Below are 54,595 nucleotides of genomic sequence, written 5' to 3'. Positions count from 1 at the left end.
CGCCCAACCTCGACATCGGCGCGGTGCGCAATGCCAGGATCCTGAACGCCGTCGCGGGCCGCGAGGTCTACCGGTTGCAGCGGAACACGGCGTTCACCAGCTTCGGCGTCACCGACGACGACCTCTTCGAATAAGGAGCTCCACCATGTCCGATCACATCCGGGAAACGCTGCACAGCATCCTCGCCGAGGACCTCGACCTGCCGATGGCGGACGTCACCCCGTCCTCGCTGCTCATCGAGGACCTGGGGCTGGACTCGGTGGCCTTCGCCATCGGCGTCGTCGCCATCGAGGAGCGGCTCGGCGTGCAGCTCACCGACCGGGAGATGGCCGAGACGGCGTCCGTCGGCGAACTGGAGGAGCTGGTCCGGTCGAAGGCCGGCGTCTCCCGATGACCGCGTACGCCGAACTGCTGGACGCGGCCTTCGACGACCGCGTCCGGCAGTGGACCGAACAGGCCGAGCGGGAGGAGCGGTTCCCGCGCGCGCTGCTCGAGCACCTCGGCGCCGCCGGGGTCTTCGCGCACAAGTGGCGGGACCGCAAGATCACCGACCTCGGTGAGCACTTCGCGCTCGCGGGCAAGCTCGGCGAGCTGAACTCGGCGGGCATCGGCGTCGGGGTGAGCCTGCACGACTCGGCCATCGCCGTGCTGCGCCGCTTCGGCCGCACCGACTTCCTGCGCGACCTCGCCGAGCGGGCCATCCGCACCGAGGCGGTGCTCTGCATCGCCGCCTCCGAGGAGGCGGGCGGGTCGGACCTGCAGCACGTCGGCACCGTCATCGAGCCGCACGACGGCGGCTACCGGGTGACCGGGCACAAGAAGTACGTCTCGCTCTCGCCGATCGCCGACCAGATCCTGGTCGTCGGCCGGGCGCCGGGCGGCGCCGAGGGCAATGTCGCGCTGGCCATGGTGCCGACCGCGCAGGTCGACATCGCCACCCCGTACCGCAAGCTCGGCGCGGGCCCGCTGGACACCGCCGCCGTCACCATCGACACCTGGGTGCCCGCCGAGGCGCTGGTCGCCCGCGCGGGCACCGGGCTCGCGGTGATCAGCTGGGGGCTGGCGCACGAGCGCTACTCGGTGGCCGGGCAGATCGCCGCCGCCTGCGAGGCCATGCTCGGCATCACGCTGGCCCGCATGATGAACCGCACCCAGTTCGGCAAGCGGCTCTACGACCACCAGGCGCTCCGGCTGCGCGTCGCGGACCTGCAGGCCCGCACCGACCTGCTGCGCTACGCGCTGGCCGGGGTCGCCACGGAGGGCAAGATCAACCTGCGCACCGCGGCCGCACTCAAGGTGACCGCCGCGCACCTCGGCACCGAGGTCGCCTCGGAGTGCCTGCACATCTTCGGCGGCTCCGGCTACCTGGAGTCCGAGACGCCGATCGGCCGCTGGTGGCGCGACATGAAGCTGGCCAGGGTCGGCGGCGGCACCGACGAGGTGCTCTGGGAGCTGGTCGCCGCGGCCATGCAGCCCGACCAGGAAGGCTACGAAGCGATGTACTCCAGTGAGGGGGCACCGGCATGAGCGAGTCAGGCCCGGAGGCGGGAGCGCAGCGTAACCACGGAGGGCCCTCGCTCGTGCCCGGAGGAGACAGCATGAGCAGTCCCGTCGAACTCGCCCCGGCCGACTTCACCTACCTGCACCTGGACACCGCGCGCAGCCCCATGCACTGGGCCATGGTGCTGGAGCTGGCGCCCGGCCCGCAGCTGCACATCGACGAGGTGCGGGCCAGGGTGCGCGAGCGGGTGCGGCTCTTCGACATCTTCCGGCTCGGCGTCCGCAACGGCCGCTGGCGGCGCGCGGAGGTGGTGCTCACCGAGCAGGTCGACATCGACCGGCACGTCACCCCCGCCGCGTACACCGACGCCGCCGACCTGCACCGGCAGATTGCCACGCTGCACGAGACCGCGCTGCCCCGCCCCGAACCCTTCTGGCACATCACGCTCTTCACCCCCGCGGACACCGGGGTGCAGTACGTGCTGCTCCGGGTGCACCACGCGCTCTCCGACGGCATCGCGGGCGCCGCCTTCGCCGCGCTGCTCGCCGACGGCAGCGCCGAGGACCTCACCGAGTTCGAGCGCTTCGCCACCAGCCCGCGCTACCGGATCGCCGAGATCGAGCCGGAGGTGCTGAAGGCGTCGAAGACCGCTTTCGAGGAGCACTGGAAGGCGGGCGCCGCCGGGCGGGCCTGGCCCAAGCTGACCGGCACCGGCCGCAGGGAGGTGGCGCTGACCAGCGCCTCGACCCGCGACCTGCGCCGGGCCGCGCGCAACCACGGTGCCTCGGTGCACGAGTTCCTGCTCGCCGCCATCGGCAGCGCGCTGAGCCTGGCGCCGCCGCGCGGCACCGGCTCCGAGCAGCTCCGGGTGACGCTGCCGGTCACGCACGACCAGGCGTTCCGGCACACCGGCAATGCCGTGCTGGTCTCGCTGGTCAACCTGTTGGGCTCCGAGCCCGCCCTGGACAAGCAGCTGGAGCGGGCCCGCGCCGAGCTGGCCTTCGTCGCCGCCGAGCGCCCCGAGCTCTCGCTCGCCGCCACCGACAACGCGCCGAAGATCCCGTGGCCGGTGCACCGCGCCATCGCTGGCGCCTCCATGAAGCGGATGAGCCCGGACATCCACATCGGCATCAACCCCGGCTTCTCCAAGGTCCGCGCGGTGCTCGGCACCCCGATCGCCACGCTGACCCCGATCTCCCCGCTGGTCGGCTACTCGTTCTCGGTAACCAGCCTGATCCTGGGCGGCCGCACCTCGTTCGGCATCGTCACCGATCCCGCGGCGCTGGCCGACGGCTACGCCGTGACCTTCGTCGAGAACTTCGACCGGGTGCTGCGCGAAGCAGCCGTGCAGGAAGGCGCGAACCGATGAGCAGGCTCACCGACATCCTCTTCGGGCAGCCGCCCTCGGAGATCTCCGGGCTGTGGAGCGGCGACGACGCCGAGTCGCTGACCTACCGCACCTGGGCGCAGATCCAGGACGCCGCCCGCCGCGCCGCCACCGGCCTCGCCGCGGCGGGCGTCGGGCCAGGCAGCTCGGTGACGATCCTGGCGGGCAACGCCGCCGACGTCGCGGTGCTGGTGCAGGCCACCTGGCTGCGCGGCGCCGCCTTCACCATGCTGCACCAGCCGACCCCGCGCACCGACCTGGCCAAGTGGCTGGAAGACACCCGCGCGGTGGTCCGGATGTTGGACGCCGCGGTGGTCGCGGTCGGCGCGCCCTTCACCGACGTGGTGCGCGAACTCGACCTCGGCGCGCCGATCGTGGTGGTCGACGAGCTCACCGCGAACCCGACCCCGGCCGAGCCGGTGCTGACCGTCGGCGCCGACCTCTGCATCCTGCAGCTCACCTCCGGCACCACCGGGGTGCCGAAGGCGGTCGCCATCACCGGCGACAACATCATGCAGAACCAGACGGCCATGGCCGACGCCGCCGGGTTCCGCCCCGGCGACATCGTGGTCAGCTGGCTGCCGCTCTACCACGACATGGGCATGATCGGCATGCTGGTCATGCCCATGGTGGCGCGGGCCACCGCCGTCATCACCAACCCGCTGGCCTTCCTGAAGAACCCGCTCTCCTGGGCCGAGATGATCGGCCGCTTCGGCGGGCACGTCACCGCGGCGCCGAACTTCGCCTACTCGGTGCTGGCGCGGCGGCTGCGCCGGGCCCCCGACGGCGCCTACGACCTCTCCTCGCTGCGCGTCGCGGTGAACGGCGCCGAGGTGGTCGACCAGGCCACCCTGGACGAGTTCAGTGCCGAGGCCGCGCGGTTCGGGCTGCGGCCGGAGGCGCTGATGCCCGCCTACGGCATGGCCGAGACCACGCTCGCGGTCTCGTTCACCAGGATGCGCGAGCGCTTCACCGTGGACGTCATCGACGCCGCGCAGGCCGAGCGCACCGGCGCCGTCGTCCGCGCGGAGCTCGAGAAGCCGCGCACCCTGGTCCGGCTCGGCCCGCCGGTGCCCGGTATCGAGCTGCGCGTCGTCGACGAGCACGGCACCGAGCAGCCCGCCGACCGGATCGGCACCATCCTGGTCCGCGGCAAGGCCGTGACCGCCCGCTACCTCGGCCCGGACGGCTACACCGCCGCGCAGGACGCCGACGGCTGGCTCGACACCGGCGACCTCGGCTACGTCACCGCCGACGGCGACGCCGTCGTCACCGGCCGCAAGAAGGACGTCATCATCGTCGCGGGCCGCAATATCGCCCCCACCGTGGTCGAGCGCGCCGCCGCCGGGATCGCGGGCGTCCGCCCCGGCAGCGTCGCCGCGCTCGGCATCCAGCTGCCCAGCATGGCGCGCGAGGGGATCGCGGTGATCGCCGAATCGGAGTCCGCCGGGGACACCGACGAGAGCGAGCGGATCCGCAAGGAGGTGGCGCGGGCGGTGCACGACGAGGTCGGGATCGCGCCCGCGGTCGTGGTCATCGTGCAGAAGGGGGCGCTGCCCAAGACGCCGTCCGGGAAGTTGCGCCGGTCGTCGGCGGCGAGCCTCATCCCGAGCTGACCCGGTTTTCCCGGCCCGCCCGGTCCCCGCGCTGTCGGCGCGGTGGCCGGGCGGTGCCGTAGGAGGCGCGGGCGCGTGTCCAGCGTGCCCTCGGCGATCGGCACCCCGCGGGCGGTGGTGTTCCGCGGCTCCGACCGCATCGGACGAAACCGCTGTGCCCGAGCGGAATCGGCGCGCGGACCGCTACCCTGTCGTCCAGCACTACCCCGTCGGACGTTGGACGCCCATGAGATCGAGCAGGCCGGATCCGGCCCTCCGCACCCCGCCCGAACCCGCCCGCGAGTGGCGCGAGACCAGGCTCCGGCTCCGCTGGGTCGCGCTGCGCGCGTGGGGCGCCCTGCTCGGCACGCTCGCGCTCGGCCCCGCCTGCGGCGTCCTGCTCTACCTGGAGTCCACCGCGAGCACCCCGGGTCCGCAGCGCCTGGCCGCCACCGCCGCCACCTTCACCGGCGCCGCCTTCGTCCTCTGGACCCTCGTCCTCGCGCTCCCGCTCTTCCTGCGCTACCGGCGCCGCCGCCGCGCCCTGCGCCGCCCGTGGCAGCAGTTCTGGTTCGAGCACGTGCCGGAGGACGGCCGGGACTGGGTGATCCTCATCGATCTGGACGGCCAGGTGGCGGGCAGCCTGGTGCTGCGCTCGCGCGGCGGCACCGCGGGCGCGCTGCTCGACTCCGCGGGCGACGCCATCTGGTTCGCGGGCAACCCGGCCCGCTTCGGCGTCCTCTCCCGCCCCGGCGGCCTCGACCTGCACGACGCCCGCCGACCCCGCCTCCGCAAACCCCCGGCCCCCGCCGCACCCACCCCGCCCGACGACCGCTTCGACCCACCCACCGCCGTCTTCACCATGATCCGCGACGGTGACCGCGTCGTCATGCGCGCCGCCGACGGAACCGGAGCCCGGCGCAGCCTCTGACCTTCTTGTACGATATCTCGTACAAGATTGCTGCGAGGAGTCGAGCCCATGCCGTCGCTACCTATTTCCACTGTCCGTCAGAATCTGTTCGGGCTGGTCCAGCAGGTGAACGACGATCACGACCCACTCACCGTGGTTACCAAGACCGGGGAGAACGCCGTCCTGGTGGCCGAGTCCGACTGGAACTCGCTGCTGGAGACGCTCTACGTGCTGCGCACGCACGGCGGGGTGCAGCTGCTGAAATCCGCCGAGGACGCTCGCGAGGGGCGCACCGAGGCGCGAGACCTCCTGGACCCGGACGCGCCCACGGTCGCCGAGCCGCAGGCGACGGGGACCGTGGTGGCCGCTCTGGAGCTGGTCAGAGCAGGCCTCGCCGAAGGCGCCTCCACCGAGCAGCTCACCGCGATCGTCCAGCGCGAAATCGACCGGCACGGCACCCCGTGACCGATCGCAAACTGTCCCTCACCGGCCAGGGCTGGCGCAGCTACGCTGCCTGGCTCACCCGCGATCGCCAGATCCTGAAGGCGGCGAACAAGATGATCGACGCGACCCTCGCCGACCCGTTCGCCGGTATCGGCAAGCCCGAGCGGCTGAAATACCAGCTCGCCGGGAACTGGTCGCGCCGGATCACCCAGGAACACCGGCTCGTCTACTACGTCACCGACACCGAGATCGTGGTGATCCAGGTCGGCACGCACTACGAGTGACTACCGCTGCTCCGCCGCCCGCCGATACCCGCGCACCGCGAGTGGCCCGAAGACCGCGATCAACCCGACCGTCCACAGCACCGTGGTGACGAAGGGGGCGAGGACGGGCCCGCCCTCGGTGAGCCCGCGCACGGCGTCGATGGCGGGCGTCATGGGCTGGTGCCGGACGAAGGGCTGGATCCAGCCCCAGTACTGGTCGACCGGGGCGAAGCCGCCGTTGAAGAAGAGCAGGAGCAGGAAGAGGCCGCCGAGCTGCTGCACCGCGCCCTTGCCGGAGGCGACGGTGGCGAGCGCGAGGACCGGGACGGCGATCCCGACCCCGAAGATCATCGGGACGAGGAGCGCGCCGACGCCCGCGAGCACGCCGTGCTCGAAGCGGAAGCCGAGCGGCACCGCGACCGCGAAGAGCACCGCGGTGGCGAGCCCGGCGCGCACCGCCTCGGCGAGCAGCCTGCCCGCGATGAACCCGGCCCGCGGCACCGGCAGCGTCCACATGCGGGCGAGCAGCCCGGTGTCGCGCTCGTGGATGAGCGTGATGGCGGTGGCGAGCGTGCCGAAGAGCGCGCCGACCAGCGCGACCAGCCCGGTGTTGCCGTAGACGCTGTCGCCGCCGCCCATGGTGGTGACGGTCTCGCCGAGCACCAGCTGGAACATGAGCAGCATGAAGGCCGGGAAGACCAGCGACTGCACCACGATCCCCGGATCGCGCGACCAGGTGCGCAGCAGCGCGCCCGCCTGCACCAGGGACTGCTGAACCAGCGGCACCGCGCGCCGCTCCTGCCAGGTGATCACCGGTTCACCTGCGCTCGGCCCGCCGCGACGATGGCCGCCGTCCCGGCGAGGAGCAGCCCGGCGGTCCAGGCCAGTACCGCGGTCAGCTCGGGGCCGGAGCCCGCCGCGAGGCCGCGCAGCGCATCGGTGAAGACCGACATCGGCTGGTTCCGTACGAAGGGCTGCGCCCACTCCGGGAACCCCTCCGCAGGCACGAGTCCGGTGGAGGCGAGGACCAGGATGAGCTGCGGGATCATCAGCACCGTCGCCACCGACACCGCATTGCGCGCCACCGAGCCTGCCGCGTCGGTGAGCATGCTGAGCGACAGCCCGAACGCCACCACGAAGAACGCGAAGAGCGCGGTGTCGGCGAGCGACCCCTCGAACCGGAAGCCGAGCGCGTGCCCGATGCCGAGCCCGGCGGCCAGGGTCAGCAGCATCCGCACCACCACCCAGGCCATCCGGCCGAGGAAGGGGGCGGTGCGCGGGATGGGCAGCGACATCATCCGCTCGTGCATCCCGGCCCGCGCGTCGTTGCCCGCGATCTCGGTGGCGGTGATGGCGGTGAAGATCCCGGCCTGCAGCAGGATGATCGGGGTGATGAACTGCGCGTAGTCGCCGCCCGCGCGCTCGAACTGCCGGTGCAGCGGCCCGTAGAAGCAGACGAAGAAGACGATCGGCCCGAAGACCGCGAAGAGCACCTCGCCGGAGCGCAGCGCGGCCAGGATCTTCTGCCTGGCCAGGGTGCCGGTGGCCGGGAGCAGCCCGACCGACGCGCGGGCGGCCGCGGTCACGGCGTCACCTCGGTGAGCTGCAGGAAGACCTCGTCCAGCGAGGGCTGGCGGAGCCCGATGTCGACCACCTCGATGCCCGCGCCGCCCAGCCGGGCGATGGCGTCGGCGACCGTGGACATGCCCTGCGGCGCCCGGAACACCAGCCTCGGGTGCGCCTGGTTCTCCTCCGCCTCGACCAGCTCCAGCTCGGCGAGCAGCTCGCGCACCCGCGCGATGTCGCCGCGGTGCGCCAGCGTGACCTCGCAGACGGCGGCGCCCGCCTCCTTCTTCAGGCTGCCCGGGGTGCCTGCGGCGACGATGCTGCCGCGGTTCAGCATGACGATGTGGTCGGCGAGCCGGTCCGCCTCCTCCAGGTACTGGGTGGTGAGCAGCACGGTGATGCCCTCGCCCCGCAACCCGGCGACGGTGTCCCAGACCGCGGCGCGGCTGCGCGGGTCCAGCCCGGTGGTCGGCTCGTCCAGGAACAGCACCTCCGGCCGGGTGACCAGCGCGCTCGCGATATCGACCCGGCGGCGCATACCGCCGGAGAGCGCACCGACCCGCCGGTCGCGCACCGCGCCGAGGTCGAACTGCTCGACCAGCTCGGCGGTCCTTGTCTTCAGCTGCTTCCCGCCGAGCCCGGTGAGCCTGCCGAAGACGGCGAGGTTCTCGACCGCGCTCAGCCCCTCGTCCAGGGCGGCGTACTGCCCGGTCAGCGAGACCAGCTCGCGCACCCTGGCGGCCTCGGCGACCACGTCGTGGCCGCAGATCCGCGCGCTCCCCGCGGTCGGCCGCTGCAGCGTGGCGAGCAGGGTCACCGTGGTGGTCTTGCCACTGCCGTTCGGGCCGAGCAGCCCGAGCACCTCCCCGCGGGCCACCTCGAAGGAGACACCGCCGAGCGCCGTCACCTCGCCGTATTTCTTGACCAGACCACTGATTTCGATCGCCGGTACCGTCGACACCCTCACTCCTGGTTCCGCCCGCACTTGTTCAGGGCAGGCTAACCTAAGCTATCGGAGATCGGCGGGCGAGACCAGCCCGCGGGTCAGGATCCGTCGCGCTTGCCCTCCAGCTCGCGGATGCGCGCGTCGGCCTGCTCCAGCCGCTTGCGCCGCGACTTCGCGTCGGCCTTCTTGAGCTTCTCGTACATCTCCTCGTCCTCGTCCCCGAAGTGGTAGATGAGCCGGGGCACCGAGAGCGTCAGCACCAGCGACGGCCAGACCAGCCAGGCCCAGCTCCAGCCGACGGGGAACTGCAGGACCAGGAAGACCACCAGGGTGAGGCCGAGGACCACCCCGTCGATCGTCTCCACCACCTTGCCGCGGTGGCGCAGCGATTCCAGCTCGGCGGCGGGCGATTCCTCCTGCTTCGCGAGCGCGGCCTGCTGCGCCGCGCCGACCCGCTCGATCGCCCCGTCCGCCGCGCGCAGCGGCACCCCGCCGGGCAGCCCGCGGAAGGACTCGTGCAGCGCGCCGAGGGTCCGCCCGGCGGCGATCGCGCCGGAGCGCTCGTAGAACTCGTCCCCGTCGAGCCGCCCCGCCGCGTAGTGCTCGCCGAGGACATTGAGCGCGTGCAGCCGCTCCTCGTCGCTGAGCCGGATGTCGTCACCGTCGGTCATCGTCGCGCTCCGCTGTGGTGGTTGGACCGTCACCGCCGATGGTAGGCGCGAATTCAGGCGCAGTGCACGAGGAACCGCGTCGACGCGGGCTCGCCGAGCTTGACCACCACGGTGGTGCTCGCGACCTCGTTCGGGTGGCAACCGCCGGGCACCGAGAGCACCGTCGCCCGGTAGCAGCCCGCCTCGGTGACGGGGTGCGTGGCGGTGCCGTCGCGTCCGGTCTCCACCGTGGCCAGCTCGGTGTCGGTGTCGCAGGTGGTGATCCGCACCCGGACGTCCGGGACGCCGAACATCTCGGTGCCGGTACCCGCCTTGATCGTGATCGGCGTTCCGCCGGTCGTGGTGCTCGGCGCGGCGCCGCTCGTGCCCGCGGGGGTGCCCGAACTCGGCTGGGCGCCGGTGGTCAGCGACGATCCGGCCGCGGCCGTGGTGGTGCCCGCCATGTCGTCGGCGGCGCAGCCGGTCAGGGCCGCCGCACCCGTGAGCAGGGATACGGCCAGCAACGCGGAGCGCATGGCTCTCCTTCCGATCCGGCGCGACCACCGCGCCGCCTGCCACTGTAGGTACCCCGGCGGCCGGTTCGGCACGCTTCTTGACAATCCCCGCCTTTCCCGCCGAAAGCGCTACCAGCGGATATCCCGCGTGTGGCCGCGCGGGGGCGTGGCATCGGCGGTCAGCCGGGCGGGGCGGGGGAACTCGGCTGCCCCGATGATCCGTTCGGGGTAGCGGAGCTGCTCGAGACGGACGGAAGGTGGTGGGCCGGTTGTTCGCCTGGTGGGGCGCACGGGTCTCGCGATGGCGGTGGCCGGTGATCGGACTGGTCGCGGCGGCCATGCTGGCGCTGGCGGCGTACGGCGCCGGGCACGCGAACCGGCTCAGCGAGGGCGGCATGTTCGACCCCGGCTCGGAGTCGGCGCTGGCCGGGCAGTTGGCCGACGCCGCGTTCGGGCGCAACCACGACGTGGACGTGGTGCTCCTCTACACCGCGCCCGCCGGGAAGACGGTGGACGACCCGGCGTTCACGGCCGCGGTGACCGGCAGCCTGAACGCGCTGCCCCGCGCGCACCCGGACCGGATCGCGGGGGTGAACGCCGCCTACTGGCCCACCGAGACCGGCAGGCTCAGCGGCGCCGCGGCCGCCACCGCGGACCGGCGCATGGCGGTCGCCTCGATCGCGCTGCGCGGCGAGACCGACACCGAGGTGCTGCGCAACTACCGGGCGGTGCAGGGCGCCTTCGCGATTCCGGGCGTCGACGTCGAGGTCGGCGGGTTGCAGCCGGTCGCGGGGGCGCTGAACGACACCATCGCCGCCGACATCCACCGGATGGAGTTGCTCGCCTTCCCCGCGGTCGGGGTGCTGCTGTTCTTCGTGTTCGGCGGGCTGGTGGCGGCGGCGCTGCCGCTGGTCGTCGGCGGGCTCACGGTCTTCGGCGCCTTCGGCATCGTGCGCGGCCTCACGCACGTGGCCGAGGTGAACTCCTTCGTCTCCCCGGTGGTCTCGATGATCGGGCTCGGCCTGGCGATCGACTACGGGCTGTTCATCGTGAGCCGGTTCCGCGAAGAACTGGCCGAGGGGAACGACACCGCGGCCGCGGTCCGGCGCACGGTGACCACCGCGGGGCGCACCGTGGTGTTCTCCGCGACCATGATCGTGGCGAGCCTGGGCGGGCTACTGCTCTTCCCGCAGACCTTCCTGAAGTCCATCGGCTACGGCGCCATGGCCACGGTCACCATGGCGGCGCTCACCGCGGTCACCATCCTGCCCGCGCTCCTGGCGGCGCTGGGCAGGCGGATCGACGCCTTCGGGCTGCCGCGGTTCGCCCGCACCCGCACCGCGGCCGAGGTGGAGGCGGGCTTCTGGGGGCGGCTCACCCGCTGGGTGATGCGGCACCCGGTGCAGATCGCGGTGCCGCTGGTGCTGCTGCTCGCCCTCCTGATCGTGCCGATGAAGAACCTGGCCTTCGGCGGGTTCAGCGAGAAGTACCTGCCGCCGGACAACCCGACCAGGCTGGCCCAGGCCGAGATCGACACCCACTTCCCGCTGCGCCGCTCGGACCCCATCGAGCTGGTCTTCACCGGCACCGACACCACCGCCATCGGGCGGCTGCTGACGCGGGCGAACGAAGCGCCGAACCTGGCCGAGCAGTTCACCCTGCCCAGCCGCTCCACCGTCGACCCCGCCGTCTTCCGCACCAGCGCGGTGCTCACCGACCCCGACGCCGCGGGCACCACCATCGAGCACCTGCGCGGGCTGGAGCAGCCCGCCGGGGTGCGCATGCTGGTCGGCGGCGTGCCGGCGATGCAGCACGACAGCATCGAGACCTTGCTGACCCGGATGCCGTGGATGATCGCGCTGGTCGTCCTGGTCACCACGGTGCTCATGTTCCTGACCTTCGGCTCGCTGATCCTGCCGATCAAGGCGGCGCTCATGAGCGCGCTCGGCCTCGGCTCCACGCTCGGCATCCTGACCTGGATCTTCGTCGATGGCCACGGCGCCGGGGTACTGAACTTCACGCCGCAGCCGATCCAGGCCAATGTCCTGGTGGTGATCATGGCCGTGATCTACGGCCTCTCCACCGACTACGAGGTCTTCCTGCTCTCCCGTATGGTGGAGGCGCGGGCCCGCGGCGCCACCACCACCGACGCCGTGCGCAGCGGCACCGCGCAGACCGGCCGGATCATCACCGCCGCCGCGCTCATCCTGCTGGTCGTCGTCGGTGCCTTCGCCTTCTCCGACCTGGTGATGATGCAGTACATCGCCTACGGCATGATCGCCGCGCTGATCATCGACGCCACCGTGCTGCGCATGCTGCTGGTCCCCGCGGTCATGAAGCTGCTCGGTGACGACTGCTGGTGGGCGCCCGCCTGGATGAAGCGGGTGCAGCGCCGGGTGGGGCTGTCCGAGTCGGAGCCGGAGCGGTCAGCCCCGGTCCTGGTCGGGGAGCGCCGCTAGGCACCGATCGCCCAGCGCGCGCACCGACTCGACCAGTTCCGGTGGCCCCGTGACGGTGAAATCGACGTCCACCGCGGTGAGCATCCAGGCGAGTGCCCACGGCGAGTCGGCGCCGAGGTGCAGCCTGCTCCTGGCGTCGTCCACCGCCTCCAGCGTGCCCATGCCCGGCCAGATCCGGTCGGCGAGTTCGGCGGCGGAGGCGTGCAGGGTGACGGTCGCGCGGTGCGGCCAGGCGGCGACGGAGAGCCGCTGCGACAGGTAGGCCACGACATCGCCGCCCGGGATCTCGCGCGGGGTGAACCGGGGGCCGTTGGGGATGCGCGGGTGCACGCGGTCGACACGGAAGGAGCGCCAGTCCGCACGGTCGACATCCCAGCCGACCAGGTACCAGTGCCGGTTGAAATTCACCACCGCCTCCGGCTCGACGTCCCGGATGGTCTCGGCGCCCGCGTGGTCGCGGTAGTCGAAGCGCAGCCGCTCCCGGCGGTGCCTGGCGTCGGAGATCGCGATCAGGACGTTCGGGTCGACCCGCGGCGCGGCCCCGCTCACCCGGATCACGCTGCGCTGCAACGCCGTCAGCCGGTGCCGCAGCCGGGAGGGCAGCACCTGCTCCAGCTTGCTCAGCGCGCGCAGCGAGGCCTCCTCGATCCCGCTCACCGTTCCGCCGGTCACGGTGCGCAGCCCGACCGCGACCGCCAGCGCCTCCTCGTCGTCGAGCAGCAGCGGCGGCACCGTCGCGCCCGCCGCGAGCCGGTAGCCGGTGCTGCCCCGGGTGGCCTGCACTGGGTAGCCGAGCCCGCGCAGCCGCTCGATGTCGCGGCGCACGGTGCGCGCGCTGACGCCGAGCCTGCCCGCCAACTCGGTGCCCGCCCAGTCGCGCGGGGTCTGCAGCAGGCCGAGCAGCCGGAGCAGCCGGGCCGATGGATCGTTCACGAATCCCAGCATGCCATCCGGTTAGGACGGAATCCGGCCTAACCGGCTCCTAGTGTCGCCGGTATGAGCAGCATCGAGGAATTCCGGATCGACATCCCGCAGTCCGAGGTCGACGACCTGCGCGCCCGGCTCGCCGCCACCCGCTGGCCCGCCGAGCTGCCCGGTGTCGGCTGGAGCTACGGCATTCCCACGAGTTACGTCCGCGAACTGGCCGAGTACTGGCGCACCGGCTTCGACTGGCCGGCGCAGGAGCGGGCGCTCAATGAGATTCCGCAGTTCGTCACCGAGATCGACGGGCAGCGGCTGCATTTCGCACACGTCAGGTCGACGGTCCCGGACGCCACCCCGCTGGTGCTGGTGCACGGCTGGCCGTTCGCCGACTTCCGCGCGGTGATCGACCCGCTCACCGACCCGGTCGCACACGGCGGCACCGAGCGCGACGCCTTCCACCTGGTCATCCCGACCCTGCCCGGATTCGGCTTCTCCGGGCCGACGGGGGTGCCCGGTGCGGCCGCCACCGAGCGCTCGGCGGTGCTGATCGCCGAGCTCATGGCCCGGCTCGGCTATGAAAAGTACGGCGCGCAGGGCGGCGACGCGGGCTCGTTCGTCGCGCCGGAGCTGGGCCGGATCGCGCCGGAGCGGGTGCTCGGCGTGCACCTCAACGACCCGATCACCATCCCGGCCTGGGACGACGACGGCTCCGGGTACTCCGCCGCCGACCGCGAGAAGCTCGCCGCGCTGCAGGACTGGAGCAGCAGCGACACCTCCGGGTACGCGGGCATCCACGCCACCCGCCCGCAGACCCTCGCCCCGGCCATCACCGACTCGCCCGCCGGGCTGCTGGCCTGGACGCTCGACGTGGTGCACACCTACATGGACCCGGCGCACGAGCTGCCCGATCAGGCCATCGACCGGGACGCCATGCTCACCGCGATCAGCGTGCTCTGGTTCACCGCCACCGCGGGCTCCTCCCTGCTGCTCTACAGGGAGTCCGAATCCTGGGGTGCCGCCCTTGCCGCCTCCGGGGTGCCGACCGGTGTCGCGGTCTTCCCGAGCGGCAAGGCGGTCGTGCGCGGCATCGCCGAGAAGCAGCACACCGTCGTCCGGTGGACGGAGTTCGACCGCGGCGGCCACTTCGCCCCGATGGAGACCCCCGACCTGCTGGTCCAGGATCTCCGCTCCTTCTTCGGCGGGCTGCGCGCGGGCGTAGCCTGACTCCCATGGCCGATCGCCCCGCCCGTGTCGAGGACGTGCACCGGCTCGCCGCCGCGATGCCGCACGTCACCCGGGTCGAGGGCGGGCGGGGCAATGCCGTCTACCAGGTGGGCGGCAAGTCCTTCGTCTTCTTCCGCACCCCGCGCCCGGACGCCGTCGACCCGCAGACCGGGGAGAAGTACGACGACGTCATCGTGCTCTGGGTCGAGTCCGAGGCGGACAAACTGGCGCTGATCCAGGACCGGGGCACACCCTTCTTCAGCTCCCCGCACTTCGACGGCCACCCCTCGGTCCTGGTGCGCGGCAGCGAGCTCGGCCGGGTCGGGGTGGCCGAGCTCACCGAGATCGTCCAGGACGCCTGGCTCTCCCGAGCCTCGGCCCGGCGGGGGCGGGCGTGGCTGGAGTCCGTCAGGTCGTGAGCGGGTTCGCCCGGCGCATGTGCGTCAGCTTCTCCGGGTTCCGCACGGTGTAGACGCCGGTGACCCGGCCCGCCTCGACGTCGATCGAGAGCACGGTGTCGACGGCGCCGTCCACCCGGAGCACCAGCGCGGGGTTGCCGTTGACGGTGCTCGGCTCCAGCAGCTCCGCGGCCGCCCGCACCCGGGGTGCGGTGAGGAGCCTGGCCACCCGGTGTGCCCCGCGCACCGGGTGCGGCAGCGCCGCGACGATGCCGCCGCCGTCGCCCAGCAGCAGCACGTCGGGGGCGAGCAGGTCGAGCAGCGCGCGCAGGTCGCCGGTGCCCGCCGCGCGCTGGAAGGCATCGAGCACCGAGCGGGTCTGCTCGGCCGTGACCGTGCTCCGCGGGCGGCGCGCGGCGACGTGCTCGCGGGCCCGGTGCGCGATCTGCCTGACCGCCGCCTGCGTCCTGCCCACCGCCGCGGCGATCTCGTCGTAGCCGAAGGCGAACACCTCGCGTAGCACGAAGACCGCGCGCTCGGTGGGGCCCAGCGTCTCCAGCACCAGCAGCATGGCCGTGGAGACGCTCTCGGCCAGCTCCGCGTCGGCGGCGACGTCCGGGGTGGTGAGCAGCGGCTCCGGCAGCCACGGCCCGACGTAGGACTCCCGGCGCCGTGCCGATGTGCGCAGCCGGTTGAGCGCCTGCCTGGTGACGATCCGCACCAGGTACGCGCGCCGGTCCCGGACCGCGCTCACCTCGACCGCGGCCCAGCGCAGCCAGCTGTCCTGCAGCACGTCCTCGGCGTCGCTCGCCGAGCCGAGGATTTCGTAGGCCACGGTGAAGAGCAGGGTGCGGTGCGTCATGAACGAATCGGTGTGCGGGTCGGTCACGGGGTTCTCCTCGAGCTCGGGGTCGCGCACAGGACACCGGCCGCAGCGGTGCTGTGACCGATCCTGACCGACCGATGTCACAACCGGGCCCGCGCCGGTGTCCGGTGGGCACATCGATCGCGAGGAGTACCCCATGAACCTCTTGCTCTGGATCGCCGCCGCCCTCCTGGCCGCGGTGGCGCTGGCCGGCGGAGTGACCAAGACCTTCGTCCCGATCCCGACGCTCGCCGCCACCCCGGGCGGGACGTGGACCGGCCACACCCGCCCCGCCGCCGTCCGCGCCCTCGGCACCCTGGAACTGCTCGCGGCCATCGGGCTGGTCCTGCCCCCGATCCTCGGCATCGCCCCGGTGCTGGTGCCGGTGACCGCGCTCTGCTGGGTCCTGCTCATGCTCGGCGCCATGGCGACGCACCGCCACTTCCGCGAGTATCTGCCCATCGCCCTGAACGCGCTCTACCTCGCCCTGGCCGCCTTCGTGGCCTGGGGCCGCTTCGGCCCGTACCCCTTCTGAACCCCGATCAGCGCGCCTGCCCGCCGATGCGGGCGAGCAGGGCGACGCGCAGGCGGTGCAGGACGGGCATGAACCCGTAGACGACGATCGGCACGGCGATCGTCACCATCACGACCATGCGGAGCACCGGGGCGAGCCCGCTGATGGCAGCGCCGAGCAGCAGTTGCAGGAGCACCAGCGTCGGCAGCACGGCGATCCAGATCATCAGCGCGAGTTGATAGCGGGGCGGGGGACCGCTCACCGGGGTCCGCGGCTCAGACGGCATCGGCGTGCACGCACTCCACCTCGAAGTCGAACTTGATCGTGTCGCCGACGACGAACCCGCCTCCGTCGAGGGGCATGTCGATCGTCACGCCGAAGTCCTTCCGGTTGATCTCGCCCTGCGCGGAGAAGGCCGCGCGCGACTTCCCGAACGGGTCGGTGACCGTGCCGTTGTACTGGACGTCGAGCGTCACCGGGCGGGTGACGTCGCGCACGGTCAGCTCCCCGACCACGACGTAGTCGCCGCCCTTCGCCCGCACCTCCGTCGACCGGAAGGTGAAGTGCGGGTAGGTGGCCGCGTCGAGGTAGTCGGCCGAGAGCGCGGCGTCGTCGCGCGCGCGGAAGCCGCTGTCCAGCGAGGCGACCTCGATCGTCGCCTCGACGACGGAGCCGTCGAGGGTGCCGTCGGTCGAGGTCAGGGTCGCGGTGCAGCCGTGGAAGCGGCCGCGCACCTTGCTGATCATCATGTGCCGGACGGTGAACCCGACCTGAGAGTTGGCCGCGTCGAGCCGCCACACGCCCGCCTGCAGCCCGGCACCGGTTGAAATGGTCACGCGTTCCTCCACGTCGCTCATCGAAACGATTCGCGCCGATCCTGTGCGCCCGGGATGGAGGTTCGCTCGAGTCCCGGTCGAAGGGGGACCTCGCGCCGATATCGAGGGTTGCTCGACCCGCGTCGCCCACCATCGAGCGCAACGCTTTCGAGGAGGACTCTGGAGATGTCGGATCACACCCTGGCCGCGGCAGCGGTCGACGTCGCGGCGATCGCGGGCCGGTGCGCGGCCGCCGCGGAGGAGAACGGACGGCTCGACCCGGACGTGGTCCGCGCGCTCGTCGCCGCCGGTTTCGCGCGCCATTTCGTCCCGACCGAACACGGCGGCGCCGCCGGGACCTTCACCGAGCTCATGCGCGCCGTGGCGACCATCGGCGAGGTCTGCACCGCGACGGCGTGGTGTGCGTCGCTGTCGGCGAGCATGACCCGCATGGCGGCCGCCTTCCTGCCCCCCGCGGGGGCGGCGAAGGTGTTCGCCGACGGACCGGACGCGTTCATCGTCGGCTCGGTGACCCCGCTCGGCAAGGCGGAGGTCGTCGACGGCGGCTGGCGGCTGAGCGGGCGCTGGCAGTACATCAGCGCGGTCGAGTTCTCCGACTGGGCGCTGCTGTGCGGGCTGGTCGACACCGACGGCGCGGTCGAGTCGAAGCTGTTCGCGGTTCCGCGCTCCGGCTACTCCATCGACAAGACCTGGCACAACATCGGCATGCGGGCGACCGGCAGCGACACCGTCATCGTCGAGGACCAGTTCGTCCCCACCGTGCTCGCCTTCGACCGCGCCGACCTGTTCGCGGGCCGGACCGCGGAACCCGCCGAGAAGATCGCCGACTGCTACTCCGCGCCCCTGCTCGCCGTGAACGGCCTGTCCTTCGTCGTCCCGGCGCTCGGTGCGGCCCGCGGCGCCCAGCGCGGCTTCGTCGGCTACATCGCGGGCAAGATCCGCACCGCCCCCACGCTGCCCGGCGTGCCGGGGGTGCAGGGCAACCGGAACTCCTACGACGGGGCGCTCGCCCGCACGGCCGCCGAGATCGACGCCGTCGGCCTGCTCCTCGACCGGGCGGTGGCCATCGCCGACCAGGGCGCCGCGGTTACCCCGCTGGAAGCCGCGCAGAACCTGCGGGACTGCGCGGTCGCCATCGACCTGCTCGTCACCGCCGTCGACCGGATCTTCCGGCAGTCCGGCACCACCGGCCAGTCGCTCAACGGTCCGCTGCAGCGGATCTGGCGCGACGTGAACTCCATCTCGACCCACATGGCGATCCAGTTCGAGCCCGCCGCCCGCGGATACTCCGAGCAGCTGCTCAAACTCTGATCTCGATCGTCGGAACACCGGATATCCGGCCCGCCTCTGGACAGAGGCGGGCCGGAGCCGTCAGTCGAGTCCGTCGAGTTCGACCCGGCGCGCGCGGTTGAGCAGCGCACCGTCGACGCGCGCCAGCACATCGTGGACGACGCAGGTGCGCACCAGCTCCGGGCCCGCACCGGGACGCGTCGTCAGGACGAGCGCGTAGACCGTCGACCGGATGGTGCCGTCGGACTGCGGATCCAGGTTCATCATCGTGAACATGTGGCGGCGCTGCTGCGGATCGTCGGCGAACCGCTCGTTCACGGCGAGCAGGTCCTGCAGGATGCCCGCGCGGGTGCGGGCGGGCTCGCGCCCCGGTGTGTGGCTGAAAGTCGCGTCGTCGGTGAAGGTCTCGGCGTAGGCGGCGAACTTGCCCGCGTCCAGCGCCTGCATCTGCTCGGCGTAGAACTGCGACACCTCCGCGTACAGTCCGTCGATCGTTCCTCGAGCAGCCATCGGAGACCCTTTCGGCAGGAGTTGCTGGGAGCACCCACTCTGTGGGCGCGCGCTCGAACTCCGGTCGAGCCACCGTCGACCCCGTTCCTTCTGCGAAGTATGTCGCTTTCCACCCGGATTCGACCGGGATGCGAGGCGCGCGCGGCAACGTCTGGCAGGCCCGATCATGCTTGTGGAGAACGGATTGACCATGGTGGATTCGACCAAACCCGTCGCGCTCGTCACCGGCGCGACCAGCGGCATGGGTCTCGAGATCGCGAGATCCCTGGCGAGCAACGGCATGCGCGTGTTCCTGTGTGCGCGCCACGCCGAGACCCTGACCGAGACGATCAAGGAATTGCAGAGCCAGGATCTCGAGGTCGACGGCACGGTCTGCGATGTCACCTCGGTCGAGCACATCCGCGGGCTCGTGCGCGCCGCCGTCGACCGCTTCGGCCCGATCGACGTGCTGGTGAACAATGCGGGCAGGCCCGGGGGCGGCGCGACCGCCGAGATCTCCGACGAGCTCTGGTTCGAGGTGATCAACACGAATCTCAACAGCGTGTTCCTGGTGACCAGGGAGGTCCTGAACGCGGGCGGCATGCTGGAGCGCGGCACCGGCCGGATCATCAACATCGCCTCGACCGGGGGCAAGCAGGGCGTGGTGCACGCCGCCCCGTACACCGCGTCGAAGCACGGCGTCGTCGGCTTCAGCAAGTCGCTCGGGCTCGAGCTGGCCAGGACCGGGATCACGGTCAACGCCGTGTGCCCCGGGTTCGTCGAGACCCCGATGGCCGAGAAGGTGCGCACGCACTACGCGGGCATCTGGGAGGTGGACGAGGCCGAGGTGCACAACCGCATCACGGCCAGGGTGCCGATCGGCCGCTACGTCGACCCCGCCGAGGTGGCGGCCATGGTGAACTACCTCGTCGGCGCGGGCGCGAACGCCGTCACCGCGCAGGCGCTGAACGTCTGCGGCGGGCTGGGCAACTACTGACCGGTTCCGATCGAGGCCGCCGAGGATCGCGCATGCCCGCACCAGACCCCGTTCCCGATGCCAGGCCGCTACTCGATCTCGTTCGGGACAGCGCCCTGCGGCTGCACGCGGAGTTCAGCCTCCCGCCCAGCGTGCTTCGAGTCCGCGTCGGCGACGTCGTGATCGAGGCGGAGTGGGCCGCGGCCGCCGCGGCCGCGGGCGACGCGGCCGCGGGCGACGCGGTCGCGCCTCCGTCCGCCGACGACGCCGCGGGCCCGGTGGTGCGGGCGGAGGCCGACCTCGTCGTGGTCCGCGCGCCCGCGAGCGGCACCTTCTACCGTGCCGCCGAACCGGGCGCGGGGCCCTTCGTCGCGGTCGGCGACGCGGTGGTCGTCGGCACGCAGGTCGGGGTCGTCGAGGTCATGCAGCTGATGGTCCCCGTGCACGCCGATCTCGACGGCGTGATCACCCAGGCGCAGGTCGCCGACGGCGAGCCGGTCCGCTACGACCAGCCGCTCTTCACCATCGACACCCGACGGGGCAGGTAGCCGTGTCAGGACGCACCGCGGCGCAGCTCCACCTGCTCCGCCGCCGCGAACTCCACGGTGAAGTGGACGAACTCGGCCACCGCCCGCGACCGCGATCCCGCGGGCCAGACGACCCAGTTCCGGTACGGGCTGGCATCGACGACGGGGACGTGCACCAGGTCGACGCGGGGGTAGGCCGCCGCCACCGAGAGCGGCAGCAGCCCCGCCGCGTGTCCGAGCGAGATGACCTCGAGCAGCTCGGTGATGTCGCCGACCTCGACGGTCGCGGGCCTGCCCGGCGCCGCGATCTCGACGAGACCGCCCGCCGCGCGCAGCGTGTCCCGACCCGACCAGTACAGCTGCTCCTGCTCGGTGGCGTCGTGGAACAGCGGGACCGTCTCGCCGAGCAGGTCGCGGCAGCGCAGCTCCCGCCGCCCCGCGAGGGGGTGATCCGTGGCGACCACGGCGACCCTGGGCTCCTCGGTGAGCTCGGCGGCCTCGAGCCCTTCGGCGTCGTAGGGCGAGCTGATGATCGCGACGTCGGCGCGACCGTCGCGCACCATGTCCGCCTGGCGCCGGTAGCCTGCCACAGCGATCTCGATCGCAGGCGCCTCGTGCGCCCGCGCGAACCCCTCGGCGACGCGCCGCAGCAACCCGGAGGCGACGCCGGGTTTGGCCGCCGCGACCAGGGTCGCCCTGGCGAGGCCCGCACGCCGGGTCCTCGCTGCCGCCGCCTCGATCGCGGCCAGTGCGCGCCCGGACTCGTCGAGCAGGGTCCGTCCGGCGTCGGTCAGGGTCACCCCCTGGGCGCTGCGCACGAAAAGCTCGACGCCGAGGCGCCGCTCGAGCAGCCGGATCGCGCGCGACAGCGGCGGCTGCGCCATGCCGAGCGCGACGGCCGCGCCGGAGAAGGTCGAGTGCCGCGCGACGGCGACGAAGTATCGAAGCTCTCGCACTTCGAGATCTTCCATACCCCGAGGGTATCTACCGCTACCCGATCTGTCCTTCCGAGACCGACGGGTTTCTGTTGCGATGGTCATGTCCGAAATACCCCGTTTGCGCATTGAAACTTCCGCGGGTTCGACGAGGTGTCCGCGGTGGCAGTTCCGGCTGGTGACAGCGCGGAATCGACTTCACTCTCGACGAGAAAGGCCAACAATGAAGGCGAATGTGCTCACCGACAGCTCACCGACGCTCACCGACGCGGGCAAGCTGGTCCTGCGCCTCGGCATCGCGGCCGTGTTCCTGGTGCACGGCCTCGACGACCTGCGGACCGGACTGGCGACCATCGCCGAGATGCAGGGCGAGGCGGGCATCCCGCTCAACGAGGTCAGCGGCCGGTTCGTGCCGATCTGGCTGGCGTTCGGCTCGATGCTGTTCATCGTGGGTGCCCTCACCCGCGTCGTCGCGGCGGGCTACGTGTTCATCATGGGCGGCGCGTGGATCTTCGTGCACGCGTCGAACGGGTTCTACGTCGAGAACGGCGGCTACGAGTTCGTGCTGATCCTGGGTGCGGCCTCGGTGGCCGTGCTGCTGCTCGGGCCCGGCCGCTTCAGCGTCGATCACCTCGTCGTCGAGCGGTTGACCGGTTCGAGCCCGGCCGCGTCCGCCGTCGCCGGGCGCAGCGCTGTCTGAGGCGCCGGTGCCGCCCGCGGGCGGCGCGCGAACGGCGTGCCGCCCGCGGACGGGTCGTGGCGAGGTTTTCATATCGCCGCTCTGAAAATAGGGACTCGGAATTGCCGGTGCTGCATCGAGGTGACGGGCAGAAAAAGCGTGCCCGACCGAATAAATCATTCGCACTGGAATTTTCGACGCCCCGGATCGTCTGTCGGCGGAACGGTACTGCCCCTCATTTAGGGGACTACACCTGCGCCGATATTTCTCTACAGTGGGGTAGATGCCGTAAGCCGCGATATCTCTACATGGGGGGTCGTATCCATGGAAATGAAAATTCTGGGGCCACTCGAACTCGGGATCGGCGGGCGCAATATAGCACCGACTGCACCGAAAAGCCGCAAGGTTCTCGCGACCCTGCTCGCCGAGGGTGGCCGATGGGTTCCGTTCAACGCGCTGATGCGCGAGCTGTGGGACGACGAACCGGTCGCGAGCGCCGCGACCACCTTGCAGACCTACATTCTCGGCCTCCGCCGCTCCATCGCGGCCGCGCTGCAGATATCGCCCGCCGAGGTGGCGAACGACATCCTGGTCACGTGCCCCGGGGGGTACATGTTCCGCACCGAGCACGGCAGGCTCGATGCCCAGCTGTTCCGTTCGCTCTTCACGGCCGGGCGCCGGGTCTGGAAAGAAGGTGACGACGTCGCGGCCATCCAGATGCTGCGCGGAGCGCTGGGGCTGTGGCGCGGCCAGGCGCTGGTCGACGTCGGGCACGGCCCGATCCTCGAGGCGCGTTGCCACGAACTGGCCGAGGCCAGGCTGTACGCCGCCGAGCTGCTCATCGAGTGCGAGATCCGGCTCGGGATGTACCGGGAGATCCTGCCCGAGCTCGCGGTTCTCACCGCCGAGAACCCGCTGCACGAAGGGATCCACGCGCAGTACATGCGGGCGCTCTACCTGGACGGCAGGCGGGCGCAGGCACTGGGCGTCTTCGTCCGGCTGCGCACCCGCATGGTGACCGAGCTGGGGCTGGAGCCGAGCGCGCCCATCCAGCAGCTGCGGCAGGCCATCCTGCGGGCGGACGACGACGATTTCGCGTCGTCGCTGACCGCGGGCGACCCGTCGCCGAGCTGAAGCGAAACCAGGGAGCGGTGCGTGGAATGGTCCACGCACCGCTCCCTGTGCTGATGCGGCAGGCTCAGGCCGGCGCGGATTCGATCGAGACGGTCACGTGCTCGACGCGGACCTCGGCGCCCTGGCCGAACAGCCGATTCGACTCCAGGCTCTTGTCGTCCAGGAAGCGCTGCGGCGCCGGCTCGCCCAGCGCCGTCGAGTAGTAGTAGCCCTCGGTCCCCGAGAGGCGGACGGGGGCGATCGCGCCGAGCCTGGCGTAGTCGAGCGCGGCGAACATCCCGATGCCGCAGTTGAGCTGCCTCGGCGTGACACCGGTCTCGACGCCGCCGTGGTCGACGACGAGATGCTCGCGATCGGCCAGCCGGTACCCGATCCGGTCGACGCGCAGCACCTCGGTGCCGTCCAGCTGCCAGGACACCGCGCCCGCGCGCGGGTCGTAGGCGATCCGGAAGTCGTGCAGGTCCGCGACGCTGCGGTCGGCGACCGGGATCTGGTAGACGAAGGCGGCGAAGTTGCCCTGCTCGTCGCCCCTGGTGAACGGCAGCCGCTCGTACACCGCGTACACGCGCTTGTTGGACAGGAAGAAATCGAAGATGACCGAGGTCTCCTCGTCGAGCAGCGGCATGCCCACCGAGGCCAGCCGCAGGTCGTCCTCGGAGTCCTCGACGAGCTCGCCGAACGGGTGGCCTCCGGTGCCGAAGGTCCGCCCGCCGAAGCGCGACTCGAAGGCCAGGACCTGCCCGGGCACGGCGTCGAAGCCGTGGAAGCCGTGCGTGGACTCGTGCTCGGCGAAGGCCAGCCACTTGACGTGTTCCAGGGTGCCCGGCAGCCCGCCGTTCTCGGCCTCCTGGGCCAGCGAGCGCACGAAGGCCGGGGTGCCGAGGTCGGCGTTGCGCCCGCTCGACACGGCGGTCAGCCCCGCCGCCGAGGTCGTCACGACCGCGTCGTCGCCGACGTAGGGCCCGAAGCCGTAGTGGAACCAGCGCGCGTCCTGGCCGTCGACGGCGAATCCCGTCGAGAAGTCGTCCCAGACCGTCCTGGTCGGTCCTGCTGCCGTGCTCATCCTGTCAACCCTTCGTCGTTCTCGAGTGCCCGCAGCCCCTGGCGGAGTGCGTCGTCCTGGTCGGTGACCATGCGTCGGGAGATCGCTGCCGCACCGATCGACATCGATGCGTGAAAAGTCCCCGGGTAGTAGCGGAGTTCGGTGCGCACCCCGGCTTCGATCAGCCGCCGCGCGTAGCCCAGCCCCTCGTCGCGCAGCGGGTCGAACTCGCAGACGCTCACGAAGGCCGGGGGGAGCGCGCGCAGGTCGGTGGCGCGCGCGGGCGCGGCGTAGGCGGGCACATCGGCGCCGCCGCGGGGGTGCTCGGGGCCGAGGTAGTGGTGCCAGCTGTGCAGCGCCGCCGCGCGATCGAATTTCGGCGTGTCCACGAAGGTGGTCGCCGATACGGTCGCGAGGCGGTCGTCGAGCTCGGGGAAGATCAGGCACTGCATCGCGATCGGCGGCTGCCCCCGGTCCCTGGCCAGCAGGGTCAGCGCGGCCGCGAGCCCGCCACCGGCGCTCTCCCCGGCGACGCCGATTCGCGCCGGGTCGACGCCGAGCGTGCCCGCCTGCTCGAATGTCCAGGTCAGGGCCGCGTAGCAGTCCTCCAGCCCCGCCGGGTACCGATGCTCCGGCGCGAGCCGGTAGTCGACCGAGACCACGACGGCACCGACCCGGTCCGCGATGCGCAGCGCGGTGGAGTGCGTCGTGTCGAGGTCACCGAGGACGAAGCCGCCGCCGTGCAGGTAGAGCAGCCCCGGTAGCGGGCCTGCGGCGTCGCTCGGCCGGTAGACCCGGATCGGGATCGGCGGCGTCCGGTCGCCGCCGGGAACCCGCTCGTCGGTGCTCGTGACGGGTCGCCGCGGCGAGTAGGGCGGCTGCGCGGCCGTGATCGCGCGCAGCGCGGCCCGTGCGCCCGCCGGGTCGCCGAAGTCGACCGGCGCCAGCCGGGGCAGCCACGTCGCCAGCTCGGGATCGATGGCGTAGGTCATCGGCCGCCACCCGCGCCGGTTCGCCGCTGCCACCGGAGCCGCCGCAGCCGCGGCCGGTCGCCGAGCGCCGCCCGCGCGGTGAGCACGAGGTGGTCGCCGTCGAACTCCGCGTGCCGCCGCTGCTCCGTGCCGACCAGCGCGCGGTGTGCGCTGACCAGGACGTCGTGCGCGACGACGGCGCCGTCGAGCAGCCGCCAGCCACCCGCGTACCCCATGAAGGTCTCGCCCGCCCCCGGCTCGGCGTCGGTCCGCATCATCGACACGGACATGCACCCGGTGTCCGCGTAGATCAGCATGCCGCCCGGCGCGGGCCCGAGCGGGCCGTCGGCCTGCCGCCCCGGCTCCACGATCTCGACGTAGGAGACCAGGTCCCACACGCCGACCAGGTCGGTCTCCGACAGGTCGCGCACCGCCTCACCCCTCGACGGGCGCGCTGGTCACGGTGTAGCCGGCGATCCCCAGCTCCGCGCCCTGGCCGAACAGCCGGTGCCCGTCGGCCGAGGTGTCGTCCAGGAACTCCTGCGGCGCGGCGGAACCGGGCACGCGGTAGAAGCCCTCCGCGTGCGACAGCCGGACCAGGGCGGGCAGCCCCGGCAGCCGCGCGTCCAGCAGCGAGACCAGGCCCATGCCGCAGTTCAGCTGGCGCAACTCGACGAGCTGCTCCTCGCCGCCGTGGTCCAGCACGATGTGCTCGGTGTCCGGGGGCAGGAAACCGATCCGGTCGATGCGGTAGACCTCGCGGCCGTCGACCGACCACACCGCGGTTCCCGCCCTGCGGTCGTACCCGATCGCCAGCTCGTTCCAGTCGCCGGGCGACCGGGTGGCGACCGGGATCGCGCAGGAGAACGCGGCGTAGTTCCCCAGTTCGGCGCGCTTGGTCGGCAGCCGCTCGTAGAACGCGTAGACGGTGATCCCGGTGACGAAGAAGTCGAAGACGGTCGCGGTCTCCTGGTCGACCGCGTTCATCGACGCGGCGGCCAACCGCAGGTCCGCGGCCGGATCGGCGACCCCGGCGCCGAAGGGGTGGTTCGCGACGCCGAAGGTCCGCGCGGACATCGTCGCCCGGAACCGCAGTTCGTGGCCGGGCACGGCATCGAAGCCCGCGAACCCGCTCGACGCCTGCGCGGTGCTCATCGCGAACCACTTCAGGTGGTCGACGAACCCGGGCAGCCCGCCGTTGCGGTCCTCGGGCGGCACGGTCTTGGTGAAGGCGGGTTCGCCGGTGGCCGGGTTGACGCCCGCCGACGTGACGCGCAGCCCGGCGCCGGAGACGGTCGCGGCGCCGTCGTCGGCGACGAACGGGCCGACCGCGACGTGCTGCCAGCGGGCGTCGGGGCCGGTCGTCTCGAAGGCCGGGAAGTCCTCGGCCAGGATGGTGTGCGTCTGCGTTGTCATTGCCGTGCTCCCTCTGCGAAGGTGTCCGCCGCCGACGGCTGCCGGTCGAGCAGGTGGTAATCGGCCGGGTCGAAGGCCCTGGTGCGCGTCCAGTACTCGTGCGCGGAGAAGGGCCAGTTCTGCGCGGTGCGCCCCTTGTCGTTGATGAACCAGCTGCTCACCCCGGAGAAGCCCCACGCGCGCCGCGCATTGCCCGCGTCGACCCACGCGTTGTAGCGGTCGTGCACGTCCCGGCGGACGTCGAAGGCCCGGCATCCGCGCTGCAGCAGCACCCTGATCGCGTCCAGCAGGTACCCGACGCCGCACTCGGAGAAGAAGAAGATGCTGCCGCCCTGGCCGGACAGGTTCGTGTTGGGGCCGTAGAGGCAGAACAGGTTCGGGAACTGCGGCACCGTGCAGCCCAGGTAGGCGCGCGCGTCGCCGTCCCAGTGCGCGTGCAGGTCGAGGCCGCCGCGACCGGTGACCGTCATCGGCGCGAGGAACCGCGACCCCTGGAACCCGGTGCCGTAGACCAGGACGTCGAGCGCGTGGTGCCTGCCGTCGGCGGTGCGCACCCCGCCCGGGGTCAGCTCGGCGATCGGGTCGGTGACCAGCTCCACGTGCGGTGCCCGGAGCGTGCGCAGCCAGGCGCCGTTGTCGCGGAAGACCCGCTTCGCGCCGACGGGGTAGCGGGGGATCACCGCCGCGCGCAGCTCGGGCGAGTCCGCGAGCTGCGCGCTCATCCACCGGGTCAGCGCCGCCCGCAGTTCGTCGTTGTGTGCGGAGACCGCGCGCTCGGTCGGCGGGTACGCGGGATCGACGACCCAGCCGTCCAGGATTCCGCCGGTGAGCTGCAACCCCGGCGCGAACAGCCAGAACCGGTGCCACGATTGGTAATACGGGACGTGTTCGAACAGCCAGCGCGCACCGGCGGAGACCGGGTCGTGGTAGTTCGGCGTCGGGCGCAGCCACGGCGGCGTGCGTTGGAAGACCGTCAGCTGCGCTGTCTCCCCGGCGATCTCGGGCACGAACTGGTAGGCGCTGGCGCCGGTGCCGATCACGCCGACGCGCCTGCCGGCCAGGGAGACCGAGTGATCCCACCGCGCCGAGTGGAACGCCGGACCCGCGAAGGTCGCGCGCCCGGGGAGGTCGGGGATGTGCGGGCGGCTCAGCTGTCCGACCGCGCTCACGACGACGGTGGAGCGGGTCGTGTGCACCCCGTCGGGGCCGCGCACGCTCACCCGCCAGTCCAGCCGGGCATCGTCCCACCGCGCGGCGGTGACCTCGGAGTCGAATCGGATGTGGCGGAGCAGGTCGTGGCGGCGCGCGAACTCCTCCAGGTATCCGAGCACGACCTCCTGTTCGCAGAAGTGGTCGGGCCAGTCCGGCGTCGTCGCGAACGAGTAGTTGTAGAGGTGGCTCGCCACGTCGACCCGGCAGCCCGGGTACCGGTTGTCCTGCCAGGTACCGCCGAGACCGCTGTTCTTCTCGTAGACGACGAACGGCACGCCCGCCTGGGAGAGCCGGTGGGCCGCGAGCAGTCCGCTCATGCCCGCGCCGATGATGGTCACGGTCAGATCGGCGCCGGGGGCGAGCTCGGCCATCGTCCAGCCCGGTGCCCCCGGGTCCTGCCCCGGCGACGGCATCTGCTCGCGCAGCAGCGGCAGCAGGGTGTCCACGTCGCTGCCGATCGCCCACCGCGCGATCTCGCGGAAGGCCACCGGGTCGGCGCCCGCGGGCGCCGCCGACCCGTCGCGGAGTCCGCGCAGCGCCTCGAAGGCGAGTCCGCGCGCCCGCGCCTGCTGCTCCGCGGAGAGCCCGCCGTGCGGCGCGAGGAGCCAGCCGTTCGACTCCGGGCGCGCGGGGAGGACGTCGAGATCACCGGTCAGCTGGGCGACCGCCATCAGCAGCGGCGGGATCTCGGCGCAGCGGATGAACTCCAGGAGATCCGCGTCGTCGACGGTGATCGGGCGCAGGGGTGGGTTGATCCTCACCGGTCGAGCCTGTGCAGCACCGGTCGAGTCCGGGTCGAGTCCGGATCGAGCGGCAGCGGGGGCGCCGCCACAATCCATGCTCGACCGCTGCTCGAGCAGCCGCGGCAAGCATTGGCGCCGACGCAGTGTCAGTGCGGGCGGCCCGGTGCCCCCGACCCAGGGAAGGTGACGCCACGATGCATGTGAGCTCGAGGGATGGCGGTGGAGAACGTCGGGTGGTGGTCACCGGTATCGGCGTGCGGGCACCGGGCGGAAACGGCACCAAGGAGTTCTGGAGCCTGCTGACCGATGGCCGGACCGCGACCCGGCGGATCACCGGCTTCGACCCGTCGCCGTACCGGTCGCAGGTCGCGGGCGAGGCCGACTTCGACCCGGTCTGGGAGGGCCTCACCCAGCGCGAGATCCGCCGGATGGACCGCGCGACCCAGTTCGCGGTGGCGTGCGTCCGGGACGCCGTCGTGGACAGCGGGCTGGACTTCGAGACGCTGGACCCGCACCGGGTCGGCGTCACCCTCGGGAGCGCCGTCGCCGCCGCCACCAGCCTGGAGCGCGAGTACCTCGTGCTCTCCGACAGCGGCCGGGACTGGCTGGTCGACGACGCGTGGCTCTCGGCCCACATGTTCGACTACATGGTCCCCAGCGTGATGCCCGCGGAGGTGGCCTGGACCGTCGGCGCGGAGGGGCCGGTGGCGATGGTGTCCAACGGCTGCACCTCCGGCCTGGACTCGGTGGGCCACGCGGCCCAGCTGATCCGCGAGGGCAGCGCCGAGGTCATGCTGGCGGGCGCGACCGACACCCCCATCACGCCGATCGTGGTCGCCTGCTTCGACGCGATCAAGGCGACGACCTCGTACAACGACGATCCCGAGCACGCGTCGCGCCCCTTCGACCGGTCGCGCAACGGCTTCGTGCTCGCCGAGGGCGCGGCGATGTTCGTGCTGGAGTCCTACGAGCACGCCGAGGCGCGCGGCGCCCACGTCTACGCCGAGATCGCGGGGTACGCGGGGCGCTGCAACGCCTACCACATGACCGGGCTGAAGACCGACGGCCGGGAGATGGCCGAGGCCATCCGGGTCGCCGTGGCGCAGGCGGGGATCGACGGCACCGCGATCGACTACATCAACGCGCACGGCTCGGGCACCAAGCAGAACGACCGGCACGAGACCGCCGCCTTCAAGCGCGCGCTCGGGGAGCACGCGTACCGGACGCCGGTCAGCTCGATCAAGTCCATGGTCGGCCACTCGCTGGGCGCCATCGGATCCGTCGAGATCGCCGCGTCGCTGCTCGCGATCGAGCACGGCGTGGTCCCGCCGACCGCGAACCTCACCGAGCCCGACCCCGAGTGCGACCTGGACTATGTTCCGCAGACCGCACGGGAGCTCGACGTGCGCACGGTGCTCAGCGTGGGAAGCGGCTTCGGCGGTTTCCAGAGCGCGATGGTGCTGCGGCGGATCGCGGGGGCCCGGTGATGAGCATCCTCGTCACCGGCATCGGGGTCACCGCGCCCAACGGTATCGGGCTCGACCGGTTCTGGGCCGCCACCCTGGCGGGCGAGAGCGGAATCGACCGGCTCTCCCGCTTCGACGTCTCCGGCTACGCGGCCCAGCTCGCGGGCGAGATCCGCGATTTCGACGCGGCCGCGTACCTGCCCGACCGGCTGATGCCGCAGACCGACATCTCGACGCGCTTCGCGCTCGTCGCCGCCGACCTCGCGCTCGCCGACGGCGCGGTGGTGACCGGCGACCTCACCGACTACGACATGGGCGTGGTCACCGGAAATGCCTCGGGCGGTTTCGAATTCACGCACCGCGAGTTCAGCAAGCTGTGGACCCGGGGCCCGCGGGCCGTCAGCGTCTACGAGTCGTTCGCCTGGTTCTACGCGGTGAACACCGGGCAGATCTCCATCCGCAACGGGATGCGCGGCGCGGGCAGCGCCCTGGTCGCCGACCAGGCGGGCGGGCTGGACGCCGTCGGGCACGCCAGGCGGACGATCAGGAACGGAACCCCGCTGGTCCTCGCGGGCGGCGTGGACTCGGCGCTCGACCCGTGGGGCTGGGTGGCGCAGATCGCCAGCGGCAGGCTGACCGGCGCGACCGACCCGCACCGCGGCTACCTGCCCTTCGACGCGGCCGCGGCGGGATTCGTGCCGGGCGAGGGCGGCGCCATGCTCATCCTGGAGGACGCCGACCACGCGCGGTCCCGCGGCGCGGAGTACGCCTACGGCGAGGTCGCGGGCTACGCGTCCACCTTCGACCCGCCACCCGGCTCCGAGCGGCCCAGCGGGCTGCGCCGAGCCGCCGAGCTGGCGATGGCGGACGCGGGCGTCGACGCCGACGGGATCGACGCCGTCTTCGCCGACGGCGCGGGAATCCCCGCGGCCGACGCGGCCGAGGCCGACGCGATCCGGGCGATCTTCGGGTCGCGCGGGGTGCCGGTCACCGTGCCCAAGGCGCTCACCGGCCGGCTGTACTCCGGCGGCGGGCCGCTCGACATCGCGGCGGCGCTGCTGTCGATCCGCGACGGTGTCCTCCCCGCGACGGCGGGCACCACCGACCCGTCCGCCGCCTACGACCTGGATCTGGTCGTCGGCGCGCCGCGGCCTGGCCCGGTGTCGACCGCGCTCGTGCTGGCCCGCGGGCTGTGGGGATTCAATTCGGCCGTGGTCGTCCGGAAGGCGGCCGGGTGGCAGGCGAAACCGCCGCGGTCACCGGAACTGCACACGAGAACCAAGGAGAACACCCATGCGTGAGATGACTGTCGACGACGTCCGGCGGATCCTCGTCGCGAGCGCGGGCAACCCCGACCGCGAGGTCACCGACGCGGAATTCGAGCACGTCCTGCTCGAGGACCTCGGCTACGAGTCGCTGGCGCTGATCGAGGCGGCGGCGCAGATCGCGCGTGAGTTCGGCACGACGGTGCCGGACGAACAGCTGACCGAGGTCAAGACGGCTCGCGAGCTCGCGGACCTGGTCAACGGCGCCAGGCAGGACGTCGCATGACCCAGGGGGAGTGCACCCGCGACGTGCGCCACGCCCTCGTCACCGAGGCCGCCCGCGCGGATCTGTTCGCGCTGGTGGCGGACGTGACGCGGTGGCCGGTCGTCCTCGAGCCGTGCGTCTACACGAAATACGTGCGCCGGGAGGCCGACCGGGAGCTGTTCCTGATCTGGGCCGTCACCAACGACGAGGTGAAGTCCTGGAAGTCGCAGCGGTCGGTGCGCCCGGAGACCGGGGAGATCGATTTCCGGCAGCTGCGCAGCCAGCCGCCGGTGACCTCGATGTCCGGGCAGTGGGCCTTCGCCGAGCTGCCCGACGGCCGGACCGAGATATCGCTGTCGCACCGCTTCTCCGCCGACACCGTCACCGACCTGGACTGGATCGAGGCGGCGGTGGACCGGAACACGAAGGCGGAGCTGGCCACGCTGTCCCGCTTCGCCTCGTTCGGGCACACCATCGACGAGCTGCTGTTCAGCTTCTCCGACACGGTGCGGTTCACCGGCGAGGCGATGGCCGTCTACGAGTTCCTGGCCGCGGCCGACCGCTGGCCCGAGCTGCTCCCGCACGTCGCCCGCACCGTCGTCGACGAGACCGACGGCGGAATCCAGCGGCTGACGATGGACACCGTCACCGCCGACGGCGGCACGCACACCACGCAGTCGATCCGGCTGTGCTTCCCCGGTGAACGGATCGTCTACAAGCAGACGACGCTGCCCGGGTTCCTGCTCGGGCACAGCGGGGAGTGGGAGCTGACCGAGGGTCCCGACGGCCAGGTGCTCACGGCCACCCACACCGTCGCGCTCGACCCGACCGCGATCGGCGCCGCCTTCGGCGCCGGGACCACCCTCGCCGAGGCCAGGTCGCGGGTTCGGGAGCTGCTCGGCGCGAACAGCCGCGCGACGATGGCGCACGCGGTCGCGGCCGTGGCACACCGGTCGACCACATGACCGCCGCCGCCCGGCCGGAACCGGGTGCCGCGCAGCGGCCGCGCGTCGTCGAGCTGGCGGCCGGGGTCTACGCGTACCTCCAGCTGCCCGGCGGGTGGTGCGTGAGCAACGCGGGGATCGTCGTCGGCGACGACGGCGCGCTCGTCGTCGACACCCTCGCGACCGAACGTCGCGCGCGCGGCCTCAGGGCCGCCGTCGACGAGCTCTGCCCCGGTGGCTTCCGGCTCATCGTCAACACGCACCACCACGGCGACCACACCTTCGGCAACCACCTGTTCGGCGCGGCGGCCACCGTCATCGCGCACGAGCTGGCGCGCACGGAGATGGCGGAGACCGGGTTGGCGCTGACCGGGCTCTGGCCGGAGGTCGACTGGGGTGACGTCCGGGTGACGCTGCCGACGCTGACTTTCCGGGACCGGCTCACCGCGCGGGTCGGCGGGCACACCGTCGAGCTGCTGCACGTCGGGCCCGCGCACACCACCAACGACGTCGTGGTGTGGCTCCCCGAGGCCCGCGTCCTGTTCGCGGGCGATGTCGTGCTCGCCGGTGCCACACCGTTCACGCTCATGGGGTCGATCAGCGGATCGATCGCCGCCCTGCGTCGGCTGCGGGAGCTGGACGCCACCGCCGTCGTCTGCGGGCACGGCGCGGTGACCGGCCCCGAGGTCTACGACGAAACGCTCGACTACCTGCTGTGGGTGCGGGAGCTGGCGGAGGAGGGGGCCAGGGCCGGGATCGCCCCGCTGGAACTGGCGCGGGCGACGCCGCTGGGCCGGTTCGAGCACCTCCTGGACTCCGAGCGGCTGGTGGCCAACCTGCACCGCGCGTACGCGGAGCTCGCGGGCGGCCCGCTCGCGCGCCCGCTCGACGTCCTGTCGATCTTCGCCGAGATGGTGGAGTTCAACGCCGGGAGGGTGCCGACATGCTGGGCATGAGCGAACAGCTGCGCACGGAGTTCATCGACGCCATGGCGCAGTACCCGTCCGGGGTGACGATCGTGACCGCCACCGACCCCGACGGCGCGCCGGTCGGCTTCACCGCGAGCTCGTTCTGCTCGGTCTCGGTCGACCCGCCGCTGGTACTCGTCTGCCTCGCGCGGACCGCGAACTGCTTCCCGGTCTTCGCGGTCGCGGAGAGCTTCGCGGTGAGCGTGCTCGGCGCGGAGCAGACCGAACTGGCGTTCCGATTCGCCACCAAGCGGCCGGACAAGTTCGCGGGCGACGATTTCGTGACGACGGCGGCCGGCGCCGTCGTCGTGCGGGACAGTCCGGTCCGGCTCGAATGCGCCGTGCGGTCCCGGGTCGAAGCGGGTGACCACACCATCCTGGTCGGCGCGGTCGAGGCGGTGTCGCAGGCGAGACACCTGCGGCCCGCCATCTACGTCGACCGCGGGTTCATCGATACGTGGTCGTGAGGTGCGCGGCTCCCGCCGGGGGCCGCGCACCGCGCTCAGCCCAGCTGCGGCGCCACCTTCGCCCCCAGCAGCTCGATGGTGTGCAGCACCTTCTCGGGCGGCAGCGTGCCGACGCTGGTGTGCAGCATGAAGCGGTCCAGCCCGAGGGTGTCGCGGACGGTCGCGATCTTCTCGGCGACCACGTCGGGGGTGCCGAGGAAGAGCGAGCCCTGCGGGCCGCGCATGGCGTCGAACTGGGCGCGGGTCATGCGGCCCCAGCCGCGTTCGCGACCGATGACGTTCATGGCGCGGGTGTAGGGCTCCCAGAACTCGCTGATCGCGGCCTCTTCGGTGTCGGCGATGTAGCCGTGCGCGTGCACCGCGACCGGCTGCTTCGCGTGGCCGCCCTCGGCGAGCGCGCGGTGGTAGAGGTCGACCAGCGGCTTGAAGCGGGCGGGTTCGCCGCCGATGATGGCGATGGCCAGCGGGAGGCCGAGCAGCCCTGCGCGGGCGACGGATTCGGGGCTGCCGCCGACGGCGATCCAGACCGGGAGGGGCCGGTTGTCGGTGCGCGGGTAGACGATCGCCTTGTCCAGCGGGGCGCGGAACTTGCCCTGCCAGGTGACCGGTTCCTCCTCCCGCAGCTTCAGCAGCAGCGCCAGCTTCTCGTCGAAGAGCTGGTCGTAGTCGGCCAGGTCGTAGCCGAAGAGCGGGAACGACTCGGTGAACGAGCCGCGCCCGGCCATCAGCTCCGCGCGGCCGTTGGAGAGCCCGTCCAGGGTGGCGAAGTCCTGGTAGACGCGGACCGGGTCGTCCGAGCTGAGCACGGTGACCGCGCTGGTGAGCTGGATGCGCTCGGTGCGGGCGGCGATGGCGGCCAGGACGACGGCGGGGGCGGAGGCGGCGAAGTCGATGCGGTGGTGCTCGCCGACGCCGTAGACGTCGAGCCCGGCGGCCTCGGTGGCGACGGCCTCGTCCACGACCTGGCGCAGCCGTTCGGCCGCGCTGGGCGCCGGGCGGCCGTCGGCCGGATAGCGTTCGGCGAAGGTGGTGAGTCCCAGTTCCACGGTGCGTCCCGTCTCGAGATGTTTCTACGTCAACTATCCGTCGGAACGCCGCGGGCGGACGGAAGATTCCCGCGCTGCTGGGCTACTCCGCGGTGGCCCGGCTGATCTCCTGGGACACCTCGGGCAGGTCCGCCGCGATCCGCCGATCCATCGCCCTGGCGAGCAGCTCGTCGGTGATCAGCCGGATGTTCGGGCGCAGCGCGGTCAGGGTCTCGGCGAGCTGGTGCAGCTGGGCGGGGGAGGGGTGCTCGAGCACCCTGCTCACCAGGTGGGTGCGGAAGATCTGGACGAAGCTCCAGGCCATCCGGTCGAAGGCCGCCTCCAGTTCCCAGCTGGCCGCCAGGATGGCGTGCAGCGGGATGCCGGTGGCGACCAGCGCCGACGCCCCCTCCAGCAGCCGCGAGCTGGTGTAGACGAAGCGGTCGCCCTCCATCCGCAGGTAGCCGAGCGCGACCGCCTCGGCGATGGCCTGCGGCGTCACCTGATCGCCGAACCGCTCCAGCATCTGCTGCAGGTCGAGTGTGACCTCGCCGTCGCCCCACGCCACCGAGGCCGCGGTCTCGAAGCCGAGCAGCTCGGAGACGCCGCCACCCTGTTCGGCGCTGCTCAGGAGGTCGGCGATGCCCTCGAGGCTGTGCCCGCGGGCGAGCAGGTCGGCGATCAGCCGCAGCCGCTCCAGGTGCGCCTCGCGGTAGATGGCGTTGCGGCCCCGCCGCTCCGGCGCGGCGAGCAGGCCGCGCTCCTGGTAGTAGCGCACCGTCCGCACCGGTACCGCCGCGGCCTCCGCCAGCTCGGCGACCCGGTACTCCCTGCCGGTCATCCGGTTTCCTCTCGATCGGCCAACTGTCTCAGTAGATACTGAGTCAATCTTTCACCCCACGCCCGCTTTCGGCGTGATCGGCTGGCGGAAAATATCTGTAGCCGGATATGTCCACCTATAGTTACAGTTATTACTGAGAGAGTTGAGTCACGATAGTACGGAGGACGGATGCGGACGAGCAGCCCGTGCGCGAGCCGGGAACTCAGGATCGCCGGAATGCCCGCCGCGGGGTACCTGCGCCACGACCCCCGGCTCTCGCACCAGCTGCTCGGGCACGTCGCGGGCGGCGGCGAGCCGCGCGGCGCGACCATGCCGTGCGGCGCCTCCCGGCGCGAGGCCGCCGAGGTGATCCGGGGCTGCCTGGAGCTGGTGGCCGTCGCCCTGCAGGGCGGCACCGCCGTCGAGGTGCCGGACCGGCTGCGCGCCCGGATCGGCGACTGGGCGGCCGAGGGCGTCGACCTGGAGGCGGTCCAGCACGCCACGCACCTCGGCTTCCGCTTCGTGCTCGACCTGCTCGGCAGGCGCGCCACCGGCGCGGACAGCAGGGCCATGGTGGTGGCCGGGCAGCGGCTGGCCGAGGTGCTCGACCGCCTCGTCACCGCCTTCACCGGCAGCTACCTGCGCGAACTGCGCGCGCAGGGCAACGCGCGGGACGACGCGGGCGGGCAGCTGGCGAGCGCGCTGATCGCCGGGGACGCGGGTCCGGCGCAGCTCCGCGGCAGCGGTTTCGCCACCGCCGACGCCTACGCGGTGCTCGCGCTCGGCGTCGCCACCGAGACCGGGGACGACGCCGCGGTGCGCGACGAGCACGAGGCCAGGCGCAGGCTGCGCCGGATGCGCATGGAGCTCGCGGCCGGGCGCGGCGGCCCGGCGCCCGCGCTGCTCGGCCCCGAGGGCGGCACCGTGCTGCTCGCGGAGGACCGGCTGGAGGACGCCGCCGCGGCCGACCTGCTCGACCGGCTGCAGCGCGCCGCGGGCGTCCCGCTGCTCGGCACCGTCGTGCACGCGCTCACCGACGAGGTGCCCGCCGCGACGAAGGACGCGCACACCCTGCTCGACCTCGCCCAGCGGCTGTACCGCCCGGCCGGGCTCTACCGGATGGCTGACCTGGCGGTGGAGTACCAGATCACCCGCCCCGGGCCGGGCAGGCGCAGGCTGGCCGCGGTGCTCGACCCGCTGCGCGCGCAGCCGGAGCTGCTGAACACCCTGGTCGTGCATCTGCGCAACGACCGCAACCGGCAGCGCACCTCGCGGGCGCTGCACATCCACACCAACACCATCGACCACCGGATGCGCCGGATCGCCCAGCACACCGGGCTGGACCCGATGAACATGGACGGCCTCTGGTACCTGCGCGCGGCGATCGTGGCGCACACCTACGAAACCGGCGCCGACCCGGCGCTGATGCCGGAGCTGCCCGCCGCGGGGCGCTGACGCGGACTACCCTGTTCGCATGTCCGTGCGCACTCGCCAGCCCCTCGTTCCCGGCACGCTCTCGCCCGAGCGGGAGGTGCCGCGCGCCATCGAGCGCCCCGAGTACGTGGGCAAGCGAACCGCGGTGGAGGGCTCCGAGCCCTGGGTGCAGACGCCGGAGGTCATCGAGAAGATGCGGGTCGCCTCCCGGATCGCGGCGCAGGCGCTGGCCGAGGCGGGCAAGGCCGTCGCCCCCGGCGTCACCACCGACGAGCTGGACCGGATCGCCCACGAGTACATGATCGACCACGGCGCCTACCCCTCCACCCTCGGCTACAAGGGCTTCCCCAAGTCCTGCTGCACCTCGGTGAACGAGGTGATCTGCCACGGCATCCCGGACTCCACCGTGATCCAGGACGGCGACATCGTGAACATCGACGTCACCGCCTACATCGACGGCGTGCACGGCGACACCAACGCCACCTACCTGGCGGGCGAGGTCGACGAGGAGGTCCGGCTGCTGGTGGAGCGGACGCACGAGGCCACCATGCGGGCCATCAAGGCGGTCCGCCCCGGCCGCGCGCTGAACGTCGTCGGCCGGGTGATCGAGTCCTACGCCAACCGCTTCGGCTACGGCGTCGTGCGCGACTTCACCGGCCACGGCGTCGGCCCGACCTTCCACAACGGCCTGGTGGTGCTGCACTACGACCAGCCCGCGGTGCAGACGGTCATCGAACCGGGCATGACCTTCACCATCGAGCCCATGATCAACCTCGGCGGCATCGACTACGAGATCTGGAACGACGGCTGGACCGTGGTCACCAAGGACCGGCGCTGGACCGCGCAGTTCGAGCACACCCTCGTGGTCACCGAGACCGGCGCCGAGATCCTCACCCTGCCGTGACGCCGGGCGGCGCGCTGCTCGTCGCCGGAACCACCTCGGACGCGGGGAAGAGCACCGTGGTCGCCGGGCTGTGCCGGGCACTGGCCCGCCGCGGGGTCCGGGTGGCGCCGTTCAAGGCGCAGAACATGTCCAACAACTCGGTCGTCACGCTGGACGGCGGGGAGATCGGCCGGGCCCAGGCCCTGCAGGCCCGCGCCTGCGGGCTGGAGCCCAGCGTGCGGTTCAACCCGATCCTGCTCAAGCCGGGCGGCGACCGCCGCTCCCAGCTGGTGGTGCGCGGCAGGGCCGTCGACACCGTCGGCGCCCGCGACTACTTCCGGCACCGCACCGCGCTGCGCGAGGTCGTCGCGGACGAACTCGCCGCGCTGCGCGCCGATTTCGACGCCGTGCTCTGCGAGGGGGCGGGCTCGCCCGCCGAGATCAACCTGCGCGCCACCGATCTCGCCAACATGGGGCTGGCGCGCGCGGCCGGGCTGCCGGTGGTCGTCGTCGGCGACATCGATCGCGGCGGCGTGCTCGCCCACCTCTTCGGCACCGTCGCGGTGCTCGAGCCGGACGATCAGCGGCTGATCGCGGGGTTCCTGGTGAACAAGTTCCGCGGCGACGTCGAGCTGCTGCGACCGGGGCTGGACCAGCTCACCGCGCTCACCGGCCGCCCGACGCTCGGCGTGCTGCCCTACACCGACGAGCTCTGGCTGGACGCCGAGGACTCGCTCGGCACCGTCGCCGACGCCCCGGTCGGCCGCCCCGCCCCGCCGCGCGGCCGGGAGTGGCTGTCGGTGGCCGCCATCCGGCTCCCGCGCGTCTCCAACTCCACCGACGTGGAGGCGCTGGCCTGCGAGCCGGGCACCGCCGTGCGCTGGGTGACCGAGCCATCCCGGCTCGCGGGCGCCGATCTGGTGGTGCTGCCCGGTAGCAAGGCCACCGTCGACGACCTGGCCTGGCTGCGCCGCACCGGCCTCGCCGAGGCGCTGACGGTCCGTGCCGCCGAGGGGAAGCCGATCCTCGGGATCTGCGGCGGCTACCAGATGCTCGGCAGCCGGATCATCGATCCGGTGGAGTCCGGCGTCGGCAGGGTGGCCGGGCTCGGGCTGCTCGACCTCGAGGTCACCTTCGCCGACCCGAAGGTGCTGCGGCGCAGCACCGGGCGCGAGCTGGCCTGCCGGATCCCGGTGCACGGCTACGAGATCCACCACGGCCGGGTCACCCGCACCGGCGACCCCGCCTGGCTGGAGCTGGCGGACGGCCGGGAAGGCAGTGTGCGCGGCGCCATCTGGGGCACCCACCTGCACGGCCTGCTGGAGAACGACGAGCTGCGCCGGAGCTGGCTGCGCGCCGTCGCCGCCGCGGCGGGCCGCACCGGCTTCGAGCCCGCCGCCGACGTCTCGGTGGCCGCGCTGCGCACCGCCCAGCTCGACCTGCTCGCCGACCTGGTGACCGAGCACGCCGACCTGCCCGCGCTGGAGCGGCTGCTCGCCGCGGGCGCGCCCGCTGGGCTTCCGGTGATCGGCAGCGGCCTGACCGCCCCCTGTTGACGAACCGGGCAGCGCCCCTTACGTTCTGGTAAGGAACGGTGGGGTTCGTAAGGAGGGGTGCGGTGGCGGAGCGCAAGCGCGGCGGGCCGGTGGTGTCGGCGGCGGTGACCAGCAAGGGGCAGATCACGATTCCGGTCGACGTCCGGGTGGCCATGGGGCTGCGCGCGGGGGTCAGGGTGGCCTTCGTGCCCACCCCGAACGGCACCTACGAGCTGGTGCCGGAGACCAGGACGGTCAAGGCGCTCAAGGGCATCGTCGGCTGGAACGCGGCGCCGCTGGAGTTGGCCGAGATGGACGCCGCCGTCGCGGGCAACGTGGTGGAACGGCCGCGCGGATGATCGGCCTCGACGCCAATGTCCTGGTCCGCTACCTGACCCAGGACGACCCGGAGCAGTCCGCCCTGGCCAATGCCGTGATCGACGAGCTCACCGAGGGCGACCCCGGCTACGTCACCATGCTGGTGCTCGCCGAGATCTACTGGGTGCTGCGCCGCGGCTACCGGCAGAGCCCGGAGGCCGTCACCGACGTGCTGCTCGGGCTGCTCGACTCGGCCGAGATCGTGGTCGAGCGGGCCGACACGGTGCGCCAGGCGCTGCGCCGCGCCGCCGACGGCGCCGACTTCGCCGACGCCCTGGTCGAGCAGTTGAGCACCGAGGCGGGCTGCGAGCGCACCGTCACCTTCGACCCGCGCGCGGGCGACGGCGCCGGGATGCGGCTGCTCTCCTGAGCGACCCGCTATCCGGGCGAACCCGGCATCGCGGGTTCGGCGGCGGTGTAGCGTTTCCGGTCATGACAGCGCGCCAGATCACGGTCGGTGACCGCTCCTGGACGGTGCGGGTGGACGGGCCGTCCTCCCGGCACACCGTGCTGCTGCTGCCGGACGCGGGCGCCCCGCCCGATGTCTTCGACGGCGTCTGCGCCCGGCTGCACGTCTCCGACCTGCGCACCGTCACCCCGGAGAGCGTCGAGGGGCTGGAGCCCGCCGACCTGCACGCGGTGCTCGACCAGCTGAGCGTTCCCTACATACACGTCGCCGGGTACGGCGCGGGCGCGGAGCTGGCCTGGCGGCTCTGCGCCGGGCCGTTCGGCCGCTTCATCAGCCTGGTGGTCGCCGACGCCGGGCACCCGGCGGGCGCCGACACCGCGGGCGCCGTCGCCGACGCGGCGGTCCGGCCGATGGAGCTGCCGGTGACCATGGTGGTCACCAAGCGCACCACCCGCGCGGTCGCCGACGGCTCCGGCCGCTTCGTCTACGGCGAGTTCCGGGTGGTCGAGCTGGACGTCGACGATGTCGCCGCCGAGGCGATGCACGAGTTCGCGACCGAGATCGTGCTGCGCACCAGCCCCTGGTGAGCTAGGCCGTCCGGAAGTCGGCCAGCCAGTCCAGCCAGCTGTCCAGCTCGGCGAAGGCCTCGGCCCTCGGCTTCTCGCTCGACAGGAAGACGTCGTGTCGCGCGCCCTCGATCGGCACGATGTTGGTGCGGTCGCCCAGGCAGCCGGACCAGCGCTGGATCTGCTCCACGTCGAGCACCGCGTCGGCCACGTCGATGGCGGGGCCGTACTCGCGGGCGAACTTGGTCAGCCGGGAACGCAGGATGAGCGCGGGCACCCCGATGCTCAGCCCGCGGTGCAGCCTGGCGTGGCCGCGGCGGATGGCGCGCAGCCAGCCGAACCGCACCGGGAACCCGCTCAGCGGCTTCCAGTCCAGGTTGTACTCCCACTCCCCGGACACCGTGTGGTGCAGGCTGTCGCCGTAGGCGGTGATCGCCGGAGCGGGCAGCGCCGCGGTCTTGCGGAAGCGGCCGAGCACGTCGATCACCGGGGTGCCGACGCTGCGGTAGTAGGCCGGGCCCTGCAGGTCGAACCACGGGCTGTTCAGCACCAGCCCGACCACGCCCGCGGCCGCGCTGCCGCGCCCGGCGTTCAGCCGGTCCAGCCACAGCGGCAGGATCAGCCCGCCGGTGGAGTGCGCCACCAGCAGGACCGGGGCGCCGGTCTCGGCGCGCACGATGCGCAGCGCCTCGTCCAGCTCCGCGTCGTAGGAGGCCAGGTCGGTGACGAAGTGCGGGCTCTGCCCTTCCCGCAGCGAGCGGCCGCACTTGCGCAGGTCGAGCGCGTAGAAGCGGTGACCGCGGCCCGCGAAGTGCTCGGCCACGTGCTGCTGGAAGAAGTAGTCGGTGAAGCCGTGCAGGTAGAGCACGGCGGGCAGCTCCGCGTCAGCGGGGGTGGACGCGGTCTCCTCGGGGCGGTAGCGCACCAGGGTGGCGAAGATCTCCCCCTCGCCGTCCGGGTCCGCGCCGAGCGGGAGCGTGCGCTGCTGGTAGTTCGTGCCGAGGACATCGGGCTGCCACGCGTCGCCGCCGGACGAGCTCCGCGCCGGGCCGAGCGAGGTTTCGTTCGTCACAGTGCCCAATCTATCGCGGCTCCCGCGCCGTGGCCGAGCCCGGTCTACCGGGAGGTATCTATGTCACATTCGGCAGGTTCGCTGCGGGAACACAGATTCCCGAGGTGCACAATTGGGCACAGGTGAACGGTGGGTAACCTCCAGCCGGAAGCCGCGGGCAACCGCGCAGAGTGACAAGGAAGTCGACACCCGTGCCGAATGCTGCTCAGACCCAGAAGACCGATGTCGTTCTCATCGGTGCAGGCATCATGAGTGCCACGCTCGGCGCACTGCTGCGGCAGTTGCAGCCCGAGTGGTCGATCTCGCTCTTCGAGCGGCTGGACGCCGCCGCGGCCGAGAGCAGCGACCCGTGGAACAACGCGGGCACCGGCCACTCCGCGCTCTGCGAGCTGAACTACAGCCCGCAGAACCCCGACGGCACCGTCGACATCACCAAGGCCGTCGACATCAACGAGCGCTTCCAGGTCTCCCGCCAGTTCTGGTCCTACGGCGTGCAGAACGGCCTGCTCGGCGACCCCTCCCGCTTCATCAACCCGATCCCGCACGTCAGCTTCGTGCACGGCGAGGAGAACGTGCGCTACCTGCGCGCCCGCTACGACGCTCTGGCGCCGCAGCCGCTCTTCGAGGGCATGGAGTACATCGACAGCCCGGACGAGTTCGCCCGCAGGCTGCCGCTCATGGCGCGCGGCCGCGACTTCTCCGACCCGGTCGCGCTGAACTGGACCGACGCGGGCACCGACATCGACTTCGGCGCGCTCACCAGCGAACTGCTCGCCTACCTCGGCGGCTCCGGCGCCGACCTGGCCTTCGGGCACGAGGTGCTCGACCTGTCCAAGCAGTCCGACGGGCAGTGGCTGGTCCGGGTGCGCAATGTCCGCACCAGGCAGACCCGCACGCTGATCAGCCGCTTCGTCTTCGTCGGCGCGGGCGGCGGCGCGCTCCCGCTGCTGCAGAAGGCGGGCATCAGGGAGGCCAAGGGCTTCGGCGGCTTCCCGGTGAGCGGCCAGTTCCTGCGCAGCACCAACCGCGACCTGATCGAGCAGCACCACGCCAAGGTGTACGGCAAGGCCGCCGTCGGCGCCCCGCCCATGTCGGTACCGCACCTGGACACCAGGGTGATCAAGGGCCGCAACGGCCTGCTCTTCGGCCCCTACGCGGGCTGGACCCCCAAGTTCCTCAAGGACGGCAAGAACACCGACCTGTTCAAGTCGATCCGCCCGGACAACCTGTTCTCCCTGCTCGGCGTCGGCGTCACCGAGCTGAGCCTGACCAAGTACCTGATCTCCGAGCTGCTCAAGTCCGAGGCGGGCCGGGTGCAGACGCTCGGCGAGTTCGTGCCGCGGGCCGACGGCGGCGACTGGGAGCTCATCACCGCGGGCCAGCGGGTCCAGGTGATCCGGCGCAAAGGCATGGGCGGGGTGCTGGAGTTCGGCACGGCGGTGATCGCTGCGGGCGACGGCACGATCGCCGGGCTGCTCGGCGCCTCGCCGGGCGCCTCGACCGGCGTCAGCGCCATGATCGACGTGCTGCAGCGCTGCTTCCCGCGCGAGTACGAGGGCTGGACCCCGAAGCTGCGCGAGATGGTCCCCTCGCTCGGCGTCAAGCTCTCCGACAACCCGGAGCTGTTCCGCGAGGTCTGGAGCTGGACCAGCAAGACGCTGAACCTGGACACCGCCGGAGTCGCCGCCGCCGCGCAGGTGTGATAGCAAGAAGCGATGATCTCGACCGTTGCGCTGAAGCGGGCATGGGCCCAGGACCTCGACACCGCCACCCTCTACGAGCTGCTGAAGCTGCGCGTGGAGATCTTCGTGGTCGAGCAGAAGTGCGCGTACCCGGAGCTGGACGGCCGCGACCTGCTGCCGGAGACCAGGCACCTCTGGCTCGATGACGACGGCGCGGTCATCGCCACGCTGCGGCTGCTGGAGGAGCACGAGGGCGGCGTGAAGTCGTTCCGGATCGGGCGGCTCTGCACCGCCAGGCCGGCGCGCGGCCAGGGCTACACCACCCGGCTGCTGCAGGCCGCGCTGGCCGAGGTCGGCACGCACACCGTGCGGCTGAACGCGCAGACCCACCTCGTCGAGCTCTACGCCAAGCACGGCTTCACCGCCGACGGCCCGGAGTTCGTCGAGGACGGCATCCCGCACACCCCCATGCGCCGCGGGTGAGTTCGGCGCTGCCCGCAGGCCGAGGCGGTGTCCGGCGGCGGCCCCGCCACGCCTAGAGTCGAAGCCGTGTCGGTGTACCAGATGGAAGAGATCGAGACCGGGAATCCGGTCCCGCCCGCCGAGACGGGGTTTCCGTTCTCCGCGGTCGTCGGGCAGGAGCGGCTGCAGCTCGCGCTGATCCTGTGCGCGGTGCACCCGGGGATCGGCGGCGTGCTGGTCCGCGGCGAGAAGGGGACCGCCAAGTCGACCGTGGTGCGCGCGCTCGCGCAGCTGCTGCCCCCGGTGGTGGACGAGACCGGCTCCCGCCCGGCCCGGCTGGTCGAGCTGCCGGTCGGCGCCACCGAGGACCGGGTGGTCGGCTCGATCGACCTCGAGCGGGTGCTGCGCGACGGCGAGCAGGCCTTCCGGCCGGGGCTGCTGGCCGCCGCGCACCGCGGCGTGCTCTACGTCGACGAGGTCAACCTGCTGCACGACCACCTGGTCGACGTGCTGCTCGACGCCGCGGCGATGGGCCGGGTGCACGTCGAGCGGGACGGCGTCTCGCACACCCACCCGGCGAAGTTCGTGCTGGTCGGCACGATGAACCCGGAGGAGGGGGAGCTGCGGCCGCAGCTGCTCGACCGGTTCGGGCTCACCGTCGACGTGGCCGCCTCGCGCGAGGTCGACGTCCGGATGGCGGTGGTGCGCCGCAGGCTCGACTACGAGGCCGACCCGGCCGGGTTCGCCGCGCGCTATGCCGCCGCCGACCGCGCCGAGGCGCTGCGCATCCGCGACGCCGTCGACCGGCTCCCGCGCGTCCGGCTCGACGACGTGGAGCTGCGCCGGATCGCCGCGCTCTGCGCCAGTTTCGACGTCGACGGCATGCGCGCGGACCTGGTCGTCGCGCGCACCGCCACCGCGCACGCCGCCTGGCGCGGGGCCGACGCCGTCGCCGAGGAGGACGTGCGGGTCGCCGCCGAGCTGGCGCTGCCGCACCGGCGCCGCCGGGATCCCTTCGACGAGCCCGGGATCACCGAGGAGCAGCTGGACGACGCCATGCGCGAGGCCGCCGAGGAGGCGGCCAAGGGTGCGCAGGGGCGCGACGGCGAGGGCACCGACTCCGCCGACGGCCCGGCCGAGGGGCACACGGATCGCGGCGATGCGGGTAACGGCGGCTCCACCGCGGCTCAGCAGAGTGGTCCGGATCCCGCCGACCCGGCGGGCGACGGCTCCGACCCTTCGGCCTCGGGCCGGCAACGCTCCGGCCCCGACGGCACCGACGACGACCCCGATTCCCCGCCGGACGGCCCCGGCACCGGCGGCCGCGAGCGGCGCGCGGGCACCCCGGTCTCCGGCAAGGTCGCCGCGCCGCGCTGGGAGGTCCCCGGGATCGGCGAGGGCGCCCCCGGCCGCCGCTCCCGCGCGGAGAGCCGCCTCGGCCGCGTGGTCCGCCCGACCGCCACCGCAGGCACCGGCCTGCACCTGCTCGGCACCGTCTTCGCCGCCGCCCCGCGGCAGCGGGCCCGCGGCAGGGTGAGCGGCCCGCTGCGGTTGGCCGCGGACGACCTGCGCGGCGCGCACCGCGAGGGCCGCGAGGGCAACCTGGTGATCTTCCTGGTCGACACCTCCGGCTCGATGGCGGCGCGCGACCGCATCGGCGCCGTCACCGGCGCCGTCGTCACCCTGCTGCGCGACGCCTACCAGCGCCGGGACAAGGTCGCGGTGATCACCGTGCGCGGCAGCGAGGCCGAGCTGGTGCTGCCCCCCACCTCGTCGGTGGAGATCGCGGTGCGCAGGCTCGCCGGGCTGCGCACCGGCGGCAAGACCCCGCTCGCCGCCGGGCTGCTCGCCGCCCGGACCCTGGTCGCCAGGGAGAAGGTGCGTGACCCGCGCCGCCGCCCGATGCTGGTGCTGCTCACCGACGGCCGCGCCACCGGCGGGCAGGAGCCGCTGCCGCGCGCCCGCGCCGCCGCTCGTGGCCTGGCCGCCGACGCCGTCACCGCCATGGTGGTCGACTGCGAGCGCGGCATGGTCCGGCTCGGGCTCGCCGCCGAACTCGCCCGCGAACTCGGCGGCGGCTGCGTCCGGCTCGCCGAGCTCACCGGCGACGCCGTCGCGGGCGTCGTCCGCGCCGCCGCCTGACCCGCTCGAAGGAGATCCCGTGCCGCAGGGCATCCCGGCCACCGTCCCGGACGACGGCCTCACCACCAGGCAGCGCCGCAACCAGCCGGTGCTCGCCGTGCACACCGGCCCGGGCAAGGGCAAGTCCACCGCCGCCTTCGGGATGGCGCTGCGCGCCTGGAACCAGGGCTTCGACCTCGCGGTCTTCCAGTTCGTGAAGAGCGCCAAGTGGAAGGTGGGCGAGGAGGCGGCGTTCCGCACCCTCGGCACGCTGCACGAGCAGACCGGCGCGGGCGCCCCGGTCGAGTGGCACAAGATGGGCGAGGGCTGGTCCTGGACCCGCAAGCAGGGCAGCGCGGACGACCACGCGGCCGCCGCGCTGGTGGGCTGGCGGGAGATCGCCCGGCGGATCGCGGCCGAGCAGCACCGGTTCTACGTGCTCGACGAGTTCACCTACCCGCTCAAGTGGGGCTGGGTCGACGTGGACGAGGTGGTGCGCACCCTGGTCGAGCGGCCGGGGCAGCAGCACGTGGTGATCACCGGCCGGGACGCCCCGCAGGCGCTGCTCGACGCCGCCGACCTGGTGACCGAGATGACCAAGGTCCGGCATCCCATGGATGCGGGACGCAAGGGACAGCGCGGGATCGAATGGTGAGCGAGCGCCTGCCGGGGGATCGGCGCGTCGACGCCCGCCCGCGGTGTGCGGGCGGGCGGGTCGCGGTGCGGGAGCGCTCCGGTCGCGCTCGGCCCCGCGCGGGGGCGCGGCGATGAGCGGGGTGCCCGCGGTGGTGGTGGCCGCGCCCGCCTCGGGGAGCGGCAAGACCACGCTCGCCACCGGGCTGATCGGGGCGCTGCGGCGGGCCGGGCACCGGGTGGCGCCGTTCAAGGTGGGGCCCGACTACATCGACCCCGGGTACCACGGGCTGGCCGCCGGGCGGCCGGGGCGCAACCTGGACCCGGTGCTGGTCGGGGTCGAGCGGGTGCCCGGGCTGTACCGGCACGGGTCGCGCGGCTGTGACCTCGCCGTGGTCGAGGGCGTCATGGGGCTCTTCGACGGGCGCATCGACGAGCACGCCGGGCCGATCGCGGAGGGGTCGACCGCCCAGGTCGCCGGGGTGCTCGGCGCGCCGGTGGTGCTGGTGGTCGATGCCCGCGGGCACAGCCAGTCGCTGGCCGCGCTGCTGCACGGCTTCGCCACCTACGACAGCGGGGTCCGGCTCGGCGGCGTCATCCTCAACCGGGTCGGCAGCGAGCGGCACGAGCAGGTGCTGCGCGCGGCCTGCGACCGGGTCGGGCTGCCGGTGCTCGGCGCGCTGCCCCGGCTCGCCGAGCTCGAGCTGCCATCCAGGCACCTCGGCCTCATCCCCGCCGTCGAGCACGGCGCGCCCGCCCGCGCCGCCGTCGCCGCCATGACCGAGCTGGTCGCCGCCCACGTCGATCTCGCCGCCGTCGCCGCCATGGCGGGCGCCGCCGTCCCCGGCGAAGCCTGGGACCCCGCCACCGCCTTGGCCGACTACGGGGTCCCGGCGGGGAAGCGGCCGGTCGTGGCGGTCGCGGGCGGCCCCGCCTTCACCTTCGGCTACGCCGAGCACCGCGAGCTGCTGGCGGCGGCGGGAGCGCGGGTCGAGGTGTTCGACCCGCTGCACGACCCGCTGCCCGCCGGGACCGCGGGGCTCGTCGTGCCAGGCGGCTTCCCGGAGGAGCACGCCGAGCGGCTGGCGGCGAACACCCCGCTGCTCGGCGAGGTGGCCGCGCTCGCCGCGGCCGGGCTGCCGGTGCACGCGGAGTGCGCCGGGCTGCTCTACCTGGCGCGCAGCCTGGACGGGCACCGCATGGCCGGGGTGATCGACGCCGACGCCGAGTTCGGCCCCCGGCTCACCCTGGGCTACCGCGACGCCGTCGCGCTCACCGGGTCGCCGCTCTGGGCGGCCGGGCAGCGGGTGCGCGGCCACGAGTTCCACCGCACCCGGCTGGTCCGCGCCGGCGAATCGGCGCGCGCATGGGGGTGGCGCGGCAGCGACGGGAGCCCGGTCACCGAGGGCGCCGTCACCGCCGCGGTACACGCCTCCTACCTGCACACCCACCCGGCGGGCGACCCCGCCGCCATCGCCCGCTTCACCGCCGCCGCGGCGGCTTTCGCCGCCACCCGCATCGGTGCCTGAGCCACTGACCGTTGGCATCGGGCTCCGGCCCGGGACACCGGCGGCGACCATCCTCGCCGCCATCGACACCGTGCTCGGCGAGCACGAGATCGCCGTCCTCGCCACCCTCGACACCCGCGCGGCCGAACCGGGCCCGCGCGCGGCGGCCGAGCACCTCGGCGTCCCGCTCCTGGCCTACCCGGCCGCCGAACTCGCCACGGTCCACGTGCCGAACCCCGGCCGCTTCCCGAGCGTGGCCGAGGCCGCCGCCCTGCTCGCGGGCACCGGCCCGCTGGTCGTCCCGAAGACGCCGTACGGCGGCACCGTCACCGTCGCCGCCGCGCGCTGACTACGGCGCCACCGACCCGAGGTCGGCGAACCCGCTCGGATCGTGCCGCCCGATGCTCGCGTGCTCGAACAGCCCCCACCCCTCGGCATCCCCGCACCGCGCCCGCGCCACGAAATCGCTGACCCCCCATGGCTCCATGGCGACGACCGCCGGATCGGTGAGGTCGTAGACGCTGCTGAACGACCACCCCTGCCCCCTTCCACTGCCCGTGCTGCCACTCCGGGTCGCCGCCGTACCCGCAGCCGACGTGCAGCGCGATCCCGACGCCGACCTCCACCTCGATCGGCAGCGGCGTCCCGTCCGGCGTGGTCAGCTCCAGCCGCGCCCGCACCGGCTGCCTGGTCCCGCTGCGGTACTCGATCGCGATCCGCGGCCAGCCCAACTGCTCGACCCGCCCGTCCGGGAACACCCGCTGCGCGTCGTTCAGCGTCCGCCGCCCGTCCGGCAGCTCCTGCACGATCACCACCACCGCGAACTCCGGGAAGCGCAGCGGCACGTAGAGCCACCAGAACCCGCCCGCGGACTCGGTCGCCGCCCGCCCGGCGGGCTCGGCCTCGCCGACCGGCCGGATTCCCCACGACCGGTCCCGCGTCCCGGTCCACACCGCCGGGTCGACGGCGATCTCGGTGCCGTCCACCGTCAGCGTCCCCGCCCAGCCGCCCACCTGGGCGAAGCGGCTGGCGTCCAGCACCGGCCGCGGTCCGGCCAGCATGAGGTGCGGCTGCTCCTGCACGGCCGGGAAGGCGCCGGTCCAGGTGAGGTCGGCGGCGAGGTCCTCGTGCTCGCAGACCAGCCGCAGCCGGTGCAGCGGCTCCAGCACCTCCAACCGGATGCCGCCCGCCCGCTGCTCCAGCGAGCGCGGGCCCATGGCGTCGGAGAACCGCACCGCGCGCCTGCGGTCCCCGCGCCGCACGGTCAGGAAGGCGTCCACCACACCGAGGTTCGGGTAGGTGCCGAGCCCGGCGATCAGGAAGGTGCCGCCGTCCCGGTCGTGCGCGTTCAGGTAGGAGCGGTCGTAGAAGTTGCGGTCGCCGGTGGTCACCCTGGCCAGCGGCAGCGGGGCCTGGTGGATGGGGTACTCGTCCAGCGGGCCCGGCATCGCGGCGTAGTCGGTCACGGCGGTCACTCCCAGCGGTAGGTGCCGTCGAGCAGCGCGGCCAGGCTCGCCCGGTGCATGACGTAGTCGTCCCGGTCGGCGGTGTCGGTGTCCTCGCCGAAGTGGATCATCCTGCGCTTGATCCGCGCCATCACGATGGCGTGCCGCAGCGCCGCGTAGACCAGGTAGAAGTCGAGGTCGCGCACGGTGTGGCCGGTGCGGGACTCGTAGTGCGCCACCACGTCCGCGCGGCGCAGGAAGTCCGGCAGCCCCGGCTGCTCGAACCGCTCCGCGATGTCCTGGAAGAAGCGGTGGATGAAGATGAGCCAACCCAGGTCGACCTCGCGCGGCACGATCGCCGCCATCTCCCAGTCCAGCACCGCGAGCGGGCGCCACTGCTCCCAGATGATGTTGCCCGGCCTGGCATCGCCCCAGCACAGCACCGCGGGGCCGGGGTCGGCGGGCCAGTGCGCGTCCAGCCAGTCGAAGGCGCGCTCGATGATCGGGATCCGGTAGCCGTCGGCGGCCAGCGCCCACTCGTACCAGGCGCGCTGCGCCTGCACGTGCCTGCGCAGCGGCTGGCCCGGCCCCGCGGGCAGCCCGAACCGCGCCTCCGGGTGCGGGATGGCGTGCACGTCGGCGATCACCTCGACCGTGGCCCTGGTGACCTCGGCGCGCTGCTCCGGCGTGGCGTCGAAGAGCCAGCCGACGAAGACGTACGGCGGGTTGTCCGCCGGGACCAGCCCGTCCACCCGGCGCATGACGAAGAACGGGGTGCCGAGCGGAGCGTCGCTCTCCTCCAGCCACACCAGCGGCGGCACCGGGACCGGGCTCGCCGCGCCGACCCCGGCGATCACCCGGAACTGGGCGGCCAGGTCGTACTCCGGGAAGACCGGGAAGGCCGCCGCCTCCGGCGCCATCCTGGCCACGAACGAGCCGCCGTCGGCGCGGCCGTCCACGGTCCAGTGCGCGTCGAAGAGGATGGTGGTGCTCGACATCCCGCCGGACTCCGGGCGGCCGGTCACGGTCACCGTCGGCGGGTGGTCCGGGCTCACCCGCTCGTCCAGCCACGCGGTCAGCCGCGCGCCGAAGTCGTCGAGATCGCCTGCGCTGACGGTCAATCGGTGTCGCTGCGTCGGGTCGGCCTCGTCGCCCATCCCGGTACCTCCTGCTCCCGCGCCCCCGGCGGAGAATGTAACGTGTTCCAGTTGCCTCGCAGGGGGAAACGGGAAGAAATATCCGCCGACCGGCGGAGGGCGGAATGGGTGGCTTCCCCGACGCGCCCCGCCCGCCCGCGCCGCTAGCGTCGGACCGTGCAGACCGCCTGGCATCCGCTGACCCGCATCGCCTTCCGTTTCGGCGTCGTCTACTTCGGGCTCTACCTCCTGCTCTTCGCGCAGGTGCTCTACGTCTACGCGGGGGTCGTGGCGGAGTGGCTGCCGGACGACGCGGTGCTCTGGCAGATGCGGTTGGTCGAGGTGCCGGTGGCGTGGACCGGTGCGCACGTCTTCGGCGTGGACGCGGCGCTGCGGGCCTCCGGCAGCGGCGACCAGACCGCCATCTGGGTGCAGATCTTCCTGCACCTGGTCGTCGCAGTGGTGGCGGCCGCCGCCTGGTCGGTGCTCGACCGCCGCCGCCCCGCCTACCCGGTGCTGTTCCGCTGGTTCACCGTGCTGCTGCGGCTGGCGCTGGCCGGGCAGCTGCTGCTGTACGGCTTCGCCAAGGCGGTGCCGAACCAGATGCCGTTCCCCACGCTCACCACGCTCATCACCCCGTACGGCGAGCAGCAGCTGATGGACGTGCTGTGGAACCAGGTCGGCGCCGCGCCGACGTACCAGATCCTGCTGGGGCTGGCCGAGATCGCGGCCGGGCTGCTGCTGGTGCTGCCGCGCACCGCGGTGCTCGGCGCGCTGCTCGGCGCGGTCTGCATGGCCCAGGTCTTCGTGCTGAACCTGACCTTCGACGTCCCGGTCAAGATCCACTCCGGCCACCTGCTGCTCATCGCCGCCGTCCTGCTGCTCCCGCACCTGCGCACCCTGGCCGGCGTGCTGGTCCTCGGCAGGCCGGGCGCACCGGTGACCCCGCCGCCGCTCTTCGCCGCCCGGCGCGCCGACCGGATCGCGCTCGCGGTGCAGCTGCTGCTGGTCGGCTGGTTGATCGCGGGGCAGGCGCAGGCGGCCGCCGATGGCTACCGGGAGTACGGCAACGGCATGCCGCGGCCCGCGCTGTACGGCATCTGGGAGGTCACCGCGTTCGAGCTGGCAGGCACCGCGCTGCCCCCGCTGCGCACCGACCCGGACCGCTGGCACCGGCTGGTGATCGACACCGGCGGCGCCGCCTACCAGCGGATGGACGACACCCTGGTGCCGGTGGTGGCGACCGCCGACCCGGAGGCTGGCACCCTGGTGCTGACCGACCCGGCAGCCCGGGCCCCGATCGCGCGCTTCGCCGTCGAGCGCCCCGCCGCCGAGCTCCTCACCCTGCGTGGCGAACTCGGCGGCGAGGCCGCGGCGATCGAGCTGCGGCAGCGCGACCCGCACACCTTCCCGATGTACCACCCGCCGTTCCGCTGGGTGATCGACGAGGTGCGCCGCTAACCGCGCAGCGCCTGCCGCCAGGAGACGGTGCCGCCGGTGCGCAGCACCGACCGCTCGTAGACCCGCGCGGCGAGCAGCGAGAGCCCGCCGGTGACCGCGACCATGAGCAGCACCGTGCCTACGATCTGCGCGGGTGCCGCCACCCCGGCCGCGATCCGCAGCGGCATGAGGATGGCGGAGAAGGGAGGCACCCAGCTCAGCGTGGTGCTCAGCGTGCCGTCCGGATCGCGCACCGCCACCGAGGCGACGCCGAACATGACCATGATGAGCACGGTGAGCGGCGTCGTCGTGGAGTTGACGTCCTCCTGCCTGGAGACCAGCGAGCCCGCCGCCGCGTAGAGCACCGCGAAGAACAGGTAGCCGAGCACGAACCAGCCGAGCGCCCCCGCCAGCGTGCCCAGCGCGGTGCCGGTGAGCGTGAGCACCCCGGTGGCCAGCGCGGTGCCGACCCCGGCCACCCCGTACAGCGTGAGCTGCAGCAGCCCGGCGCCGCCGAGCCCGATGATCTTGCCCCAGAGCAGCTGCAGCGGTCGCACCGTCGCCAGCAGCACCTCGACCACCCGGCTCGACTTCTCCTCCACCACGCCCATCGCCACGTACACCCCGAAGAGCAGGATCTGCAGGTAGAGCACGAAGGCCACCGCGATGGAGAGCGCGACCCGCTCCCCGGCGGCCGGGTCGGGCGGGTCGAGGGCCTGCTCGTCCAGCCGGACGTCGGCCGCGGCCCGCACCGCCGCCGGGTCCGCGTCCACGGCGAGCAGCGCCCGCTCCTGGGCGTGCCCGGCCAGCGCGCTCGCCACGATCGCGCGCAGCTCGCCGTCGAGTCCGGACTCGGTGACCACGGTGGCGCCCCCGGTGGCGGGCAGCACGGCGGCATCGGCGGCCCCCGCGGTGACCCGCTCGCGCGCCGCCGCCTCGTCCGGCACCACGGCCACGGTGACCGCGGTGTCGATGGCCGCGCCGGAGCTCTCCAGATACGGCGTGAGGGTGTCGTCCCGCACCACCGCGACGGTGGCGCTGCGCTCCTCCTCGCCGCCGCCGAAGGCCGCGATGCCGACGATCCCGGCGATCAGCGCGACCAGCACGACCCCGGTGCTGATCAGGAAACTCTTGGCGCGTACCTGGACCAGGAACTCGCGCCGGGCGATCAGGGCGACGGTGCGCCACCGGTTCGGCGCGGTCATCCCGCCACCACCTCTCGGTACAGTTCGGTCAGCGTCGGCTGCTGCGGGGTGAATTCGCGGACCGGGCCGGTGCGCAGCGCCGCGGCGAGCAGCGCCTGCTCGTCGGCGCCCGCGGCGAGGGTGAGCACGGTGCGGTCGCCGTCGCGCTCCCAGCCGAGCACGCCGGGCAGCCCGGCCGCCCAGTCCGGTGGGGCGTCCGGCGCGCGCACCAGCAGCCGGGGCTGCCCGCCCGCGCGCAGCTCGTCCACGGTGCCGGTCACCCGCATGCGCCCGGCCGCGATGATCCCGACCCGGTCGCAGAGCCGCTGCACCAGCTCCAGCTGGTGGCTGGAGAAGACGACCGGGACCCCGGCGTCGGCCTTCTCCCGCAGCACCGCGCTCATCACGTCGACGGCGACCGGGTCGAGGCCGGAGAACGGCTCGTCCAGGACGAGCAGCGCCGGGTCGTGCACCAGCGCGGCGGCCAGCTGCACTCGCTGCTGGTTGCCGAGGCTCAGCGCGTCGACGGTGTCGCCGACGCGGTCGGCCACCCCGAGCCGCTCGGTCCAGTGCCGCACCGCCGAGCGGGCGTCGGCCGCGCTCGAGCCGTGCAGCTCGGCCAGGTAGGTGAGCTGCTCGCCCACCTTCATCTTGGGGTAGAGCCCGCGCTCCTCCGGCATGTAGCCGATGCTGCGGCGCAGCGCCGCGTCCACCGGCTTGTCGCCGAGCCGCACGCTGCCCGCGTCGGCGGCGAGCACGCCGAGCACGATTCGCATCGTCGTGGTCTTGCCCGCGCCATTGCTCCCGACGAACCCGAAGATCTCGCCCGGCGCCACCGCGAACCCCACCCCGTCCAGCGCGGTCACCTCGCCGAACCGCTTGCGCAGCCCGTCCAGCTCCAGCGTCCCGCTCACGCTGTGTCCATTCGGCGTGCGCGGGGGCCCTCCGTGGCTACGCTCCGCTCCCGCCTCCGGGCCTGACCCGCTCACGCTGTGTCCATTCGGCGTGCGCGGGGGCCCTCCGTGGCTACGCTCCGCTCCCGCCTCCGGGCCTGACCCGCTCACGCTGTGTCCATT

Annotated in this window: 58 protein-coding genes and 1 pseudogene (1 of these 59 cut by a window edge); 36 read left to right on the top strand and 23 right to left on the bottom strand. The window is 72.9% G+C overall.

What is annotated here, in order from left to right; translation table 11 throughout:
- From ACFUUZ_RS01370 to ACFUUZ_RS01335, 8 genes are all read left to right on the top strand, one after another.
- Positions 1–134, top strand: the end of a protein-coding gene (locus ACFUUZ_RS01370) for a lysine N(6)-hydroxylase/L-ornithine N(5)-oxygenase family protein (RefSeq protein WP_378691134.1). It extends 1,171 nt beyond the left edge of the window; only the last 134 of its 1,305 coding nucleotides appear in the window; its start codon lies beyond the left edge, outside the window; its stop codon occupies positions 132–134.
- Positions 135–145: 11 nt separating this feature from the next.
- A complete protein-coding gene (locus tag ACFUUZ_RS01365) occupies positions 146–394 on the top strand; it encodes an acyl carrier protein (protein WP_378691131.1) in 249 nt (82 codons plus the stop codon).
- The gene (locus ACFUUZ_RS01360) at positions 391–1,527 is read left to right on the top strand and encodes an acyl-CoA dehydrogenase family protein (protein WP_378691128.1); all 1,137 of its coding nucleotides are present in this window, start codon (positions 391–393) and stop codon (positions 1,525–1,527) included. The genes ACFUUZ_RS01365 and ACFUUZ_RS01360 overlap by 4 nt, the downstream gene beginning before the upstream one ends.
- A gap of 71 nt (positions 1,528–1,598) precedes the next feature.
- Positions 1,599–2,870, top strand: a complete 1,272-nt coding sequence (locus ACFUUZ_RS01355; protein ID WP_378691125.1) for a wax ester/triacylglycerol synthase domain-containing protein — start codon at positions 1,599–1,601, stop codon at positions 2,868–2,870.
- A complete protein-coding gene (locus ACFUUZ_RS01350; RefSeq protein ID WP_378691123.1) occupies positions 2,867–4,504 on the top strand; it encodes a long-chain-fatty-acid--CoA ligase in 1,638 nt (545 codons plus the stop codon). Before ACFUUZ_RS01355 ends, ACFUUZ_RS01350 begins: the two co-directional genes overlap by 4 nt.
- 226 nt (positions 4,505–4,730) lie before the next feature.
- Positions 4,731–5,414, top strand: a complete 684-nt coding sequence (locus ACFUUZ_RS01345; RefSeq protein ID WP_378691120.1) for a hypothetical protein — start codon at positions 4,731–4,733, stop codon at positions 5,412–5,414.
- Between the two features lie 48 nt (positions 5,415–5,462).
- Positions 5,463–5,858 carry a type II toxin-antitoxin system Phd/YefM family antitoxin gene (locus ACFUUZ_RS01340; protein WP_378691117.1) on the top strand — a complete coding sequence of 132 codons (396 nt, stop codon included), beginning with the start codon at positions 5,463–5,465 and terminating at the stop codon, positions 5,856–5,858.
- On the top strand, positions 5,855–6,121 hold the full coding sequence (locus ACFUUZ_RS01335) for a Txe/YoeB family addiction module toxin (protein WP_378691113.1): 267 nt from the start codon (positions 5,855–5,857) through the stop codon (positions 6,119–6,121). The genes ACFUUZ_RS01340 and ACFUUZ_RS01335 overlap by 4 nt, the downstream gene beginning before the upstream one ends.
- On the opposite strand, the gene ACFUUZ_RS01330 is transcribed toward ACFUUZ_RS01335, so the two are convergent.
- The 5 genes from ACFUUZ_RS01330 to ACFUUZ_RS01310 all read right to left on the bottom strand — a co-directional run bounded on the left by ACFUUZ_RS01330 (position 6,122) and on the right by ACFUUZ_RS01310 (position 9,798).
- Positions 6,122–6,913: an ABC transporter permease gene (locus ACFUUZ_RS01330; protein ID WP_378691110.1), complete on the bottom strand. Its 792-nt coding sequence runs from the start codon at positions 6,911–6,913 to the stop codon at positions 6,122–6,124.
- Complete coding sequence (locus ACFUUZ_RS01325; protein WP_378691107.1) at positions 6,910–7,686, bottom strand: ABC transporter permease; 777 nt, start codon at positions 7,684–7,686, stop codon at positions 6,910–6,912. The genes ACFUUZ_RS01330 and ACFUUZ_RS01325 overlap by 4 nt, the downstream gene beginning before the upstream one ends.
- On the bottom strand, positions 7,683–8,627 hold the full coding sequence (locus ACFUUZ_RS01320) for an ATP-binding cassette domain-containing protein (RefSeq protein ID WP_378691104.1): 945 nt from the start codon (positions 8,625–8,627) through the stop codon (positions 7,683–7,685). Before ACFUUZ_RS01320 ends, ACFUUZ_RS01325 begins: the two co-directional genes overlap by 4 nt.
- Positions 8,628–8,710: 83 nt before the next feature.
- Entirely contained in the window at positions 8,711–9,283 is a 573-nt protein-coding gene (locus tag ACFUUZ_RS01315; RefSeq protein ID WP_378691102.1) for a DUF1707 domain-containing protein, read from the bottom strand.
- 53 nt (positions 9,284–9,336) lie between these two features.
- Complete coding sequence (locus tag ACFUUZ_RS01310; RefSeq protein ID WP_378691099.1) at positions 9,337–9,798, bottom strand: hypothetical protein; 462 nt, start codon at positions 9,796–9,798, stop codon at positions 9,337–9,339.
- A 248-nt stretch (positions 9,799–10,046) separates the two neighbouring features.
- Here ACFUUZ_RS01310 and ACFUUZ_RS01305 point away from each other — a divergent pair, with 248 nt between their 5' ends.
- Positions 10,047–12,236, top strand: a complete 2,190-nt coding sequence (locus ACFUUZ_RS01305) for an MMPL family transporter (RefSeq protein WP_378691499.1) — start codon at positions 10,047–10,049, stop codon at positions 12,234–12,236.
- Here the strand turns inward: ACFUUZ_RS01305 and ACFUUZ_RS01300 are convergent.
- Complete coding sequence (locus ACFUUZ_RS01300) at positions 12,204–13,169, bottom strand: helix-turn-helix transcriptional regulator (protein WP_378691096.1); 966 nt, start codon at positions 13,167–13,169, stop codon at positions 12,204–12,206. The genes ACFUUZ_RS01305 and ACFUUZ_RS01300 overlap by 33 nt on opposite strands.
- Positions 13,170–13,232: 63 nt before the next feature.
- Between ACFUUZ_RS01300 and ACFUUZ_RS01295 the strand changes: the two genes are divergently transcribed.
- Positions 13,233–14,384 carry an epoxide hydrolase family protein gene (locus ACFUUZ_RS01295; protein ID WP_378691090.1) on the top strand — a complete coding sequence of 384 codons (1,152 nt, stop codon included), beginning with the start codon at positions 13,233–13,235 and terminating at the stop codon, positions 14,382–14,384.
- A gap of 5 nt (positions 14,385–14,389) precedes the next feature.
- Complete coding sequence (locus ACFUUZ_RS01290; protein ID WP_378691088.1) at positions 14,390–14,803, top strand: MmcQ/YjbR family DNA-binding protein; 414 nt, start codon at positions 14,390–14,392, stop codon at positions 14,801–14,803.
- On the opposite strand, the gene ACFUUZ_RS01285 is transcribed toward ACFUUZ_RS01290, so the two are convergent.
- Positions 14,793–15,671, bottom strand: a complete 879-nt coding sequence (locus ACFUUZ_RS01285) for an RNA polymerase sigma-70 factor (RefSeq protein ID WP_378691085.1) — start codon at positions 15,669–15,671, stop codon at positions 14,793–14,795. The genes ACFUUZ_RS01290 and ACFUUZ_RS01285 overlap by 11 nt on opposite strands.
- Positions 15,672–15,804: 133 nt before the next feature.
- Between ACFUUZ_RS01285 and ACFUUZ_RS01280 the strand changes: the two genes are divergently transcribed.
- On the top strand, positions 15,805–16,182 hold the full coding sequence (locus ACFUUZ_RS01280) for a DoxX family protein (RefSeq protein WP_378691082.1): 378 nt from the start codon (positions 15,805–15,807) through the stop codon (positions 16,180–16,182).
- 7 nt (positions 16,183–16,189) lie between these two features.
- Here the strand turns inward: ACFUUZ_RS01280 and ACFUUZ_RS01275 are convergent, their stop codons facing one another.
- On the bottom strand, positions 16,190–16,387 hold the full coding sequence (locus tag ACFUUZ_RS01275) for a hypothetical protein (RefSeq protein WP_378691079.1): 198 nt from the start codon (positions 16,385–16,387) through the stop codon (positions 16,190–16,192).
- A 49-nt stretch (positions 16,388–16,436) separates the two neighbouring features.
- Positions 16,437–16,997 carry a YceI family protein gene (locus tag ACFUUZ_RS01270; RefSeq protein WP_378691077.1) on the bottom strand — a complete coding sequence of 187 codons (561 nt, stop codon included), beginning with the start codon at positions 16,995–16,997 and terminating at the stop codon, positions 16,437–16,439.
- A gap of 165 nt (positions 16,998–17,162) precedes the next feature.
- Here ACFUUZ_RS01270 and ACFUUZ_RS01265 point away from each other — a divergent pair, with 165 nt between their 5' ends.
- Positions 17,163–18,308 (top strand): acyl-CoA dehydrogenase family protein, encoded by a 1,146-nt coding sequence (locus ACFUUZ_RS01265; protein ID WP_378691074.1) that lies wholly within the window; start codon positions 17,163–17,165, stop codon positions 18,306–18,308.
- 60 nt (positions 18,309–18,368) lie between these two features.
- On the opposite strand, the gene ACFUUZ_RS01260 is transcribed toward ACFUUZ_RS01265, so the two are convergent.
- Positions 18,369–18,797 (bottom strand): nuclear transport factor 2 family protein, encoded by a 429-nt coding sequence (locus ACFUUZ_RS01260; protein ID WP_378691071.1) that lies wholly within the window; start codon positions 18,795–18,797, stop codon positions 18,369–18,371.
- 190 nt (positions 18,798–18,987) lie between these two features.
- Here ACFUUZ_RS01260 and ACFUUZ_RS01255 point away from each other — a divergent pair, with 190 nt between their 5' ends.
- A complete protein-coding gene (locus ACFUUZ_RS01255; RefSeq protein ID WP_378691069.1) occupies positions 18,988–19,773 on the top strand; it encodes an SDR family NAD(P)-dependent oxidoreductase in 786 nt (261 codons plus the stop codon).
- A 32-nt stretch (positions 19,774–19,805) separates the two neighbouring features.
- Positions 19,806–20,300, top strand: coding sequence for an acetyl-CoA carboxylase biotin carboxyl carrier protein (locus ACFUUZ_RS01250; protein WP_378691067.1), 495 nt, complete (start codon positions 19,806–19,808; stop codon positions 20,298–20,300).
- Between the two features lie 5 nt (positions 20,301–20,305).
- Here the strand turns inward: ACFUUZ_RS01250 and ACFUUZ_RS01245 are convergent, their stop codons facing one another.
- The gene (locus ACFUUZ_RS01245; RefSeq protein WP_378691064.1) at positions 20,306–21,250 is read right to left on the bottom strand and encodes a LysR family transcriptional regulator; all 945 of its coding nucleotides are present in this window, start codon (positions 21,248–21,250) and stop codon (positions 20,306–20,308) included.
- 187 nt (positions 21,251–21,437) lie between these two features.
- Here ACFUUZ_RS01245 and ACFUUZ_RS01240 point away from each other — a divergent pair, with 187 nt between their 5' ends.
- Complete coding sequence (locus tag ACFUUZ_RS01240) at positions 21,438–21,914, top strand: DoxX family protein (RefSeq protein WP_378691062.1); 477 nt, start codon at positions 21,438–21,440, stop codon at positions 21,912–21,914.
- A gap of 303 nt (positions 21,915–22,217) precedes the next feature.
- Positions 22,218–23,027 (top strand): BTAD domain-containing putative transcriptional regulator, encoded by an 810-nt coding sequence (locus ACFUUZ_RS01235; protein ID WP_378691059.1) that lies wholly within the window; start codon positions 22,218–22,220, stop codon positions 23,025–23,027.
- Positions 23,028–23,091: 64 nt separating this feature from the next.
- Here the strand turns inward: ACFUUZ_RS01235 and ACFUUZ_RS01230 are convergent, their stop codons facing one another.
- Genes ACFUUZ_RS01230 through ACFUUZ_RS01210 form a run of 5 tightly spaced genes read right to left on the bottom strand, consistent with a single transcriptional unit; the run spans position 23,092 to position 28,429 of the window.
- Positions 23,092–24,090 carry a DUF6081 family protein gene (locus tag ACFUUZ_RS01230; protein WP_378691057.1) on the bottom strand — a complete coding sequence of 333 codons (999 nt, stop codon included), beginning with the start codon at positions 24,088–24,090 and terminating at the stop codon, positions 23,092–23,094.
- Positions 24,087–25,061, bottom strand: coding sequence for an alpha/beta hydrolase fold domain-containing protein (locus ACFUUZ_RS01225; RefSeq protein WP_378691054.1), 975 nt, complete (start codon positions 25,059–25,061; stop codon positions 24,087–24,089). Before ACFUUZ_RS01225 ends, ACFUUZ_RS01230 begins: the two co-directional genes overlap by 4 nt.
- Positions 25,058–25,471 carry a lipocalin-like domain-containing protein gene (locus ACFUUZ_RS01220; RefSeq protein WP_378691051.1) on the bottom strand — a complete coding sequence of 138 codons (414 nt, stop codon included), beginning with the start codon at positions 25,469–25,471 and terminating at the stop codon, positions 25,058–25,060. Before ACFUUZ_RS01220 ends, ACFUUZ_RS01225 begins: the two co-directional genes overlap by 4 nt.
- A gap of 4 nt (positions 25,472–25,475) precedes the next feature.
- Positions 25,476–26,456 (bottom strand): DUF6081 family protein, encoded by a 981-nt coding sequence (locus ACFUUZ_RS01215; RefSeq protein ID WP_378691048.1) that lies wholly within the window; start codon positions 26,454–26,456, stop codon positions 25,476–25,478.
- Positions 26,453–28,429, bottom strand: a complete 1,977-nt coding sequence (locus tag ACFUUZ_RS01210) for an NAD(P)-binding protein (protein ID WP_378691046.1) — start codon at positions 28,427–28,429, stop codon at positions 26,453–26,455. Before ACFUUZ_RS01210 ends, ACFUUZ_RS01215 begins: the two co-directional genes overlap by 4 nt.
- A gap of 215 nt (positions 28,430–28,644) precedes the next feature.
- On the opposite strand from ACFUUZ_RS01210, the gene ACFUUZ_RS01205 reads away from it, so the two are divergent.
- From ACFUUZ_RS01205 to ACFUUZ_RS01180, 6 genes are read left to right on the top strand one after another with little or no spacing between them, the layout of a single operon-like run.
- Complete coding sequence (locus ACFUUZ_RS01205; RefSeq protein ID WP_378691043.1) at positions 28,645–29,898, top strand: beta-ketoacyl-[acyl-carrier-protein] synthase family protein; 1,254 nt, start codon at positions 28,645–28,647, stop codon at positions 29,896–29,898.
- Positions 29,898–31,178, top strand: coding sequence for a ketosynthase chain-length factor (locus ACFUUZ_RS01200; protein WP_378691040.1), 1,281 nt, complete (start codon positions 29,898–29,900; stop codon positions 31,176–31,178). The genes ACFUUZ_RS01205 and ACFUUZ_RS01200 overlap by 1 nt, the downstream gene beginning before the upstream one ends.
- Positions 31,171–31,428, top strand: a complete 258-nt coding sequence (locus ACFUUZ_RS01195) for an acyl carrier protein (RefSeq protein WP_378691037.1) — start codon at positions 31,171–31,173, stop codon at positions 31,426–31,428. Before ACFUUZ_RS01200 ends, ACFUUZ_RS01195 begins: the two co-directional genes overlap by 8 nt.
- Positions 31,425–32,372, top strand: coding sequence for an aromatase/cyclase (locus ACFUUZ_RS01190; RefSeq protein WP_378691035.1), 948 nt, complete (start codon positions 31,425–31,427; stop codon positions 32,370–32,372). The genes ACFUUZ_RS01195 and ACFUUZ_RS01190 overlap by 4 nt, the downstream gene beginning before the upstream one ends.
- Positions 32,369–33,307: an MBL fold metallo-hydrolase gene (locus ACFUUZ_RS01185; protein ID WP_378691033.1), complete on the top strand. Its 939-nt coding sequence runs from the start codon at positions 32,369–32,371 to the stop codon at positions 33,305–33,307. Before ACFUUZ_RS01190 ends, ACFUUZ_RS01185 begins: the two co-directional genes overlap by 4 nt.
- Positions 33,295–33,786, top strand: a complete 492-nt coding sequence (locus ACFUUZ_RS01180) for a flavin reductase family protein (RefSeq protein ID WP_378691030.1) — start codon at positions 33,295–33,297, stop codon at positions 33,784–33,786. The genes ACFUUZ_RS01185 and ACFUUZ_RS01180 overlap by 13 nt, the downstream gene beginning before the upstream one ends.
- A gap of 35 nt (positions 33,787–33,821) precedes the next feature.
- On the opposite strand, the gene ACFUUZ_RS01175 is transcribed toward ACFUUZ_RS01180, so the two are convergent.
- Positions 33,822–34,832, bottom strand: a complete 1,011-nt coding sequence (locus ACFUUZ_RS01175) for an LLM class flavin-dependent oxidoreductase (RefSeq protein ID WP_378691027.1) — start codon at positions 34,830–34,832, stop codon at positions 33,822–33,824.
- Positions 34,833–34,914: 82 nt separating this feature from the next.
- The gene (locus ACFUUZ_RS01170; RefSeq protein WP_378691024.1) at positions 34,915–35,652 is read right to left on the bottom strand and encodes a MerR family transcriptional regulator; all 738 of its coding nucleotides are present in this window, start codon (positions 35,650–35,652) and stop codon (positions 34,915–34,917) included.
- Between the two features lie 168 nt (positions 35,653–35,820).
- Here ACFUUZ_RS01170 and ACFUUZ_RS01165 point away from each other — a divergent pair, with 168 nt between their 5' ends.
- The 6 genes from ACFUUZ_RS01165 (at position 35,821) to ACFUUZ_RS01140 (ending at position 40,857) form a co-directional block, all read left to right on the top strand.
- Complete coding sequence (locus ACFUUZ_RS01165) at positions 35,821–37,086, top strand: PucR family transcriptional regulator (protein ID WP_378691020.1); 1,266 nt, start codon at positions 35,821–35,823, stop codon at positions 37,084–37,086.
- Between the two features lie 19 nt (positions 37,087–37,105).
- Positions 37,106–37,969: a type I methionyl aminopeptidase gene (gene map, locus ACFUUZ_RS01160; RefSeq protein ID WP_378691017.1), complete on the top strand. Its 864-nt coding sequence runs from the start codon at positions 37,106–37,108 to the stop codon at positions 37,967–37,969.
- Positions 37,966–39,504 carry a cobyric acid synthase gene (locus tag ACFUUZ_RS01155; RefSeq protein WP_378691014.1) on the top strand — a complete coding sequence of 513 codons (1,539 nt, stop codon included), beginning with the start codon at positions 37,966–37,968 and terminating at the stop codon, positions 39,502–39,504. The genes map and ACFUUZ_RS01155 overlap by 4 nt, the downstream gene beginning before the upstream one ends.
- 62 nt (positions 39,505–39,566) lie before the next feature.
- Positions 39,567–39,842: an AbrB/MazE/SpoVT family DNA-binding domain-containing protein gene (locus ACFUUZ_RS01150; protein ID WP_378691010.1), complete on the top strand. Its 276-nt coding sequence runs from the start codon at positions 39,567–39,569 to the stop codon at positions 39,840–39,842.
- The gene (locus ACFUUZ_RS01145) at positions 39,839–40,231 is read left to right on the top strand and encodes a PIN domain-containing protein (protein WP_378691007.1); all 393 of its coding nucleotides are present in this window, start codon (positions 39,839–39,841) and stop codon (positions 40,229–40,231) included. The genes ACFUUZ_RS01150 and ACFUUZ_RS01145 overlap by 4 nt, the downstream gene beginning before the upstream one ends.
- A gap of 62 nt (positions 40,232–40,293) precedes the next feature.
- Entirely contained in the window at positions 40,294–40,857 is a 564-nt protein-coding gene (locus ACFUUZ_RS01140) for an alpha/beta hydrolase (protein ID WP_378691004.1), read from the top strand.
- A gap of 1 nt (position 40,858) precedes the next feature.
- On the opposite strand, the gene ACFUUZ_RS01135 is transcribed toward ACFUUZ_RS01140, so the two are convergent.
- Positions 40,859–41,908, bottom strand: a complete 1,050-nt coding sequence (locus tag ACFUUZ_RS01135; RefSeq protein WP_378691002.1) for an alpha/beta hydrolase — start codon at positions 41,906–41,908, stop codon at positions 40,859–40,861.
- Between the two features lie 248 nt (positions 41,909–42,156).
- On the opposite strand from ACFUUZ_RS01135, the gene mqo reads away from it, so the two are divergent.
- From mqo to ACFUUZ_RS01105, 6 genes are all read left to right on the top strand, one after another.
- Positions 42,157–43,611, top strand: a complete 1,455-nt coding sequence (gene mqo / locus ACFUUZ_RS01130) for a malate dehydrogenase (quinone) (RefSeq protein WP_378691000.1) — start codon at positions 42,157–42,159, stop codon at positions 43,609–43,611.
- A gap of 12 nt (positions 43,612–43,623) precedes the next feature.
- Positions 43,624–44,073, top strand: a complete 450-nt coding sequence (locus tag ACFUUZ_RS01125; RefSeq protein WP_378690997.1) for a GNAT family N-acetyltransferase — start codon at positions 43,624–43,626, stop codon at positions 44,071–44,073.
- 81 nt (positions 44,074–44,154) lie between these two features.
- Entirely contained in the window at positions 44,155–46,194 is a 2,040-nt protein-coding gene (locus ACFUUZ_RS01120) for a VWA domain-containing protein (RefSeq protein WP_378691496.1), read from the top strand.
- A 19-nt stretch (positions 46,195–46,213) separates the two neighbouring features.
- Complete coding sequence (gene cobO / locus ACFUUZ_RS01115; RefSeq protein ID WP_378690995.1) at positions 46,214–46,828, top strand: cob(I)yrinic acid a,c-diamide adenosyltransferase; 615 nt, start codon at positions 46,214–46,216, stop codon at positions 46,826–46,828.
- Between the two features lie 112 nt (positions 46,829–46,940).
- Entirely contained in the window at positions 46,941–48,335 is a 1,395-nt protein-coding gene (locus ACFUUZ_RS01110; RefSeq protein ID WP_378690992.1) for a cobyrinate a,c-diamide synthase, read from the top strand.
- Positions 48,328–48,663 carry a cobalamin biosynthesis protein gene (locus tag ACFUUZ_RS01105; RefSeq protein ID WP_378690989.1) on the top strand — a complete coding sequence of 112 codons (336 nt, stop codon included), beginning with the start codon at positions 48,328–48,330 and terminating at the stop codon, positions 48,661–48,663. The genes ACFUUZ_RS01110 and ACFUUZ_RS01105 overlap by 8 nt, the downstream gene beginning before the upstream one ends.
- On the opposite strand, the pseudogene ACFUUZ_RS01100 reads toward ACFUUZ_RS01105, so the two are convergent.
- A pseudogene (locus ACFUUZ_RS01100) lies at positions 48,664–49,762 on the bottom strand (hypothetical protein).
- 23 nt (positions 49,763–49,785) lie between these two features.
- Positions 49,786–50,916: a phosphotransferase family protein gene (locus tag ACFUUZ_RS01095; RefSeq protein ID WP_378690986.1), complete on the bottom strand. Its 1,131-nt coding sequence runs from the start codon at positions 50,914–50,916 to the stop codon at positions 49,786–49,788.
- A 156-nt stretch (positions 50,917–51,072) separates the two neighbouring features.
- Between ACFUUZ_RS01095 and ACFUUZ_RS01090 the strand changes: the two genes are divergently transcribed.
- Positions 51,073–52,356 (top strand): DoxX family protein, encoded by a 1,284-nt coding sequence (locus tag ACFUUZ_RS01090; protein WP_378690983.1) that lies wholly within the window; start codon positions 51,073–51,075, stop codon positions 52,354–52,356.
- Here the strand turns inward: ACFUUZ_RS01090 and ACFUUZ_RS01085 are convergent.
- Positions 52,353–53,540 (bottom strand): ABC transporter permease, encoded by a 1,188-nt coding sequence (locus ACFUUZ_RS01085; protein WP_378690981.1) that lies wholly within the window; start codon positions 53,538–53,540, stop codon positions 52,353–52,355. The two genes, ACFUUZ_RS01090 and ACFUUZ_RS01085, sit on opposite strands and share 4 nt — an antisense overlap.
- Complete coding sequence (locus ACFUUZ_RS01080) at positions 53,537–54,433, bottom strand: ABC transporter ATP-binding protein (protein WP_378690978.1); 897 nt, start codon at positions 54,431–54,433, stop codon at positions 53,537–53,539. Before ACFUUZ_RS01080 ends, ACFUUZ_RS01085 begins: the two co-directional genes overlap by 4 nt.
- Between the last annotated feature and the right edge of the window lie 162 nt (positions 54,434–54,595).

The organism is Nocardia sp. NPDC057353, from assembly GCF_042667085.1.
GTDB lineage: Bacteria > Actinomycetota > Actinomycetes > Mycobacteriales > Mycobacteriaceae > Nocardia.
Note: the sequence above shows the minus strand (reverse complement) of the source record. Positions and strands in the feature narration are given on the sequence as shown.

Bases quoted from the DNA above. Each gene is read 5' to 3' on its own strand.
- ACFUUZ_RS01365 (WP_378691131.1), top strand. From the start codon at position 146: ATGTCCGATCACATCCGGGAAACGCTGCACAGCATCCTCGCCGAGGAC.
- ACFUUZ_RS01360 (WP_378691128.1), top strand. From the start codon at position 391: ATGACCGCGTACGCCGAACTGCTGGACGCGGCCTTCGACGACCGCGTC.
- ACFUUZ_RS01355 (WP_378691125.1), top strand. From the start codon at position 1,599: ATGAGCAGTCCCGTCGAACTCGCCCCGGCCGACTTCACCTACCTGCAC.
- ACFUUZ_RS01350 (WP_378691123.1), top strand. From the start codon at position 2,867: ATGAGCAGGCTCACCGACATCCTCTTCGGGCAGCCGCCCTCGGAGATC.
- ACFUUZ_RS01345 (WP_378691120.1), top strand. From the start codon at position 4,731: ATGAGATCGAGCAGGCCGGATCCGGCCCTCCGCACCCCGCCCGAACCC.
- ACFUUZ_RS01340 (WP_378691117.1), top strand. From the start codon at position 5,463: ATGCCGTCGCTACCTATTTCCACTGTCCGTCAGAATCTGTTCGGGCTG.
- ACFUUZ_RS01315 (WP_378691102.1), bottom strand. From the start codon at position 9,283: ATGACCGACGGTGACGACATCCGGCTCAGCGACGAGGAGCGGCTGCAC.
- ACFUUZ_RS01310 (WP_378691099.1), bottom strand. From the start codon at position 9,798: ATGCGCTCCGCGTTGCTGGCCGTATCCCTGCTCACGGGTGCGGCGGCC.
- ACFUUZ_RS01295 (WP_378691090.1), top strand. From the start codon at position 13,233: ATGAGCAGCATCGAGGAATTCCGGATCGACATCCCGCAGTCCGAGGTC.
- ACFUUZ_RS01290 (WP_378691088.1), top strand. From the start codon at position 14,390: ATGGCCGATCGCCCCGCCCGTGTCGAGGACGTGCACCGGCTCGCCGCC.
- ACFUUZ_RS01280 (WP_378691082.1), top strand. From the start codon at position 15,805: ATGAACCTCTTGCTCTGGATCGCCGCCGCCCTCCTGGCCGCGGTGGCG.
- ACFUUZ_RS01275 (WP_378691079.1), bottom strand. From the start codon at position 16,387: ATGATCTGGATCGCCGTGCTGCCGACGCTGGTGCTCCTGCAACTGCTG.
- ACFUUZ_RS01265 (WP_378691074.1), top strand. From the start codon at position 17,163: ATGTCGGATCACACCCTGGCCGCGGCAGCGGTCGACGTCGCGGCGATC.
- ACFUUZ_RS01260 (WP_378691071.1), bottom strand. From the start codon at position 18,797: ATGGCTGCTCGAGGAACGATCGACGGACTGTACGCGGAGGTGTCGCAG.
- ACFUUZ_RS01255 (WP_378691069.1), top strand. From the start codon at position 18,988: ATGGTGGATTCGACCAAACCCGTCGCGCTCGTCACCGGCGCGACCAGC.
- ACFUUZ_RS01250 (WP_378691067.1), top strand. From the start codon at position 19,806: ATGCCCGCACCAGACCCCGTTCCCGATGCCAGGCCGCTACTCGATCTC.
- ACFUUZ_RS01245 (WP_378691064.1), bottom strand. From the start codon at position 21,250: ATGGAAGATCTCGAAGTGCGAGAGCTTCGATACTTCGTCGCCGTCGCG.
- ACFUUZ_RS01240 (WP_378691062.1), top strand. From the start codon at position 21,438: ATGAAGGCGAATGTGCTCACCGACAGCTCACCGACGCTCACCGACGCG.
- ACFUUZ_RS01235 (WP_378691059.1), top strand. From the start codon at position 22,218: ATGGAAATGAAAATTCTGGGGCCACTCGAACTCGGGATCGGCGGGCGC.
- ACFUUZ_RS01230 (WP_378691057.1), bottom strand. From the start codon at position 24,090: ATGAGCACGGCAGCAGGACCGACCAGGACGGTCTGGGACGACTTCTCG.
- ACFUUZ_RS01225 (WP_378691054.1), bottom strand. From the start codon at position 25,061: ATGACCTACGCCATCGATCCCGAGCTGGCGACGTGGCTGCCCCGGCTG.
- ACFUUZ_RS01215 (WP_378691048.1), bottom strand. From the start codon at position 26,456: ATGACAACGCAGACGCACACCATCCTGGCCGAGGACTTCCCGGCCTTC.
- ACFUUZ_RS01200 (WP_378691040.1), top strand. From the start codon at position 29,898: ATGAGCATCCTCGTCACCGGCATCGGGGTCACCGCGCCCAACGGTATC.
- ACFUUZ_RS01195 (WP_378691037.1), top strand. From the start codon at position 31,171: ATGCGTGAGATGACTGTCGACGACGTCCGGCGGATCCTCGTCGCGAGC.
- ACFUUZ_RS01190 (WP_378691035.1), top strand. From the start codon at position 31,425: ATGACCCAGGGGGAGTGCACCCGCGACGTGCGCCACGCCCTCGTCACC.
- ACFUUZ_RS01185 (WP_378691033.1), top strand. From the start codon at position 32,369: ATGACCGCCGCCGCCCGGCCGGAACCGGGTGCCGCGCAGCGGCCGCGC.
- ACFUUZ_RS01180 (WP_378691030.1), top strand. From the start codon at position 33,295: ATGCTGGGCATGAGCGAACAGCTGCGCACGGAGTTCATCGACGCCATG.
- ACFUUZ_RS01170 (WP_378691024.1), bottom strand. From the start codon at position 35,652: ATGACCGGCAGGGAGTACCGGGTCGCCGAGCTGGCGGAGGCCGCGGCG.
- ACFUUZ_RS01165 (WP_378691020.1), top strand. From the start codon at position 35,821: ATGCGGACGAGCAGCCCGTGCGCGAGCCGGGAACTCAGGATCGCCGGA.
- map (WP_378691017.1), top strand. From the start codon at position 37,106: ATGTCCGTGCGCACTCGCCAGCCCCTCGTTCCCGGCACGCTCTCGCCC.
- ACFUUZ_RS01145 (WP_378691007.1), top strand. From the start codon at position 39,839: ATGATCGGCCTCGACGCCAATGTCCTGGTCCGCTACCTGACCCAGGAC.
- ACFUUZ_RS01140 (WP_378691004.1), top strand. From the start codon at position 40,294: ATGACAGCGCGCCAGATCACGGTCGGTGACCGCTCCTGGACGGTGCGG.
- mqo (WP_378691000.1), top strand. From the start codon at position 42,157: ATGAGTGCCACGCTCGGCGCACTGCTGCGGCAGTTGCAGCCCGAGTGG.
- ACFUUZ_RS01125 (WP_378690997.1), top strand. From the start codon at position 43,624: ATGATCTCGACCGTTGCGCTGAAGCGGGCATGGGCCCAGGACCTCGAC.
- ACFUUZ_RS01120 (WP_378691496.1), top strand. From the start codon at position 44,155: ATGGAAGAGATCGAGACCGGGAATCCGGTCCCGCCCGCCGAGACGGGG.
- ACFUUZ_RS01110 (WP_378690992.1), top strand. From the start codon at position 46,941: ATGAGCGGGGTGCCCGCGGTGGTGGTGGCCGCGCCCGCCTCGGGGAGC.
- ACFUUZ_RS01095 (WP_378690986.1), bottom strand. From the start codon at position 50,916: ATGGGCGACGAGGCCGACCCGACGCAGCGACACCGATTGACCGTCAGC.
- ACFUUZ_RS01085 (WP_378690981.1), bottom strand. From the start codon at position 53,540: ATGACCGCGCCGAACCGGTGGCGCACCGTCGCCCTGATCGCCCGGCGC.